Source organism: Nocardia sp. NBC_00511, assembly GCF_045161165.1.
Taxonomy (GTDB): Bacteria; Actinomycetota; Actinomycetes; order Mycobacteriales; family Mycobacteriaceae; genus Nocardia.
In genome coordinates this window covers 3388051-3441984 of sequence record NZ_CP107849.1, presented here as the reverse complement: position 1 = coordinate 3441984, position 53934 = coordinate 3388051, and the positions used below count along the sequence as shown (strand labels likewise).

The 53934-nt window shown below is 66.6% G+C and carries 61 protein-coding genes and 2 pseudogenes (1 of these 63 only partly in view); 26 read left to right on the top strand and 37 right to left on the bottom strand.

Features of this window, described 5'->3' with window-relative positions; genetic code table 11:
- Nucleotides 1-87: 87 nt before the first annotated feature.
- Entirely contained in the window at nucleotides 88-507 is a 420-nt protein-coding gene (locus tag OG300_RS16340) for a heme-binding protein (protein ID WP_405496778.1), read from the top strand.
- 86 nt (nucleotides 508-593) lie between these two features.
- Here OG300_RS16340 and OG300_RS16335 read toward each other — a convergent pair whose 3' ends face one another.
- The gene (locus tag OG300_RS16335) at nucleotides 594-1295 is read right to left on the bottom strand and encodes a DUF4232 domain-containing protein (RefSeq protein WP_405496776.1); all 702 of its coding nucleotides are present in this window, start codon (nucleotides 1293-1295) and stop codon (nucleotides 594-596) included.
- A gap of 230 nt (nucleotides 1296-1525) precedes the next feature.
- The gene (ilvD, locus tag OG300_RS16330; protein ID WP_405496774.1) at nucleotides 1526-3388 is read right to left on the bottom strand and encodes a dihydroxy-acid dehydratase; all 1863 of its coding nucleotides are present in this window, start codon (nucleotides 3386-3388) and stop codon (nucleotides 1526-1528) included.
- A 113-nt stretch (nucleotides 3389-3501) separates the two neighbouring features.
- Here ilvD and OG300_RS16325 point away from each other — a divergent pair, with 113 nt between their 5' ends.
- Entirely contained in the window at nucleotides 3502-4089 is a 588-nt protein-coding gene (locus tag OG300_RS16325) for a TetR family transcriptional regulator (RefSeq protein WP_405496772.1), read from the top strand.
- A gap of 21 nt (nucleotides 4090-4110) precedes the next feature.
- On the opposite strand, the gene OG300_RS16320 is transcribed toward OG300_RS16325, so the two are convergent.
- Nucleotides 4111-4485 carry a hypothetical protein gene (locus tag OG300_RS16320; protein ID WP_405496770.1) on the bottom strand — a complete coding sequence of 125 codons (375 nt, stop codon included), beginning with the start codon at nucleotides 4483-4485 and terminating at the stop codon, nucleotides 4111-4113.
- Between the two features lie 157 nt (nucleotides 4486-4642).
- Here OG300_RS16320 and OG300_RS16315 point away from each other — a divergent pair, with 157 nt between their 5' ends.
- Nucleotides 4643-4852 (top strand): hypothetical protein, encoded by a 210-nt coding sequence (locus OG300_RS16315; RefSeq protein ID WP_405496768.1) that lies wholly within the window; start codon nucleotides 4643-4645, stop codon nucleotides 4850-4852.
- 10 nt (nucleotides 4853-4862) lie between these two features.
- Here the strand turns inward: OG300_RS16315 and OG300_RS16310 are convergent, their stop codons facing one another.
- The gene (locus tag OG300_RS16310) at nucleotides 4863-5516 is read right to left on the bottom strand and encodes a TMEM175 family protein (RefSeq protein WP_405496766.1); all 654 of its coding nucleotides are present in this window, start codon (nucleotides 5514-5516) and stop codon (nucleotides 4863-4865) included.
- 156 nt (nucleotides 5517-5672) lie between these two features.
- Here OG300_RS16310 and tsaA point away from each other — a divergent pair, with 156 nt between their 5' ends.
- Nucleotides 5673-6077 (top strand): tRNA (N6-threonylcarbamoyladenosine(37)-N6)-methyltransferase TrmO, encoded by a 405-nt coding sequence (gene tsaA, locus OG300_RS16305; RefSeq protein WP_405496764.1) that lies wholly within the window; start codon nucleotides 5673-5675, stop codon nucleotides 6075-6077.
- A 100-nt stretch (nucleotides 6078-6177) separates the two neighbouring features.
- Nucleotides 6178-6798 carry a TetR/AcrR family transcriptional regulator gene (locus OG300_RS16300; RefSeq protein WP_405496762.1) on the top strand — a complete coding sequence of 207 codons (621 nt, stop codon included), beginning with the start codon at nucleotides 6178-6180 and terminating at the stop codon, nucleotides 6796-6798.
- Nucleotides 6799-6855: 57 nt separating this feature from the next.
- On the opposite strand, the gene OG300_RS16295 is transcribed toward OG300_RS16300, so the two are convergent.
- Together OG300_RS16295 and OG300_RS16290 are read right to left on the bottom strand one after the other, a co-directional pair.
- Entirely contained in the window at nucleotides 6856-8208 is a 1353-nt protein-coding gene (locus OG300_RS16295) for an MFS transporter (protein ID WP_405496761.1), read from the bottom strand.
- 145 nt (nucleotides 8209-8353) lie between these two features.
- Nucleotides 8354-9202, bottom strand: coding sequence for a helix-turn-helix transcriptional regulator (locus tag OG300_RS16290; RefSeq protein ID WP_405496759.1), 849 nt, complete (start codon nucleotides 9200-9202; stop codon nucleotides 8354-8356).
- Between the two features lie 139 nt (nucleotides 9203-9341).
- Here OG300_RS16290 and OG300_RS16285 point away from each other — a divergent pair, with 139 nt between their 5' ends.
- A complete protein-coding gene (locus OG300_RS16285; RefSeq protein ID WP_405496757.1) occupies nucleotides 9342-10121 on the top strand; it encodes an NAD(P)H-dependent oxidoreductase in 780 nt (259 codons plus the stop codon).
- 100 nt (nucleotides 10122-10221) lie between these two features.
- On the opposite strand, the gene OG300_RS16280 is transcribed toward OG300_RS16285, so the two are convergent.
- The 3 genes from OG300_RS16280 to OG300_RS16270 form a co-directional block, all read right to left on the bottom strand.
- Complete coding sequence (locus tag OG300_RS16280) at nucleotides 10222-10644, bottom strand: DUF4442 domain-containing protein (protein WP_405498572.1); 423 nt, start codon at nucleotides 10642-10644, stop codon at nucleotides 10222-10224.
- Between the two features lie 116 nt (nucleotides 10645-10760).
- A complete protein-coding gene (locus OG300_RS16275; RefSeq protein WP_405496755.1) occupies nucleotides 10761-11306 on the bottom strand; it encodes a hypothetical protein in 546 nt (181 codons plus the stop codon).
- A gap of 689 nt (nucleotides 11307-11995) precedes the next feature.
- Nucleotides 11996-12877: an NAD-dependent protein deacetylase gene (locus OG300_RS16270; RefSeq protein WP_405496753.1), complete on the bottom strand. Its 882-nt coding sequence runs from the start codon at nucleotides 12875-12877 to the stop codon at nucleotides 11996-11998.
- A gap of 125 nt (nucleotides 12878-13002) precedes the next feature.
- On the opposite strand from OG300_RS16270, the gene OG300_RS16265 reads away from it, so the two are divergent.
- Complete coding sequence (locus OG300_RS16265) at nucleotides 13003-13803, top strand: SDR family oxidoreductase (RefSeq protein WP_405496751.1); 801 nt, start codon at nucleotides 13003-13005, stop codon at nucleotides 13801-13803.
- Nucleotides 13804-13820: 17 nt separating this feature from the next.
- On the opposite strand, the gene OG300_RS16260 is transcribed toward OG300_RS16265, so the two are convergent.
- The gene (locus tag OG300_RS16260) at nucleotides 13821-14819 is read right to left on the bottom strand and encodes a 1-aminocyclopropane-1-carboxylate deaminase/D-cysteine desulfhydrase (RefSeq protein ID WP_405496749.1); all 999 of its coding nucleotides are present in this window, start codon (nucleotides 14817-14819) and stop codon (nucleotides 13821-13823) included.
- Nucleotides 14820-14936: 117 nt separating this feature from the next.
- Between OG300_RS16260 and OG300_RS16255 the strand changes: the two genes are divergently transcribed.
- Nucleotides 14937-15800 carry an SDR family oxidoreductase gene (locus tag OG300_RS16255; RefSeq protein WP_405496747.1) on the top strand — a complete coding sequence of 288 codons (864 nt, stop codon included), beginning with the start codon at nucleotides 14937-14939 and terminating at the stop codon, nucleotides 15798-15800.
- A 20-nt stretch (nucleotides 15801-15820) separates the two neighbouring features.
- Nucleotides 15821-17134, top strand: coding sequence for a phytoene desaturase family protein (locus tag OG300_RS16250; protein WP_405496745.1), 1314 nt, complete (start codon nucleotides 15821-15823; stop codon nucleotides 17132-17134).
- Nucleotides 17135-17209: 75 nt separating this feature from the next.
- On the opposite strand, the gene OG300_RS16245 is transcribed toward OG300_RS16250, so the two are convergent.
- Entirely contained in the window at nucleotides 17210-17884 is a 675-nt protein-coding gene (locus OG300_RS16245) for a TetR/AcrR family transcriptional regulator (RefSeq protein WP_405496743.1), read from the bottom strand.
- 70 nt (nucleotides 17885-17954) lie between these two features.
- On the opposite strand from OG300_RS16245, the gene OG300_RS16240 reads away from it, so the two are divergent.
- Nucleotides 17955-19373 carry a cytochrome P450 gene (locus OG300_RS16240; RefSeq protein ID WP_405496741.1) on the top strand — a complete coding sequence of 473 codons (1419 nt, stop codon included), beginning with the start codon at nucleotides 17955-17957 and terminating at the stop codon, nucleotides 19371-19373.
- A gap of 224 nt (nucleotides 19374-19597) precedes the next feature.
- On the opposite strand, the gene OG300_RS16235 is transcribed toward OG300_RS16240, so the two are convergent.
- Nucleotides 19598-20602 carry a TY-Chap domain-containing protein gene (locus OG300_RS16235; protein ID WP_405496739.1) on the bottom strand — a complete coding sequence of 335 codons (1005 nt, stop codon included), beginning with the start codon at nucleotides 20600-20602 and terminating at the stop codon, nucleotides 19598-19600.
- 125 nt (nucleotides 20603-20727) lie between these two features.
- Here OG300_RS16235 and OG300_RS16230 point away from each other — a divergent pair, with 125 nt between their 5' ends.
- The gene (locus OG300_RS16230; RefSeq protein WP_405496737.1) at nucleotides 20728-21519 is read left to right on the top strand and encodes a 3-oxo-5-alpha-steroid 4-dehydrogenase; all 792 of its coding nucleotides are present in this window, start codon (nucleotides 20728-20730) and stop codon (nucleotides 21517-21519) included.
- A 32-nt stretch (nucleotides 21520-21551) separates the two neighbouring features.
- On the opposite strand, the gene OG300_RS16225 is transcribed toward OG300_RS16230, so the two are convergent.
- The 3 genes from OG300_RS16225 to OG300_RS16215 all read right to left on the bottom strand — a co-directional run bounded on the left by OG300_RS16225 (nucleotide 21552) and on the right by OG300_RS16215 (nucleotide 24582).
- Nucleotides 21552-22835 carry a diguanylate cyclase domain-containing protein gene (locus OG300_RS16225; protein WP_405496735.1) on the bottom strand — a complete coding sequence of 428 codons (1284 nt, stop codon included), beginning with the start codon at nucleotides 22833-22835 and terminating at the stop codon, nucleotides 21552-21554.
- Between the two features lie 27 nt (nucleotides 22836-22862).
- The gene (locus OG300_RS16220) at nucleotides 22863-23672 is read right to left on the bottom strand and encodes an SAM-dependent methyltransferase (RefSeq protein WP_405496733.1); all 810 of its coding nucleotides are present in this window, start codon (nucleotides 23670-23672) and stop codon (nucleotides 22863-22865) included.
- Nucleotides 23673-23784: 112 nt separating this feature from the next.
- Nucleotides 23785-24582 (bottom strand): M50 family metallopeptidase, encoded by a 798-nt coding sequence (locus OG300_RS16215; RefSeq protein ID WP_405496731.1) that lies wholly within the window; start codon nucleotides 24580-24582, stop codon nucleotides 23785-23787.
- Nucleotides 24583-24750: 168 nt separating this feature from the next.
- Between OG300_RS16215 and OG300_RS16210 the strand changes: the two genes are divergently transcribed.
- Nucleotides 24751-25728: a M23 family metallopeptidase gene (locus tag OG300_RS16210; RefSeq protein ID WP_405496729.1), complete on the top strand. Its 978-nt coding sequence runs from the start codon at nucleotides 24751-24753 to the stop codon at nucleotides 25726-25728.
- 126 nt (nucleotides 25729-25854) lie between these two features.
- Nucleotides 25855-27054, top strand: coding sequence for a M20 family metallopeptidase (locus OG300_RS16205; RefSeq protein WP_405496727.1), 1200 nt, complete (start codon nucleotides 25855-25857; stop codon nucleotides 27052-27054).
- Nucleotides 27055-27061: 7 nt separating this feature from the next.
- Here the strand turns inward: OG300_RS16205 and OG300_RS16200 are convergent, their stop codons facing one another.
- Complete coding sequence (locus OG300_RS16200) at nucleotides 27062-27631, bottom strand: hypothetical protein (RefSeq protein ID WP_405496725.1); 570 nt, start codon at nucleotides 27629-27631, stop codon at nucleotides 27062-27064.
- A 387-nt stretch (nucleotides 27632-28018) separates the two neighbouring features.
- On the opposite strand from OG300_RS16200, the gene OG300_RS16195 reads away from it, so the two are divergent.
- A complete protein-coding gene (locus OG300_RS16195; protein WP_405496723.1) occupies nucleotides 28019-28924 on the top strand; it encodes a DUF1295 domain-containing protein in 906 nt (301 codons plus the stop codon).
- A gap of 455 nt (nucleotides 28925-29379) precedes the next feature.
- On the top strand, nucleotides 29380-30342 hold the full coding sequence (locus tag OG300_RS16190; RefSeq protein WP_405496721.1) for a ferritin-like domain-containing protein: 963 nt from the start codon (nucleotides 29380-29382) through the stop codon (nucleotides 30340-30342).
- A gap of 57 nt (nucleotides 30343-30399) precedes the next feature.
- Here OG300_RS16190 and OG300_RS16185 read toward each other — a convergent pair.
- The 4 genes and pseudogenes from OG300_RS16185 to tkt form a co-directional block, all read right to left on the bottom strand.
- Nucleotides 30400-30666: pseudogene (locus OG300_RS16185) on the bottom strand (GlsB/YeaQ/YmgE family stress response membrane protein); the annotation flags it as partial.
- A 384-nt stretch (nucleotides 30667-31050) separates the two neighbouring features.
- The gene (locus OG300_RS16180; protein ID WP_405496719.1) at nucleotides 31051-31320 is read right to left on the bottom strand and encodes a cold-shock protein; all 270 of its coding nucleotides are present in this window, start codon (nucleotides 31318-31320) and stop codon (nucleotides 31051-31053) included.
- A gap of 173 nt (nucleotides 31321-31493) precedes the next feature.
- A complete protein-coding gene (locus OG300_RS16175) occupies nucleotides 31494-31955 on the bottom strand; it encodes an SRPBCC family protein (RefSeq protein WP_405496717.1) in 462 nt (153 codons plus the stop codon).
- Between the two features lie 140 nt (nucleotides 31956-32095).
- Complete coding sequence (gene tkt, locus OG300_RS16170) at nucleotides 32096-34255, bottom strand: transketolase (protein WP_405496715.1); 2160 nt, start codon at nucleotides 34253-34255, stop codon at nucleotides 32096-32098.
- 99 nt (nucleotides 34256-34354) lie between these two features.
- Here tkt and OG300_RS16165 point away from each other — a divergent pair, with 99 nt between their 5' ends.
- Complete coding sequence (locus OG300_RS16165) at nucleotides 34355-35674, top strand: SpoIIE family protein phosphatase (RefSeq protein ID WP_405496713.1); 1320 nt, start codon at nucleotides 34355-34357, stop codon at nucleotides 35672-35674.
- 18 nt (nucleotides 35675-35692) lie between these two features.
- Here OG300_RS16165 and OG300_RS16160 read toward each other — a convergent pair whose 3' ends face one another.
- From OG300_RS16160 to OG300_RS16150, 3 genes are read right to left on the bottom strand one after another with little or no spacing between them, the layout of a single operon-like run.
- Nucleotides 35693-36460: a GAF domain-containing protein gene (locus tag OG300_RS16160; RefSeq protein ID WP_405496711.1), complete on the bottom strand. Its 768-nt coding sequence runs from the start codon at nucleotides 36458-36460 to the stop codon at nucleotides 35693-35695.
- A gap of 32 nt (nucleotides 36461-36492) precedes the next feature.
- Nucleotides 36493-37218 (bottom strand): GAF and ANTAR domain-containing protein, encoded by a 726-nt coding sequence (locus tag OG300_RS16155; protein WP_405496709.1) that lies wholly within the window; start codon nucleotides 37216-37218, stop codon nucleotides 36493-36495.
- A gap of 51 nt (nucleotides 37219-37269) precedes the next feature.
- Nucleotides 37270-37956: a hypothetical protein gene (locus OG300_RS16150; protein WP_405496707.1), complete on the bottom strand. Its 687-nt coding sequence runs from the start codon at nucleotides 37954-37956 to the stop codon at nucleotides 37270-37272.
- 303 nt (nucleotides 37957-38259) lie between these two features.
- Between OG300_RS16150 and OG300_RS16145 the strand changes: the two genes are divergently transcribed.
- The 3 genes from OG300_RS16145 (at nucleotide 38260) to mug (ending at nucleotide 39943) form a co-directional block, all read left to right on the top strand.
- Nucleotides 38260-38715 carry an SPW repeat protein gene (locus tag OG300_RS16145; protein WP_405496705.1) on the top strand — a complete coding sequence of 152 codons (456 nt, stop codon included), beginning with the start codon at nucleotides 38260-38262 and terminating at the stop codon, nucleotides 38713-38715.
- A 155-nt stretch (nucleotides 38716-38870) separates the two neighbouring features.
- Nucleotides 38871-39290 carry a nuclear transport factor 2 family protein gene (locus tag OG300_RS16140; protein ID WP_405496703.1) on the top strand — a complete coding sequence of 140 codons (420 nt, stop codon included), beginning with the start codon at nucleotides 38871-38873 and terminating at the stop codon, nucleotides 39288-39290.
- A gap of 89 nt (nucleotides 39291-39379) precedes the next feature.
- Nucleotides 39380-39943: a G/U mismatch-specific DNA glycosylase gene (gene mug / locus OG300_RS16135; protein WP_405496701.1), complete on the top strand. Its 564-nt coding sequence runs from the start codon at nucleotides 39380-39382 to the stop codon at nucleotides 39941-39943.
- A 30-nt stretch (nucleotides 39944-39973) separates the two neighbouring features.
- Here the strand turns inward: mug and OG300_RS16130 are convergent, their stop codons facing one another.
- Nucleotides 39974-40273, bottom strand: coding sequence for a hypothetical protein (locus OG300_RS16130; RefSeq protein ID WP_405496699.1), 300 nt, complete (start codon nucleotides 40271-40273; stop codon nucleotides 39974-39976).
- A gap of 409 nt (nucleotides 40274-40682) precedes the next feature.
- Here OG300_RS16130 and OG300_RS16125 point away from each other — a divergent pair, with 409 nt between their 5' ends.
- Nucleotides 40683-40883 (top strand): hypothetical protein, encoded by a 201-nt coding sequence (locus tag OG300_RS16125; protein WP_405496697.1) that lies wholly within the window; start codon nucleotides 40683-40685, stop codon nucleotides 40881-40883.
- Between the two features lie 374 nt (nucleotides 40884-41257).
- Here the strand turns inward: OG300_RS16125 and OG300_RS16120 are convergent.
- The 3 genes and pseudogenes from OG300_RS16120 to OG300_RS16110 form a co-directional block, all read right to left on the bottom strand.
- Nucleotides 41258-41419: pseudogene (locus OG300_RS16120) on the bottom strand (three-helix bundle dimerization domain-containing protein); the annotation flags it as partial.
- Nucleotides 41420-41551: 132 nt separating this feature from the next.
- Nucleotides 41552-42268, bottom strand: a complete 717-nt coding sequence (locus tag OG300_RS16115; RefSeq protein WP_405496695.1) for a RibD family protein — start codon at nucleotides 42266-42268, stop codon at nucleotides 41552-41554.
- Nucleotides 42250-43614, bottom strand: a complete 1365-nt coding sequence (locus OG300_RS16110; protein WP_405496693.1) for a hypothetical protein — start codon at nucleotides 43612-43614, stop codon at nucleotides 42250-42252. The genes OG300_RS16115 and OG300_RS16110 overlap by 19 nt, the downstream gene beginning before the upstream one ends.
- Nucleotides 43615-43793: 179 nt before the next feature.
- On the opposite strand from OG300_RS16110, the gene OG300_RS16105 reads away from it, so the two are divergent.
- Genes OG300_RS16105 through OG300_RS16095 form a run of 3 tightly spaced genes read left to right on the top strand, consistent with a single transcriptional unit; the run spans nucleotide 43794 to nucleotide 44738 of the window.
- A complete protein-coding gene (locus tag OG300_RS16105; protein ID WP_405496691.1) occupies nucleotides 43794-43970 on the top strand; it encodes a hypothetical protein in 177 nt (58 codons plus the stop codon).
- Between the two features lie 2 nt (nucleotides 43971-43972).
- On the top strand, nucleotides 43973-44314 hold the full coding sequence (locus tag OG300_RS16100; RefSeq protein ID WP_405496689.1) for a hypothetical protein: 342 nt from the start codon (nucleotides 43973-43975) through the stop codon (nucleotides 44312-44314).
- A gap of 1 nt (nucleotide 44315) precedes the next feature.
- A complete protein-coding gene (locus OG300_RS16095; protein ID WP_405496687.1) occupies nucleotides 44316-44738 on the top strand; it encodes a hypothetical protein in 423 nt (140 codons plus the stop codon).
- Nucleotides 44739-44782: 44 nt separating this feature from the next.
- On the opposite strand, the gene OG300_RS16090 is transcribed toward OG300_RS16095, so the two are convergent.
- From OG300_RS16090 to OG300_RS16075, 4 genes are all read right to left on the bottom strand, one after another.
- Nucleotides 44783-45562: an enoyl-CoA hydratase gene (locus OG300_RS16090; protein ID WP_405496685.1), complete on the bottom strand. Its 780-nt coding sequence runs from the start codon at nucleotides 45560-45562 to the stop codon at nucleotides 44783-44785.
- Between the two features lie 233 nt (nucleotides 45563-45795).
- A complete protein-coding gene (locus OG300_RS16085; RefSeq protein ID WP_405496683.1) occupies nucleotides 45796-46257 on the bottom strand; it encodes an SRPBCC domain-containing protein in 462 nt (153 codons plus the stop codon).
- A gap of 9 nt (nucleotides 46258-46266) precedes the next feature.
- Nucleotides 46267-46971: a dihydrofolate reductase family protein gene (locus OG300_RS16080; RefSeq protein ID WP_405496681.1), complete on the bottom strand. Its 705-nt coding sequence runs from the start codon at nucleotides 46969-46971 to the stop codon at nucleotides 46267-46269.
- A 3-nt stretch (nucleotides 46972-46974) separates the two neighbouring features.
- A complete protein-coding gene (locus tag OG300_RS16075) occupies nucleotides 46975-47313 on the bottom strand; it encodes an ArsR/SmtB family transcription factor (RefSeq protein ID WP_405496679.1) in 339 nt (112 codons plus the stop codon).
- 548 nt (nucleotides 47314-47861) lie between these two features.
- Here OG300_RS16075 and OG300_RS16070 point away from each other — a divergent pair.
- The gene (locus tag OG300_RS16070; protein ID WP_405496677.1) at nucleotides 47862-48458 is read left to right on the top strand and encodes a hypothetical protein; all 597 of its coding nucleotides are present in this window, start codon (nucleotides 47862-47864) and stop codon (nucleotides 48456-48458) included.
- A 23-nt stretch (nucleotides 48459-48481) separates the two neighbouring features.
- Here OG300_RS16070 and OG300_RS16065 read toward each other — a convergent pair whose 3' ends face one another.
- The 3 genes from OG300_RS16065 to OG300_RS16055 all read right to left on the bottom strand — a co-directional run bounded on the left by OG300_RS16065 (nucleotide 48482) and on the right by OG300_RS16055 (nucleotide 50151).
- Entirely contained in the window at nucleotides 48482-49399 is a 918-nt protein-coding gene (locus tag OG300_RS16065) for a 2-hydroxyacid dehydrogenase (protein ID WP_405496675.1), read from the bottom strand.
- A gap of 100 nt (nucleotides 49400-49499) precedes the next feature.
- Nucleotides 49500-49652, bottom strand: coding sequence for a hypothetical protein (locus OG300_RS16060; protein ID WP_405496673.1), 153 nt, complete (start codon nucleotides 49650-49652; stop codon nucleotides 49500-49502).
- A 28-nt stretch (nucleotides 49653-49680) separates the two neighbouring features.
- Nucleotides 49681-50151: a hypothetical protein gene (locus OG300_RS16055; RefSeq protein ID WP_405496671.1), complete on the bottom strand. Its 471-nt coding sequence runs from the start codon at nucleotides 50149-50151 to the stop codon at nucleotides 49681-49683.
- A 151-nt stretch (nucleotides 50152-50302) separates the two neighbouring features.
- Between OG300_RS16055 and ligD the strand changes: the two genes are divergently transcribed.
- Entirely contained in the window at nucleotides 50303-51289 is a 987-nt protein-coding gene (gene ligD / locus OG300_RS16050) for a non-homologous end-joining DNA ligase (RefSeq protein WP_405496669.1), read from the top strand.
- A 376-nt stretch (nucleotides 51290-51665) separates the two neighbouring features.
- Here ligD and OG300_RS16045 read toward each other — a convergent pair whose 3' ends face one another.
- Together OG300_RS16045 and fabG1 are read right to left on the bottom strand one after the other, a co-directional pair.
- A complete protein-coding gene (locus tag OG300_RS16045; RefSeq protein ID WP_405496667.1) occupies nucleotides 51666-52175 on the bottom strand; it encodes a hypothetical protein in 510 nt (169 codons plus the stop codon).
- Between the two features lie 82 nt (nucleotides 52176-52257).
- On the bottom strand, nucleotides 52258-52977 hold the full coding sequence (gene fabG1 / locus OG300_RS16040) for a 3-oxoacyl-ACP reductase FabG1 (protein WP_405496665.1): 720 nt from the start codon (nucleotides 52975-52977) through the stop codon (nucleotides 52258-52260).
- A 379-nt stretch (nucleotides 52978-53356) separates the two neighbouring features.
- On the opposite strand from fabG1, the gene OG300_RS16035 reads away from it, so the two are divergent.
- Complete coding sequence (locus tag OG300_RS16035; RefSeq protein ID WP_405496663.1) at nucleotides 53357-53572, top strand: hypothetical protein; 216 nt, start codon at nucleotides 53357-53359, stop codon at nucleotides 53570-53572.
- A gap of 182 nt (nucleotides 53573-53754) precedes the next feature.
- On the opposite strand, the gene OG300_RS16030 is transcribed toward OG300_RS16035, so the two are convergent.
- On the bottom strand, nucleotides 53755-53934 hold the 3' portion of the coding sequence (locus OG300_RS16030) for a DUF6892 domain-containing protein (protein WP_405496661.1). Its footprint extends 105 nt past the window's final position; 180 of the gene's 285 nt are visible here — the last part of the coding sequence; its start codon lies off the right edge, out of view; the stop codon is at nucleotides 53755-53757.

The window sequence follows — 53934 nt, the reverse complement described above, 5'->3', positions numbered from 1 at the left end:
TCTAGCCAATCTCTTGGTGTGACCAATAAACCCTGTTATTCTGGGTCGGACCAAGCTTGGTCGAACCAAGAGATCGAAAGTAGAACGATGTCACTCACTTTGGACGAAGCTCGGGCGGTCAGCGACCGGGTCCGTGAACACGCCATCGGACTCGGCGCGACGGTCACCATCGCCATCGTCGACGACGGCGGGCACCTACAGGTTCTCGATCGCATGGACGACGCATCACCCATGTCGGCGCGTATCGCCCCGGCGAAAGCGACCAGCGTGGCGCTGTTTCGTCGCGACGACACCGACCTGATGAATCTGCAACAGGCGTTTCCCGCGGTGTTCGCACAGATAGTCGACGTAGCCGGAACGCCGATAGTGGCGGGCAAGGCCGCTCGGTTGATCCGGCGCGACGGGGTGGTCGTCGGTGCGATCGCAATCGCCGGCGGGACCCTCGAGCACGATGAAGCGTGCGTCGACGTCGGGGTCGGCGCGCTGTCGTCCCCCGTGTCGACTTAGTCGGTCGGGCCGACCTTTTCGAATACCGACTGGTCGCGAAGCGGGCTTTCGAGACGACGGCAGCGGTCGTCGTCTCGGTACGACACCTACATCGGGGTGACCGCGCGGACCACGAGCATGCGTTGAGGGCTGGGGCAGATGAGGTTGTCCCAGGGGAGCCACATGGATTCGGTGTTGTCGGGCGGGTAGACGCGCAGGGTGTTGGTGCGCACGGCGGCGCAGTCGTTGACCTGCTTGGGGTAGGTGATGAACTCGAATTGTGCTGCGGCACCGGGGGTGAGGGTGACGGGGGTGGGTTTGGGTGCCTGTGGGCCCTGGTCGCGCTCGGCGGGTTCGCCGACGGGGTCGCCGGTGGGGCCGTTGGTCTGGGAGACGCCGGGGAAGCCCTGGATTATGCAGGTTCGGCTGCTCTTGTTGATGAAGCGGAGGAACCAGTCTCCGCCGACGGGGCCGCCGACGCCCTTGTCCAGGACGATTTGCCCGGTGACGCACTTCGGGATCGGGGTGTCCGCGACGGTGGTCGGGTCGGCGACGGTGCCGCCGCTGGCCGGGGCGGTGGTGGGGGCGTTGCCGCCGGGATCGCCGTTGCCCGGGGCGCTGCCGCTACCGTTTCCACTGTCGGGGCTACCGGGTTGGGTGGGCTGGCCGGATTGTGTTGGGGGCTGCGAAGTTTGGCCGCCCGCGCTGGTGGTGGGCACGACTACCGGGGTGGAGTTCGGGTCGCACGCGGTGGCGCTGAGCGCGACGCCTGCCGCGCAGGCGGCGACGAGTAGTGACTTGATACGCATGAGATCCCCTCGGGTTCGGCATTGCAACGGTTCGTATGCAAGCCTCACATCGAGTGCGCACAACCCCCGTTACGGATCAGCGTGAGCAAGAATTTGCGTAATCGCCTGTATATCAACAGAGTTCGCGACGAAGGTGTCCGAAACATGCAGTTCCGGGCACCTTCGAGCAAAACGTTAACAGTGGGATCGGAAATCTTTGCCCCAGAAAGTGGGGGCGGACGGAATTCGGTTCAGCCCTCCAGTTCCGCGAGCCTTTCGGCGTCGCGGACCGCGCCGCGATCGGCCGAGGTGGTGAGGAGGGCGTAGGTGCGCAGGGCGAGGGAGACCTTGCGGATGCGATTGCGTGGGCGGTAGCCGCCGTCGGCTTCCAGGGCGGTGCGGCGGGCTGCCAGTTCGGTGTCGTCGACGGCGAATGTCAGGGTGCGGGAGGGGATGTCGATGGTGATGAGGTCGCCGTTCTCGACCAGGGCGATGGGGCCGCCCGCGGCCGCCTCGGGGGAGACGTGGCCGATCGAGCAGCCCGAGGAACCGCCGGAGAAACGGCCGTCGGTGATGAGGGCGCATTGGCCCGCCAGGCCGAGGCCCTTCAAATAAGAAGTGGGGTAGAGCATTTCCTGCATGCCGGGGCCACCGCGCGGGCCCTCGTAGCGGATGACGAGGACGTCGCCGGGTTGGATCCGCTTGGACAGGATCGCTTCGACGGCCTCCTCCTGGGATTCCAGGACCACGGCCGGACCGGTGAAGGTGTGCAGGTGTTCGGGGACGCCCGCGGATTTGATGACCGCGCCGTCGGGGGAGAGGTTGCCGCGCAGCACCGCCAGGCCGCCGTCGCGTGAATAGGCGTGTGCGACATCGTGGATGCAGCCGTCGGCGGCATCGAGGTCGAGTTCGCGCCAGCGTTCGGACTGCGAGAACGCCTTGGCGGTGCGTTTGCCGCCGGGGGCCGCGTGGAACAGGTCGAGGGCCGCGGCGGTCGGGTTGGGGCCGCGGACATCCCAGTCGGTCAGCCACTGCGTCAGCGAATTCGCGTGCACGGCATGGACATCGCGGTGCAGCAGCCCCGCGCGGTCGAGTTCGCCGAGCAGCGCGGGGATACCGCCCGCGCGGTGCACGTCCTCCATCAGGTACACCCCGTTGGGGGCGACCTTGGTCAGGCATGGGATCTGTAGCGACATCTTCTCGATGTCGGTGAGGGTGTATTCCAGTCCGGCCTCCTGGGCGGCGGCCAGCAGATGCAGGATGGTGTTGGTGGAGCCGCCCATGGCGAGGTCCAGGGCCATGGCGTTGTCGAACGCGTTGGCGGAGGCGATGTTCCGGGGCAGGATCGTCGCGTCGTCCTCGTCGTAGTAGCGGCGGGTCAGCTCCACCACGGTGCGTCCGGCGGCCCGGTACAGGTCGGCGCGGGCGGTGTGGGTGGCGAGGGTGGAGCCGTTGCCGGGCAGGGCCAGGCCCAGTGCCTCGGTGAGGCAGTTCATCGAGTTGGCGGTGAACATGCCCGAGCAGGAGCCGCAGGTGGGGCAGGCGTTCTCCTCGATGCGCAGCAGGTCCTCGTCGGAGACGTCGGGGGAGACGGCCTCGGACATGGTGACGATGAGGTCGAGACGGCTGCGCACGGTGCCGTCGACGAGGGTGGCGGTGCCGCCCTCCATCGGGCCGCCGGAGACGAACACCGTCGGGATGTTGAGGCGCAGGGCGGCCATCAGCATGCCGGGAGTGATCTTGTCGCAGTTGGAGATACACACCAGTGCGTCGGCGCAGTGGGCATTGACCATGTATTCGATCGAGTCGGCGATCAGGTCGCGCGACGGCAGTGAGTACAGCATTCCGCTGTGCCCCATGGCGATTCCGTCGTCGACGGCGATGGTGTCGAATTCGCGGGGGATACCGCCCGCCGCCTGGACCGCCTCCGACACTATGCGCCCGACCGGCGCCAGGTGGGTGTGGCCGGGGACGAACTCGGTGAAGCTGTTCGCGATGGCGATGACCGGCTTGCGCCCGATATCCGCCGACGGGACGCCGCTGGCTCGCATGAGCGCGCGGGCTCCCGCCATGTTCCGACCGTGTGTGACCGTGCGTGAACGCAATTCCGGCACGATGCCACCTCCTCGCGAATGTCCAACCCTATGGTTGCAACCGTGTGGTTGGAGTTTGCCACATGCGTGCGCCGAATAGCAACCGTGCGGTTGGAGATGGTTGGATGTGGGCCATGGCGTGGGATACCGAGCGAACCAGACGACTGCTGCTCGAAGCGGCCGTCCACGAATTCGCCGAACGGGGACCCGCCGGTGCGCGCGTGAATGCCATCGCGACCCGCGCGGGCATCAACAAGGAACGCATCTACCAGTACTTCGGCGGTAAACAGGGGCTGTTCGAGGCGGTGCTGACCGATCAGCTCGAACAGCTCGCGGCGGCCAGTCCGCTGGAGGCCGACAAGGCCGGAGATCTGGCCGAGTACGCGGGTCACGTATTCGATTTCCATCGCACACACCCGCAGTTCCTGCGGCTCATGTACTGGGAGGGCCTGCAACCGCAGGAAGGTGCGCTGCCCGCCGAATCCGCGCGCGCCTCGCACTACGCGGACAAGGTCGCGGCGCTGGCCGCGGCGCAGCAGCAGGGCACGCTGCCCGATGATGTCGCTCCGGGCTATCTGCTCTACGCCGTGGCGGCGCTGGCCGCCTGGTGGTTCGCCGCACCACAGGTGGTGCGCATGATCCTCGGCGAGGACGCCGACGACCCGGATGCGTTGCGCGCGGCCCTGATCACGCTGGTGCGCCGCCTGGAGATTCGCGACTAGCGGCGCACCGGTACGGGAAAGCTATTGAGCGGCAGCTGGTTTCGTGCCTCCGTTGGAGGCGGTGGGCGCAGGTGGGGCAGCGGGTTCGGCCGTGGTCGCAGGTTCCGCGGACGCCGCGTCGGTCGTCGTCGGAGCGGCTGGCGTGGCGTCGCTGGGCGTCGCTTCGCCGGGCGTCGCTTCGATGGTCGCCGGTTCGCAGGTCGTCGGATTGCCGATGGTGGTCATCTCATCGGTGGTCGCCTCGCGCAGCCAGCGCCACGGGTTGCCCTCCGGGACGGCGGCCACGTCGCCCGGGCAGTGCTTGGGCTCGACTTCCCAGTGGTTGCGGTAGATGTTGCCGTCGAATATGACATCGAATGTGCCCGAGCCGCTCTGGCGGTTCCATGCTTCAACCATCTCTACCCCTCACCTTCGACAGCATTCGATCGTTCTCGTCGATCATGCCTGTATTTCAGGTCCGGCAGGCGAACTCGCCGCCGATGGGTTGAAAGGGATGCGGGTCGGTCGAAATGATCGATCGTCGTGGGCCCGCCAGAACTGTACCGTCGACGGTATGGCCGACAATCTACGCAAGCGTTGGACGTGGCAGCGGGTGGTTGTCGTGCTGGTCATGGTGGCCCTGCTGCTGACGGCCTTCATCCGGATGATCGTGACCCGGGACGTGGGCGATCCCACCGCCCGCTGGTTCAGTCAGACGACCTTGACCATCGGGCTGCTGTACTGGGTCACCACATTGATCGTCGAGCGGCGTCGGCGCTCATAGGGAAACCGCTTCAGCTCACGGCTGGTTCGTGGGCGGCGGCGCGCCGCCGGATCAGGCCCGGCAGTGGTGCGGCCGCCACCATGAGCAGCAGTGACCAGAGGCCGACGCTCGGCAGTGCCAGGGCCACGATCAACGCCACGACCGCGGCGACGGCCGATACCCAGTGGCTGGCCAGTCCCACCGCTGCCAAAGTGTCTGCGTCGGTGAGCAATCCGCCTCGATAGAGCAGGAGCTCCTCGATGCGTGCGACGACCATGGCGAAGACGATGACCCCCACGTAGACGCCGATGGCCGTGCGGTCGCCGTGGTGGGAGTAGACGTCGATCACCGTCGCCACCGGAATGGACACCATCGCGAGCAACCACAGCATGTTCACCCGGATCAGCAGTGCCGTGTACCCGGTCGCACGCTCGTACAAGCGGTGATGCTCCTGCCAGAACGAGCTGATCACCACGAAGCTGATTCCGGCCGCGGTCAGCGCATAGCTGTTGTCCGACAAGAACTTCGCGGCACCGGTGTCCGCGACACTCCGGGCGCTGTCGACCAATGGCAACGCGATTAGCGTGATCGCGATGGCCACTACCGCGTCACTGAAGAAGATCAGCCGGTCCAAGCCCCGCTGGCTGTGGCCCGAACTCGACGCGCCGTGCTCCTGATCGCTCACCCTCCGACTCTAGTCCGCTGCGCGGACCATGGTGTGGCCGCGACATCGAATAGAACACGGGCAGCATCGAATTCGCCTCGGCGAGTAGTGGACCGAGCTTTCGAATCTTGCGATGGATCTTGACCCGAAGTGTGCTCGAGGTTCGATGATTGATCGGTGAGTGATTTTCTGTTGCGCCCGATCGGGTATGTCGAGTCCGAACTGACCGCGGGCGATAGCGCGCCGCGCCAGCCCGACGAGGGCGCGCCACCGGCGTGGGTGGTCATCGACGAGCGGTTCGCGGGTGCGCTGGACGGGCTCGCCTCGGGGGCGGAGATACTGCTGTTCACCTGGCTGGATCGTGCCGATCGCGAGGCGCTGGCCGTGCATCCGCGCGGGGATGCGGCCCGCGCGATCACCGGGGTGTTCGCGACTCGCGCGCCGGATCGGCCGAACCCGATCGGGCTGCACCAGATTCATGTGGTGGGCATTTCCGGCAATCGCATCCATGTCCGGAATCTGGAGGCTTTCGACGGGACGCCGGTGCTCGATATCAAGCCGGTTCTGACGCCGGATCGCTGAACCGCGCGCTCGAACTCGGTCGCGCGTCCGAGTGCCGGGCGTCGTCGGTGGTCCCGCCGCGCCGACATGGGAAACTCGATGCTCGAACGAGGAGGGTGAGTTGGCGTACGTCAAAGCCGCCGAGCGTGAAGCGCAGATCGTCGCGGCGGCGGTGCGGGTGCTGAGCGCGGTGGGCGTCGCCGGAACCACGCTGCGGGCGGTCGCCGCCGAAGCCGGTATCGCCCTGGGCACCATGCACTACGTGTTCCCGACCAAGGAGAAGCTGCTGCGTTCGGTCATCGCGGCGGTCGCGGCGGATGTGGCCGCCGCGCTGCGGGTCGATGTCGAGCTCGACCGGGGCGTGGCGCACGTGATCCGCGGCAGTGTCGGCAACTTCTGGAGTTCTCTGGTCGAGAACGAAATCGGTTTGCAGATCATGCAATACGAGCTGGCGATGTACTCCGCGCGCACCGAGGGGCCCGGGGGGCTCGCGCAGTCGCAATACCAGGGCTATACCGCGCTGGTGGCCGAGTTCTGTGAGCAGGCCGCGCGCACGGCGGGCGAACACTGCGCCGTCGATTTCGAGACGCTCGGGCGTTTGTCGCTCGCGGTGATGGACGGGTTGATCGTGCAGTACGTGGCGAATCCGGATCCCGTGCGTGCGCGCCGCGATCTCGATCGGGCGCTGGACATGCTGCTGCAGTTCGCCGATCCGCGACCGGTGGCGGCCGCTGTCGACTGAATCGGCCCTTGCATGGCGCGATGTTCCGAATGTGGAACAACCAGTAGTGAATTCGGGTCAGTCGTGGGCGGCGGCGAGGGGGACGCGGTCGGGTTCGAGGTCGGCGGCGTCGGGGATTTCGGTGCCGTTCAACGGGGTTCCCGCGGTTTCGCGTAGGAAGCGCCAGGCGACCAGGCCGATCAGGGAGGCTCCGACCATGTAGACGGCGGGGAACAGGGACCAGCCGGTGTGTTCGATGACGGCCTCGTTGACCAGGGGTGCGGTGCCGCCGAAGACCGCGGTGGAGATGTTGTAGCCCAGTGCGAAGCCCGCGTAGCGGACGTGGGTGGGGAAGATCGCGGGGAACGTGGAACTGATGGTGGACAGCTGCGGGACGTAGAGCAGGCCGAGGACCACGAATCCGAGGATGGCCCAGCCGGTTCCGAGGCCCATCAGCAGGTACATGGGGATGGCCAGCACGATCAGGCCGATCAGGGAGACCAGCCACAGCGGGCGGCGGCCGACCCGGTCGGAGAGCCGCCCGAAGAACGGGAGCGACACCATCATCACCAGCTGGCCGATCAGCATCATTGCGGTGGTGGTGGATTCGCCGAGTCCGATGGTGCGCTGCAGGTAGGTCGGCTGATAGGTGAGCAGCGTGTAGTTCACCACGTTGAGGGCGACGACCAGACCGAACAGGGTCAGCAGTTCCCGGCGGTAGGTGGTGACCACCTCGCGTAGGCCGGCGGGCGGCTGATCCTGCGCGTCCTGCTCGGAAAGCTCTGTGAAGACCGGGGATTCGTCGAGCTGCGTGCGCAGATACCAGCCGATCAGGCCCAGCGGCACCGCCAGCAGGAACGGAATGCGCCACCCGCCGTCGTGCATGCCCTGCGAGCCGAGCACCAGCTGGCAGGCCAGTACGGTGGCGGAACCGCCGACAAACCCGCCGAGCGTGCCGAATTCGAGGAAGCTGCCCAGGAATCCGCGCTTGCGGTCGGTCGCGCATTCGGCGAGATAGGTTGCCGCGCCGCCGTATTCGCCGCCGGTCGAGAAGCCCTGCACCACCCGCAGGGTGATCAGCAGAATCGGCGCGAGCACGCCCACGCTGGCGTGTGTCGGTAGCACCCCGATCAAACCCGTGGCCAACGCCATCAACACGATCGTGGTCGCCAGCACTGCCTTGCGCCCCACCCGGTCACCCAGCGGGCCCCACACCATGCCGCCCAACGGCCGCAACAGGAACGACACCGCGAATCCGAGCATCGTTCCGAGCGTGCCGAGTGTCCCCGGGAAGAACGCGTCGGTCAGGTACGTGGCTGTCGCCGCGTACACCCCGTAGTCGTACCACTCGGTGGCATTTCCCAGCGCGCTCGCGGCAACCGACCGCCGCAGCGGGAAGTCTGGTGCTTTGGATTCCGTCTCGTCTCCCACGAACAGACCGGTACCCCGGTGAGTCTGGAGCAAACACCAGGCATCCGCTGCGTCGGCGGGCGACGATCGTCACCAGCGCGCAAACTCGAAAGTGATCGTCGTCACTCGCGGGGATTCGGCGGCGGCGAAACCGTCCGTATCGCAGCTATTTCCGCATCCGGGTGCCGGGTGTGGTGGTGCTTTCCGTGTCGTTGGCGGCCAAGCCCGCGAGCAGGCTGAGACCGTCTTCGGTGGGAGTCCCGGGCGCGGCGGACATCACGATGAGTTCCATACCGGATTCGCCTGGTAGCGCGAAGTTTTCCTGATGCAGTTCGAGCAGTCCGACCAGGGGATGACGGTAAGCCTTGGGTCCGTGGGAGCGAGCACGGACGTCGGCACGGGCCCAGAGTCGGCGGAAACGGTCGCTGCCCATGGACAGTTCGCCGATGAGGGAGGTCAGGCGGGGGTCATCGGGATACTTGCCCGCGGCCAGCCGCAGATGGCCGACCACGTCGCGGGTGCAGTTCTCCCAATCGCCGTACAGGCCTCGCTCGTCCTCCTCGAGGAAGATGTGGCGAGCGGTGTTCAGGCCCGGGAGCGGGCGACCGTAGAGGAGCGCTGCCAGGGGGTTTCCGGCGCGGACGTCCATCCGGTGATCCATGATCAGTGCCGGAGCACCGGTGATCAGGTCGAGCACGCGCAGCAGCTCGGGGCGCATCCGCACGTTCGGCGCTTTGGCCCGTCTGCGGCGTTGCCGGGCGAGCCGGTCGAGGTGTTCGCGTTCGATGTCATCGAGGCCGAGGACCTTGGCCAGCGCGTCGAGCACCTGCTCGGAGGGCTGGGTGGCGCGGCCCTGTTCCAGCCGCACGTAGTAGTCGACGCTCACGCCCGACAGGTGCGCGACCTCCTCCCGGCGCAGCCCCTCGACGCGGCGGTAGCGGTCGGCGGGAATGCCGACGGCTGCCGGGTCGACTCGGGAACGCCTGATGCGCAGGAAGCCCGCAAGATCATCCATCACTCCATTCTGTCCCCCTGCGGCCCGGGTGAGGGTGGCCCTGCCGTTACCAGGAAGTCCGGTCCGATGGAAGCAGCGCCCCTGAACGCGGGCGGCCGCAGCGCCCAGGATCGAAACCAATCGATTCGAAGGAGTTCCCATGAAGACGCTGATCGTCCACGCCCATCCGGAACCGAAGTCGCTCAACAGCTCTCTCAAGGACCTGGCGGTGTCCACACTGACGGAGGCCGGGCACGAGGTGCAGGTCAGCGACCTGTACGCGATGAACTGGAAAACAATCGTGGACGCAACGGATTTCGGACCGCACGCCTCGAATCCATTGCAGGTCGCGCGGGATTCGGGCCGCGCCTTCGACAGCGGAGCGCTCGCCGCGGACATCCGCGCCGAACAGCAGAAGCTGCTGTGGGCCGACACCGTGATCTTCCAGTTCCCGCTCTGGTGGTACACCATGCCCGCCATCCTCAAAGGCTGGGTCGACCGGGTATTCACCTACAACTTCGCCTACGGCGTCGGCGAACACAGCGACACCAGCTACGGCGAGCGCTTCGGTGAAGGCACCCTCGCAGGCCGCCGCGCCCTGCTCTCGGTGACGGTCGGCGGCCCTGAATCCCACTACGCCCCAAGGGGAATCAACGGTCCCATCGACGACCTTCTGTTCCCCATCCACCACGGCATCCTCTACTACCCGGGCCTCGAGGTACTACCCCCGTTCGTCGTGTACGCAGCCGACCGCACCACCCCCGACGACTACCCCGACATCGCCAAGTCCTGGCGCGAACGCCTCCTCACCCTGGACTCCACCGACCCGATCGCCTTCCGCCGCCAGAACCTCGGCGACTACGAGATCCCGTCACTGCACCTGAAGGAGGGGCTGGAGCCGGTTGGGCGCACCGGTTTCGGTCTGCATCGACACGATTGACCATGGTCCGATCGTGGTGGGCCTATCCCTGCAATCCGATGCTCTTGCCGTCAGGAAACTGACTGTGCGAGGCACAGATTGCAGGGATAGGCCCATTCGGCTAGCGCTCGACGCGCTTGCGGACATAGAGCCGCTGATGAGTGCGCGCGATCACGGCCCCGGTCGAATCCGTGATCTCGGCTTCGTGCTCGGTGATCGACTTGGCACCGTCGGCCGTCGTGCGGCGGATCTCGTCCACGACGTCGCGGGGCATGTTCATGGTCGTGTGGACGATGCCCCGCCCAGCGGCGAGGAACTCGATCTCAGCGGTGGTGTTCCACACCCGATACCCATCGCCGAGCTGCCCGTACGCCATCATCCCGAAGAACGGATCAGTCATCGCGAACAGCGACCAACCCGGCGCTGCCCCATTGTGATTGGAGTTCCACCGCCGCACCCGCAGACTCACTTCAGCCGAAGACCAATCCTCGGCGAAATGGTCCACCCGCACGCCGAGGAACAGCAGCGGCGGGGCGAAGTTCATCACCGTCCGCAGCCTGTTCGGCGTCAGAACGGCTGCTGGGAGTGTGCGGCCTTCGAATCCCCCTGGCTTGAAGCGCATTCGGTCCTTGTACCCGCCAGGTTCCGTGGATCAAACCTTCAGTCTTCGTCCCACGGGTAGTCGAGGATCGACGGAGGTGTGTCATCCACGCCGATCGCGAGTAGGTCCGCGCGGGTGAAGAGGCGGTCGGTGTGTTCCCCCGCGAGGAGCTCGAAGAGGGCTTCGAGGCCGTCCAGGTGCGCCTCGTATGACTGTTTGGCCAATCCTGCGATCAGCTCAGAGGATTCCAGCACGCGTTGTCCGGCGTCCCCGGCTTCTCTGAAGGTGCGAATCAGCAGACCAGCCTCCAGGTATCCCGACCACGGAGTGCGCAGCGCGAGGCAGGATCGGACGGTCTTGTCGATGTGCATGAGCACGAGGCGGTGCAGGATCGGCACGGTCGTGGGCTCGGCCAGTGATATCCCGAAGAGCTGCTGGAGTCCTGCCGACAGCTGCTGACGATGCACGCGCAGCGCCGCGTTCAAAGCGGATCGGCCGTAGAAGTAGCCGCCGAAGAAGTCGTCCTCGGATGCCTGCGCGAGTAGGTACGTCTCGGCGACCGCACGCAACCCATACGACCGCGCGGCCACGTCGTTCGTGTTCATGGCTCTGATATCTACCAGCCGCAGTCGTTTTGCACCCGGGCTACAAGATCAAAGATGGGTGAGGGTCTCCTCCTGAGCTGCCGTAGCTGCGCTCGAGCCACCGTGCTCCGGACAGGTCGACGTTCACCCTTTGAAATCTTTGGCCGGTGGATTCGCGAAGGCGCTTCAGTCCCCGGCCCAAAGCCCTTCGCGCGAGGGTGGATCCGGGTGACATCTCGTTAGCCTCACTATCGGATGCGTCGAATTTTGGAAGTGTGTGCGGTGGAGGGTGGCGCTGTGGGAATGTCCGCGATGGAATTGGTGGAGCTCGAGCGCGGAAGACGGGTGATCGAGATTCCAACCCGCTGTGAGGGGAGTGCACTCGGGGTATCCCGATGGCCGGGAGTGCTTTTCGGGTTCGAGCAGGTCGGGCCCTGTTTTGAATTGTGTTTCTCCGCAATTGAATCCGGGCAGTCGGTTCCGGCCAGCGGGGCTGTATCACTGTCGTCGCGGCGGCCGATAGGGCTATATGCGGCATTCCGACCGAGAACGCCGAAGCAGGGGACGCTGATGATCATCTCGCACGAGCCGCCGGATTATCCGGTCATGAATTTGGAGGTCGCACTGAAAGGGCAAGCCACACACGCGGAATGTGCGTTGGATGACTGTGGAGCGCGGCGTTACTTCGATGGATTGGTGCCCTCGATGCGTCAAACGCATTCGGAGGATGAGGAATTCGACGACTGAGTAGCTGAGCTGACCGGCGCTGGGGCCAGGGCGTCGGCCAAGGCCGTCAGCGCCGGGGCGCAACCGGTGTCCAGGGTGAGGGCGGCCAGGCCGTCGGCGCGGGTGCGGCCACGGTTCAGGATCACCACGGGGCGTGCGGATTTGGCGGTCAGGCGGGCGAAACGCAGGCCGGACATGACCGTCAGCGAGGAGCCGACGACCAGCAGCAGATCGGCGGATTCGGTGACCTCGAAGGCCGCGGCGACCCTTGGTTTGGGGACGGATTCGCCGAAGTAGACGATGTCGGGCTTCAGCATGCCGCCGCAGCGCACGCAGTCGACCATGCGGAACGCGCCGGTATCGGGGACCACCGCGTCCGCGTCGGGCGCGACCTCGAGGCCGTCGAGGGTGACCGATTCGGCGAAGCCGGGATTGGCGGCCTCTAGCCGCTCGGCCAGCGCCATGCGGGAGGTGAGGTCCTCGCAGCGCAGGCAGCGAATGCGCGCATAGACGCCGTGCAGATCGATCACCCGGCGCTGACCGGCCTTGGTGTGCAGCAGATCCACGTTCTGCGTGATCACGCCGCTCACCACGCCCGCGCGTTCCAGCCGGGCCAGCGCGCGATGCGCGGCATTCGGTCGAGCCGCGTCCATGAGCCGCCAGCCCACATGATTGCGGGCCCAATACCGTTGCCGGAACACCGGATCGCCTACGAACTGCTGATAGGTCATCGGCGTGCGCGGTGGCGCGTCGGGGCTGCGGTAGTCCGGGATCCCACTGTCGGTAGAGATCCCCGCCCCCGTGAGCACAGCCACCCGGCGTCCGGAGACCAGCTCCAACAGACGGTCCAGCTGCGCTTCGGGCATACCGACAGCGTACGAGACCGCCCCGAACGTGTGCTGCGTCACACCGCGTCACAGGCCGGAGAGCCACGTCGTCAACAGGTCAGAACGATCCCGGCAGGGCATCGCGGACAAGGGAGATGGTCACAATGACGAAGACGATTCTGGTCACCGGCGGCACCGGCAACCTGGGCACGCTGACCACCCCGCTGCTGCGCGCGGCGGGTGTGCGAGTGCGGGTCATGAGCCGCACCGCCCGCGAGACCCGCGACGGCATCGAATACGTGGCGGGCGACCTGGAGACGGGCGAGGGCGTGGCCGCGGCGGTGACCGGCGTCGACACCATCCTGCACCTGGCGGGCACCGTCACCGGCGACGGCGCGAAGGCGCAGGCGCTGGTGGACGCGGTGCACGCCGCCGGTGTCCACCCGCACCTGGTGTACATCTCGGTGGTCGGCGCGGACCGGGTCCCGGTGGCGAGCGCCATCGACCGTCAGCTCATGGGCTACATGGCCTCGAAGCGGGATGCCGAAGTGGTGGTGCAGAATTCGGGCCTGCCGTGGACCACATTGCGCGCCACCCAGTTCCACGATCTGCTGTTCACCATGGTGTCGTCGATGGCGAAGCTGCCCATCGTGCCGGTGTTCGACTTCCGGTTCCAGCCCATCGAAGCCGCCGAGGTCGCGGCGCGACTGGCGGAACTCGCCCTCGGTGAGCCGCAGGGCCTGGTCGCCGATGTCGCCGGACCCAAGGTCTACACCATGAAGGAACTCGAGCGCAGCTACCTGACCGCCGCCCACCGGCACCGGCTGACCCTCACCATGAAGGCCCCCGGCAAGGCCGCGCGCGCCTACGCCGCCGGTGGCAACCTGAACCTCGACCGCGCCGTCGGCGAGCGGACCTGGGAGGAGTTCCTGGCCGCGAAACTGGCCACGCCCGCCGGGGCCTGAGACGCCGAAATCTGATGTCAGCGTGGACCGTTGGTATTCAGGTAGACGACCGGACCGTCGCCGAACCGCCCGTGCGCGTCGAGATCCATGAGCGCGGCCATCGCCTTGGCCGTATAGACCGGCTCCAGGGTCATCTGCTCGCGATCCCACGAAAGCGCTTGGGCGGTGGCGGCTTCCGGATACGGCTGCCCGTAACCGGGACCCAGCCAGTCGGTGACGATCTCCAGATTGCCCGTGGGGGACAGGGTTTCGGGGATACGGGCGCCCCGCGCACGCAGCAGCCGCAGGGTCCGGTCGGCGAGCTTGCTCATGGCGGGCTCGTCCAGGCGCAGTGTGTCGTTGACGACCACGCCGACCACCCGGGTCGACAGCCCGGCCAGGCGCAGCCCCACCGACAGCCCGGCCACCGTCCCGCCGGAGCCGAGCGCGGTGACGATATGGGTGGGTTCCGGCAGTTCGCCGTTGCGCACCTGCTCCGCCAATTCCAGTGCGGCCTCGACATATCCGAGCGCGCCCACCGGTGACGACCCGCCCGCGGGCAGGAAGTACGGCGGCCGCCCATTGGCGAAGTTGCGGGCCAGCAGCCATGGCGCGGCCAGGATCGTGCGCGCCTTGGTATGCGTGAAATGCAGGTCGGCACCGGATTCGCGCAGCCGCTTCAACTGCGCCCGCACGTGGTCGTCCTCTGGTTGATCGATCAGTGCCAGAACGGTTTTCACCCCGTGCTCGCGACCGTAGAGCGCGGTGGCCAGACCCCAGTTGGTGCCCAGCCCGCCGACGGTGACGATGGTGGTGCGGTGCCGGCGCAGCGCGTCGGGCAGCAGCCACTCCAGTTTTCGGACCTTGTTGCCGCCCCAGCCGCCGTCGCCGAAGGCGCTGTCGTCCTTGAGCCAGATGGGCGTGTTGACCGTGTCGAACGCCGACAGCCGTCGCACCGGTGTCGGACTCGTCCCCAGTCTGAGATGGGGCAGGGTGTCCGCGAGTTCCGGATGGAGCTGGTGCAGATGCGGCTTCACCCCTCCAACCTAACGACTGGCCAGTTCCGCGACGAGTGTGGCGGGCGGCACAGGGCCGTCCGGGCCCGGCTGCTACCTTCCGAAAAGTTCGGATTGTCGTTGCGAGGAGAGAACAACATGCCAGGTGTGACCGATCGGGTCGTCATCGTCACCGGAGCCGGTGGCGGTCTGGGCCGGGAGTACGCACTGCTGCTGGCGCGCGAGGGCGCGCAGGTCGTGGTCAACGACCTCGGCGGATCGCGGGACGGAAGCGGCGCGGGCCACAATATGGCCGACACCGTGGTCGAGGAGATCCGGGCCGCGGGCGGCACCGCGGTGGCGAACTACGACAGCGTCGCCACCGAAGAGGGTGCGAAGTCGCTGATCGCGACCGCGATCGACAACTTCGGCGCGGTGCACGGCGTGGTCAACAACGCGGGCATCCTGCGCGACTCCAGCTTCGTGAAGATGACCGCCGAATCCTTCGAGGCGGTGCAGCGCGTGCACCTGTTCGGCGCCTACCACGTCACCCACGCCGCCTGGGGTCACTTCCGGGAGCAGGGCTTCGGCCGCGTGGTCATGGCCACCTCCACCTCGGGCCTGTTCGGCAACTTCGGCCAGGCCAACTACGGTGCCGCCAAGCTCGGACTGGTCGGCATGATGAACACCCTGGTCTACGAGGGCCGCAAGTACGACATCAAGGTCAACGCGGTGGCCCCGATGGCCGCCACCCGCATGACCGCCGATATCGCCTCGGCCGAGATGCTCGAGAAGCTGCCGCCCGCGCAGGTCGCGCCGGTGGTCGGCTACCTGGTCAGCGAGGAGAACCAGGACAGCGGACTGGTTCTCGTCGTCGGTGGCGGCGCGGTGCAGCGGGTGCAGTTGTTCGCAAATAAGGCCGTGTTGTTCGCAGACGTCCCGACGGTGGACCAGGTGCGAGAGAATTGGAGTCGTATTACCGATATGTCCGACGCTCAGCCGGGGGTCAATCCAGCGGGCTGAGCCTGCTCGAGGAGCTCGCCATGAGCGAGAACAGGTGGGACGCACTGGTTGTCGGAGCCGGGGCGGGTGGGCTCTGCGCCGCCGCCCGGCTTTCGAACCACGGGTACCGCACACTGGTGGTCGAACGTCTGGATCGGGTCGGAGGCCGCGCCTCCACCGACGAGATCGATGGATTCCGAATAAATTCCGGGGCGGTGGTGATCGAACTGGGCGGTATCACGGAACAGACTTTCACGGAGGTCGACGCCAAATTCGAAGTGCGCCCGGCGGATCCACCCATCCTGTATCGCATCAACGGCCGCGACGTCGACGTCACCAGCGGGGGCTGGGGGTTGCTCATCTCCCAGCTCACCCGCCATGGCGCGCAACTGCTCACCGGCATCGGGGCGGCCCGCGCCGACGGCGGGCTCCCCGACCGCGAACTGTCCACCGCGGACTGGGTGCGCCGCTACACCAAACACGATGCGGTGCAAGGGATCTTCCGAAACATGTGCGGGTCGATCTTCGCGGTCGGGTCTGAAGAGCTGCCCGCGCGGGTGTTCCTGACCTACTTCACCCGAAAGTCGGCGTTCAAGAGGTTCGGGTTCTGCCCCGAGGGCACCATCGGAATGTGGAAGGCCCTCGCGGAAGTCGTGGAACGCAATGGGGGACAGGTCTGGCTCGACACCGAGGCCGAGCGTCTGACCGTCGAGGATGGTCGCGTCACCGGTGCGCGGATTCGGCGCGGTGGCGAAAGCCTGGATGTGGCTTGCGATTTCGCGGTCAGCGACATCGGACCGTCGGCGACGCTGGATCTCGTTGGGCCGGAGCACTTCCCGTCCGACTACATCGGCACGGTGCTACAGGGTGACCTGCCCTGCGGCATGATCTCGGTGAACTTCGCCAGCCGCGAACCTTTGATCTCCGCACCCGGCCTGCTCAGCTTCGCTCGCACCCGAAGGCTCTGCTACGTAGCGAATTTCACCGCCACCTGCCCCGAGATGGCTCCCGAGGGTTGGCATCTCTACGTCGGCACGGGCGTGCCCAAACCCTCGATCGGCGACTTCGACGCCGACGCCGAAACCGCACTGGTGCTACAGGATCTGCGCGAGGAGATCCCCGATTTCGAGCAGGCCCGCATCCTGTCCATCGCCGTCACCCGCGACGGCTGGCCGCCACAGCGTGCCGTCGCCGGATACGACCTGCCGCACGACACCCCGATCCCCAATCTCTGGAATGTCGGCGATGCCGTGAAGGAGTACGCCAACGGCGGGACCACCGCCTGCGCCGAAACCGCCAAGATCGTGGTCGACGAGATACGTCGACGCCACCCCGTGACGTCCACACCGGACTGAAGGGTTGCTCGACAGCGGGCCGTACGTCTTCCGACTGTGCGGCCCTGCCGGGTCGTCCCGCTCGGTCCGGATGGCTCAGTCGCCGGTGGGCAGCGCTGTACCGCCGCCGAGCTTCTCGCTGATCCCCGGTAGTCGATCCACCATGGCCACAACGTAATCCGCGACGATCTCGATCAGCAGGGGACGTTCCACCTTCAGGCCGCCGTCGAGCCAGACCAGGATCAGTTCTGCCGCACCGCCGGTGATCAGCTGGGCCACGGCGGTCAGTGCGGTGTCGTCACTGTCCGGAAGGTCCAGCAGCACCCGGGTCTGATCGATGATCAGCTGAGCCACCTGGCGCATGCCCTCGAAGCGACGGCGCATGAGCAGCTCGCTGCCGTACGCCTGTGCGAAGGCGATCTGGGCGCGGCGCGGGTCGTCGGTGACGGCGATGATGAGCGCCGCGACCCCGGCGCGGATCTTGGTCTCCGGGTCGCCGGGGGTGTCGGTCATGGCCGCGGCGGCGTGTTCCAGGGCCACGCCCTGGACTTCGTCGAGCAGATCCGTCGCCAAAGCGTCCAGGTCGGTGAAGGATTCGTAGAAGAAGCGCGGGCCGACCTTGGCCTGTTCGCACAGGCCGCGCACGGTGAGTGCGGCCAGGCCCTGGGTGCCGACGATCTCGAGCGCGGCGTCCAGCAGCCGTCGCCGTCGCTGTTCGCGGCGCTCGTCGGTGGTGGTGCCGCGATAGGTTCCGTTGGCAGCCCGGGTCACCCACACAGCTTCGCACAGAAATCGGGAAACAAACGTTTACGGAAACCCATGTTTCCGCTACCTTGGGAACATGGCCGCTCGAAAAGCCGTGTTGCATCATCGAATTCAGGGCCGGGCCGCCGGTGTGCTGGAACGCTATCCCGCCGCCGTGCGCCCCCTGGCCGCGCCGCCGCCCGGCAGTGGGCTCGCTCCCGTGATGGGGGACTTCGGGCCGCCGGGGATCGGGCACATGGTCGCGACCATGGCCAATCCGGTCGCCTTCTCCCGGGAACGCATGCGGCGCTACGGCCCGGTGCAGTGGATGGGCGCGTTCGGACGCCGGATCGTCGGCCTGGGCAGTCCCGCCGCCGTCGAGGAACTGCTGCTGGACCGCAAGCACGTCTTCTCCGCGCAGCAGGGCTGGGAATTCCTGATCGGACCGTTCTTCCGCGGCGGAATCCTGCTGCGCGACTTCGACGATCACACCTACCACCGCCGCATCCTGCAGCAGGCGTTCACCCGCACCCGGCTCGTCGGGTATCTCAACCTGACCACCCCGCGCATCGTGCGCGGCGTCGACGCCTGGCAGCCCGGACCGGCCTTCCCGCTCTACGACCACGTCAAGGAGCTCCTGCTGGAACAGGCCACCGTGGTCTTCGCGGGCGCGGAACTCGGACCCGAGGCCACCCGGCTCTCGAACGCGTTCGAAGACGCCGTGCACGGCGGTAAAGCCATGATCCGCACGAATATGCCCGGGGGAGTATGGAATCGGGGCCTGCGCGGCCGCCGCCTGCTCGAGGACTACTTCCGCCGCGAACTGCCCGCCAAGCGCGCGGGCGACGGCGACGACCTCTTCAGCGTGCTCTGCCACGCCGTGACCGAGGACGGCGAATCCTTCACCGACGCCGACATCGTCGACCACATGATCTTCGTGATGATGGCCGCGCACGACACCAGCACCAACGCCATCTCCATGCTCGCCTACGAGCTGGCCCGCAATCCGGAATGGCAGGAACGGCTGCGCAAGGAATCCCAGGCCCTGGGCAAACCCACCCTCGACTACGCCGACCTGGACCGGCTGCCGAGCCTGGAACTGGCCTTCAAGGAAACCCTGCGCATGTACTGCCCCGTCGGCCAGATGGTGCGGGAAGCCTTGGCGGACACCGACATAGCCGGACACTTCATCCCCAAAGGCACCCTGGTCATGGTCGGCGCGTACACCATGATGCGCTCCGCGGAATACTGGCCCGACCCCGACGTCTTCGACCCCGAACGCTTCCTCCCCGACCGCGCCGAAGACAAATCCCACCGCTTCGCCTGGCCCCCCTTCGGCGGCGGCGCCCACAAGTGCATCGGCCGCTACTTCGGCGGCATGACAGTCAAAGCCACCATGCACCGCATGCTGCTCACCTACCGCTGGAGCGTCCCCGACGGCTACGAGGTGCCCCTGGTAGCGGGCACCGGCCCGACCCCCGCCGACGGCCTACCGATCCGCCTGCAACGCCTGTGAACGCTGTGCCCCGTGCGACGGCCGACCGCGATCGTCGGGCGGGGTGACTGGTACAACCAGGCGGCCGGGCGCAGGGAATCCCTTGTTGCTCTGTCGAATCGGAAGACGGGCTGCCGCGGCCGAACTCCTGACGGCGGCCGACGCGCCGCCCCACGTCATCGGAATCGCCGAGTGATCGAGCAACTGCTGTCGATGACCAGATCCGGGCGGCGCGGCGTTCGCGGTTATCGCACGTCGCGGGGGACACCCAGTTCTATCTCCAGGTAGCGGAGGTCCGGGTCGCGGCGGCGGCCGTTGCGGAAGGCTCGGAAGACCAGGTCCTGGGGGTGGTGGACGGAGAAGACCTCGGTGAAGGTCGCCACGGTGCGGTGGGGGGTGCCGTGCAGGCGTGGATTGAATCCGGCGCGGGCGATGGGGCCCTCCCAGATCAGGGCCGCGCCGCCGGGGAGGCTGTGCGGGGCGAAGCTCCAGCCGAGGTCACGCATGCGGCGGTCGAATTCGCCCGGGCCGAGACCCGCCACGTCCCAGCCGCTGGCTTCGTTGAAAAGCTGTCTGCCGTGCAGGAATTGGACGAAGCAAGGATCCGGGCCCGGGTGCGGGGTGCTGAGGTTGATCACGCCGTCCCAGGGCAGGGTGGTCAGGGCCCAGGCCAGGCGGCGCTCGAAATCGTCCCAGTCCGAACAGACTACGGGCGCGTCGCGTTCGCTGGGGCGGTCGGCGGGCAGGGTGTAGCTGCCGGTGCCGGGGGCGTCCATGCTCCAGGTGGTGAAGCGCAGGCGTTCACCGTCCATGTCGAGGCCCTCGCGCAGCACGGTGAGCACGGATTCGGCGACGGCGCGACGCTGATCGAGGCCCTCGGCGCGCTGCCAGCCGGTGCTCCACTCGCGGGCCAGCCGGGGCTGCTGGTGCACGCGCTGCATGGCCCGCCACTGCGGATCCGGCGCGGTGGCATCGGATTCCGAGGGCAGCGGCACCGGGTCCCACGTGCCGTCGGGTTGCCGACCGAGCACGGTCAGCAGGCGGTCGGCGTCGGCGGCGTCCTCGGGGACCGCGACGAGCACCTCGATCTCGTCGCCCTGCTGCGCGAAATGCACTCCGCGCCCGGTCAGTTCGTCCCGAATCTGAATGAAACGGGGGTTCCAGCCGAGCCCTGATTCGTCGCCGTCCTCGTCCTCTCCGAGGAAGAACGGCATCGACTTGAGCAACACATCCCAACCCTGCGAACCCACCAGCGCCTCCCTCCAGGCTCTCGCCAACCTACCTGCCGGTCGGTGCCCATGTCCGCTCATGGGTACCGGTCGGCACGGTCGGCATGGTAGAACCTGTTCTAGTTTTTCCACATGAAGGACCACGAATGAACTGGTATACCGGCAATACCGTCTACGACACCGTCTTGACGATCGCTTTCGCGTTCGCTGCTTTCGTTCTGATCGGCGGGCTCTTCGGGCAGAGCCCGTACGGCCGCTTCGCCACCGCCAAACTCGGGCTGAACCTGAATCCGAAACTCGGCTGGTGGCTGATGGAGATCCCGGCCACCGTCGTCTTCGCGGCCGCGTACCTGTCCGGTCCGCACCGTTTCGAGCCGACTTCGCTGGTGCTGGCGGCCATCTGGATTCTGCACTACGGCAACCGCGGCTGGTTCTTCCCCCTCTCCATTCGCCAAGTCCCCGGCAAGACCAGTAGTTTCAACGTTTCGGTGCTCGGCATGGGCATGCTGGTCACCACCCTGCACGGGTACCTCAACGGCGCGCTGTTCAGTCACGACTACTTCGGGCGCTACGGCACCGGCTGGCTCACCGATCCGCGCTTCATCATCGGATTGATCGTGTACCTCAGCGGTTTCGGACTCCTGGTCAGCTCCGAGCGGATCGTGCGCAACCTGCGCGACAAGAACAACCCGGGCGCAACGGAATACAAGATCCCGTTCGGCCTCGGCTTCCGATTCGTCACCAGCCCCACGTATCTCGGGGAACTGCTGGCGTGGGCCGGTTTCGCCCTGCTGACATGGGCGCTGCCGGGCGTGGTGATCTTCCTGATCACCTTCGGCAACCTGGTGCCGCGTGCCTTCGCCACCCACAAGTGGTACCGCGAGAAGTTCAGCGACTACCCGGCGGAGCGAAAAGCACTGGTGCCGTTCGTGGTCTAGCGCTGGACTCAACGCCGCTGGCGCTGTGACACCTAACGCCGGTGGCGCAGCGCCTTGTCGCGATACATGGCGGTGTCCACGGCGTGCATGAGCTCGTCGATGGCGGTGGCGTGGGTGTCGACCAGTGCGGTCCCGATACTCGCGCCCACCCGCACCGACAACCCGGCCACATCGAACGGATCGTGCAGCGCGGCCAGCAGGCTGTCGGCGACATTGTCCAATTCCTCCCGGCCCGAGCAGCTTTCGACCAGGACGATGAACTCGTCGCCGCCCAGCCGCGCCGCCACCCCGTTGGGCGGCATCGCCAGGCGCAACCGCTCGGCGACATCGCAGAGCACCCGATCGCCCGCGGTGTGCCCGCGCTGATCGTTGATCTCCTTGAAGCCGTCCAGATCCAGATAGCAGACGCCGACCTGACCGGAGGCCGCGGTCAGCCGATCGAAGAACAGCAGCCGATTGGGCAGTCCGGTCAGCGAATCATGGTGCGCGTCATGCCAGAGCTGATCGGCCAGATGCTTGCGGTCGGTGACGTCGACGGTCACGCCGACCAGGAAACGCGGCGCGCCCGCACTGTCGCGCACCACGGTCATCGACAGGTCGATCACCGTCTCGGTGCCGTCGGGGCGGGTGTGCGCGGTCTCCATCCGGAAGCGGTCGATCTCACCGCTGATCAGCCGCTGGAACAGGCCGAACGCCTCACCGATGTTCACCGGCCCGAGAATGTCGCTGACCGGTCTGCCCGGCATCTCCGAGGCCGGGACGCCCAGCACATCCGCCATCGCCTGATTCACGTCCACCACTTGACCGGTGGTGATGTCGACGGTGCCGATACCCACCGACGCGCCCTGGAAGATGGCCTGGAAACGGGCTTCCGAGAGCTGACGGCGCGCCTCCGCCTCCCGGGCGGCGGTGAGCGCGGCCGCCAGGGTGGCCTCCTGCTCGGACAGCGCGGCCGCGCGCAGCGCCGAGGTGAACTCGGCGGCGAAGACGGCCGCGATGTCGATGGCCCGATCCCGGGCGGCCGGATAGCCCGGATCCTCCGGATCGGGACAGACCGCCAGCACCAGGTCCTTGCACAGCACCAGCACCGAGCGGTGCACGGCCAGCGCATCGCGATAGTTGGCCGCCACCAACGCTTTCGCGGCAGCTTCGGCGGCGCCGGGATCGTCCTCCGCGCCGCCCACCACCGAGATCAGGCGGGCGGCGAAACCATCGAGCAGATTCTCGATCTGGGCCCGGGTGATGGTCGGCGCGACAGCACCATCCAGCCGATCCGCCCACCGGACCGCCAGCTCGTGCGCCTCCACCGAAATCACCCCCTGCCCCGAACCTCGTGCGCGCCTTCAGTCTTTCCGGCCGACGCCCGCCAAACCCAACGAGCGACCGGGTGTTTCGTGCTGGTCGCGGTCGGATTCCGGCCGCCACAGCGGCAATTCCACCACACCCGGCTCGATCGGCTGCCAGCCGTCGAAGAAGGCGGTGATCTGCTCGCGGGTGCGGAAGTGGATACCGATATTGTTGCGCGTCGCGGAGTTGTTGCCCAGCTTGGCCGCATCCTCCGGACGGGTGGCCGAGGTGAGATGCGAGATGGCCACATAGCTGCCGACGGGGACCGCCGCGCGCAGGGCGGCCACGGTCTCGGCGGGGTGGTCGTCGTCGCCGAGCAGGTGCAGTACCGCAAAGAGCAGCACACCGACCGGCTGATCGAAATCGATGATGCCGGTGTCGCGGGCCTGCGCGAGCAGATCATCGGTCTTGCGTAGATCCGCCTCGAACGCGGTCGCGTGCTCGTTGCCCCGCAGGATCGCGCGGGCGTGCGCCACCGCCACCGGATCGATATCGGCGTAGAGCACCCGGCATTCCGGATCGATCTCCTGCGCGATCTCGTGCACATTGCCCGCCGTCGGAATCCCGGAACCGATGTCCAGGAACTGCCGCACACCGGAATCCACCATGAACCGGACCGCCCGGCGCAGGAACGCGCGATTGCTCAGCGCCAGCCGCGGCAGATCCGGTACCAGGGATTTTCCGACCTCGGCGGCTTGGCGATCCACTTCGAAGTTGTGGGAGCCACCGAGCAGCGCGTCGTACATTCGCGCCGGGCTCACCTTCGCCATGTCCACGCCCTCCGGGGCCCATGCCGGTCTTTCCATCGAAACCCTCCTGCGACCACGATCGAACTCTCGCCGAGCGGCTCGAAAAGCGGGCCCGTACCACGCCGGGCGGACCCGTGTGCCCGATCACCCGGATGCTGCAGTCCGAATGTTAGCCGCCGAACGTGGGAAAGCTTGCAGCGGTTGAGGAAACGCAGGTGCTGTGGGTCAGCGGCGGGATGCAGGTGCCGCGGATATCGGCCAGCAACAGGCGGCCGCCGAACCCCAGCGCGCACAGCGCGATCGCGCCGAAGGCCAGCACCCACAGCAGGCCCGGGACGCGGGTCAGGTGCGCGAGCTGATCGGCGTCGGAGTTGGGTTCGTGCGCGCGGTTTCGCTGCAACTCGATCACCGGCCGCACCGCCGCCAGCAGCAGGAACCAGGCCGCGAGATACGCCAGCACCGCCTGGGTGGTGTCGCTTCCGAACCAGGACACCGCGAATACGATGCCGCCGGTCACCAGGATCGAGAGCACCCCGTACCAGTTGCGCACCTTCAACAGCAGCACCGCCAGCAGCGCGATCGTCAGCCACAGCATGAGCGTGATCCGATGCGCGCCCAGCAGTGCGGCATAGCCGAGGCCCAGCAGCGCGGGCGCGGGATATCCGGCCGCCATGGTCAGGATCATGCCCAGGCCGTAGGGCTTTCCGCTGGAGACGGTGAGTCCCGAAGTATCGGAATGCAATCGGATGCTGTTGAGTCGTCGGCCGGTGAGCAGTGCGGTGAACGCGTGCCCGCCCTCGTGCGCGATCGTCACCGCGTTGCGCAGGATCCGCCAGGTCGGGCGGAAAACCACCAGCAACAGCGCGACCACGGCGGTGCCGATCACCAGCTGCCACGGCGGCGGGGACTGGGTGGTGGTCAGCCGATCCACGATCGTGCTGCCGTGCTGGGCGAACTCGGTGCGCATCGCCGAACCATAGCGAGTTCGGCTGTGAGTGACCATGGAGACGGCTGTTCGACAGGCGACGCGCAACGAACCGGTGATAGGGTTTCGCACCGCGTGACGCGTTCCCCCGCATCGTGACCGACCGCACCGGTCGTGAGGGGGGTCTGCACCGAGGAGGTTCCAGTTACATTGCAGCGTAATGCTTTTCCGGACGCACCGACGGCGTTCGGCTACGACGAACATCGCAATGTGGACCCCGCGCGGTCCTTCGTTCCGGGCGCGGCGGAGTGGTACGACAGCCCCGGCGACTACTGGCCGCAGACCGACTACGACGACTCGGACGGCTGGCACGAATCACCGACTCAGGACTGGGACGACTGGTCGGAGGCGCAAGACCCCGCGCCCTTCGCTGATCCCGCGCCCGCCGAGCCGGGGCGCGTCGCCTCGCATCGCAAGGACACGACCGTCAACCGGGCGCGTGGACGGGCCGTGATCGCGGCCGTCGCCGCCGGAGCGGCCGTCGCGGCGACCCAGGCCGGTCTGCAGACCTCGGATTCCCAGCCCGTCCTGATGGCCTCGTCGGTCGGAAACGGCGCCGGGGCGATCGACGGTCTGCCGCCCGCCGCACTCAACGGCACCGACGCGCATTTTCCCGAAATCCTCAACAGCGCACCGGTCGAGGACCTCAGCCAGTTCCAGGACATCCTGCAGAACGGTCAGCAGTTCGCCGAAGATCTGGCCGCGCGTGAAGCCTCCAAGTTCCGCCCGATCTTCGCCAAGTTCGCGTCGGGCACGTTCACCTCGGGTTTCGGATCCCGGTGGGGCGTCGAACATCTCGGCGTGGACGTCGCCGCCCCCATCGGCACCCCGATCTACGCCATCGAGGACGGCACCGTGATCAGCGCGGGCCCGGCCGAGGGCTTCGGCATGTGGGTGCGACTACAGCACGACGACGGCACCATCACCGTCTACGGCCACGTCGACACCGCGACGGTCTCTGTCGGACAGCGGGTCCTGGCCGGCGACCAGATCGCCACCGTCGGCAATCGCGGCTTCTCCACCGGCCCGCACTGCCACTTCGAGGTGTGGCTCAACGGATCCGACAAGATCGACCCGCTGCCCTGGCTCGCCAGCCGCGGCATCTCCCTCGGCCCGGAGGAAGACTGACGGTCGTACTGTGACCCGGCCGCCCACGCATGCTGCTCCGATGCGACCTGCCGACCACGTAATGTGTGGTGCAGTGTGATCGATTCCGCAATTCTCTCGAGGAGATGCTGAAGAAGGAGTGCGGCCATGCCGGTCCTCGACGATGCCCGTGAGATCCAGGGCGAGCTGGTGGACCTGCGGCGGCGACTGCATCGCGAACCCGAACTCGGGCTGTATCTGCCGCGCACCCAGGAGAAGGTGCTCACCGCCATCGACGGACTCGGCCTGGACGTGACTGTCGGTGAATCGCTTTCGTCGGTGACGGCGGTGCTGCGGGGGAGTCGGCCGGGACCCGCGGTGCTGCTGCGCGGCGATATGGACGCGCTGCCGGTCGCTGAACGCACCGGGCTCGACTTCGCCGCGCCGGTCGAGCGGATGCACGCCTGCGGTCATGATCTGCACACCGCGATGCTGGCCGGAGCCGCGCGACTACTCGCCGGACAGCGCGAAAAGCTATGTGGAGATGTCATTTTCATGTTCCAGCCGGGCGAGGAAGGCTACGACGGCGCTCGGCACATGGTCGACGAGGGCGTGCTGGACGCGGCGGGTGGCCGGGTGGTGGCCGCGTACGCACTGCACGTGATGAGCATGATGCCGGTCGGTCGGTTCACTACGCGGAGTGGGCCTTTCCTCTCCGCCTCCGACACCGCACGGGTCACCGTGCGGGGTGCGGGCGGCCACGGATCGATGCCGCACACCGCCCTCGACCCCATCCCCGCCGCCTGCGAAATGGTGCTCGCCCTACAGGCTTTCGTGACCCGCCGCTTCGACATCCACGACCCGGTGGTGATCACGGTGGGCACCATCCACGGCGGCACCCAGCACAATGTGATCCCCGACGACGTCTGCTTCGAGGCGACGGTGCGCAGCTACTCCGACGCGGCACACGCGATCGCGAAGGACGGATTCGCGCGGATCGTACGCGGCATCGCCGACGCGCACGGCCTCACCGCCGACCTCGAATACGACCTGCTGTACCCGGTCACCGTCAACAGCGACCGCGAAGCGCGATTCGCCGCCGAGACCGCCATCGATCTGTTCGGCGAACAGCGATTCGACTGGGCCGCACACCCATCCGCCGGATCCGAGGACTTCTCGCGAGTCCTCGCCGAGGTGCCCGGCGCGATGATCATGCTCGGTTCGCCACCCGCCGGGATCGAGGATCCGGCCCGGGCACCGGCAAACCACTCTCCGCTCGCGGAATTCGACGAGTCGGTGCTGGGGGATGGGGCGGCGTTCTACGCGGACCTCGCGCTGCGGCGGCTCGCGGCCGAACCGGCGGCCTGAGGCTTTTCTATCGCAGCGCGATCACCACGGCTTGACCGTCATGGTCACCGGTCGAAGTGGTGTCGGTGTCATAGGTATTGCCGAGAGTGATCGAACCCAGATCCGTAGCGCCCTTGGCCACCAGAGCTGTTCGCACATTGTCACGAGCCTGCGTGAACGACGCATAGGTGTGCGTCACCACCGCGAAATTCTCCCGACTGAATGCCGCGGTCCACACGAACCCGCCACCCGCCAACGGCGCGGGCCCGAAAACCCTTCCGTGGTCGTTGGTTTCGATGGCGATCGCATCCGAGAACGCGGAATTGCTCCCATCCGGCGGCTGCTGCGAATACTTCTGCCCATCGATGAACGCCTGATACCCCGTGCTGTGCAACGATCGAACGGGAAATCCTGCGGCAGCGAGACTATCGGTCAGTTTGGCTGTAGCCGCCGCGGCGGTGCTCGACGTCCGGTCGACCAACACCACATCGATCGGCTCGTACAGCGACTTCCCCTGATAACTCTGCCCCAGCCAATTCGCCACCGCCCCCGACGATTGCAGCATCCACATCCCGATCGACCCGTATGCGGTCGACACTGCCGCATCAGCCGGAGGCGGTGTCCCCGGGGCGGACTGCGAAGTGCCCGTCGGCAGATCCGACGAACCGGTAGGCAGCGCATGCGCCACCGGCATCGCCAGAACGCCAGCCGCAACCAGCGAGACCGCCACCCCGGACCACGACCGAGTTGTGAAGCGAGACAACATATCTACCTCTCATCGACTACTCGAACGTTTTAGCAGAGGTAGACCGGTTGCGCCCGGCGAGGAGTGGCAACGGCGGGAAATGTCGATACCTGCGTTCGGCAACCCATCGGTTCTGGCTGGCGTCGAATCGCGATCCCTGAAGTCCTCTACTGTGCCGGTGTGGAAACCGGAAAGCCGGAACCCGCCCGAACTAGAACGCGTTCTAGGTACGGTCGGGGTATGAACAAGACCGGGTCGATCGTGCGGGTCGGCATTGCCTACGTTCTCGCCTTCGCGGCGGGCGGCGCGTGGCTGGCCTGGGGCCCGGCGACGTCGAGCCTGCTGTTGGACGGATTGATCGCCGACCTGATCGCCACCCTCGTGGTGTTCGCGGCCAGCCGGATCTACCGCAACTCCAGCTTCTACGACGCGTACTGGAGTGTGCTGCCGCCGCTGCTGATGGTCGCGTGGTGGGTCGAGATCGGCTCGGGCGGTGACCGGGCGCGGAGCTGGCTGGTGCTGGGCGTGATCGTATTCTGGTCGATCCGATTGACCGGCAACTGGCTGTACGCGTTTCCCGGCCTGCACCACGAGGATTGGCGGTACGCGATGATTCGCGACCGCGCGGGCCGAGCTGAGATCCTGGCCGACCTGTTCGGCATCCACGTCGTGCCCACCCTCCAGGTCTTCGCCGGAATGCTGCCGGTATACGCGGTACTGGCCAACACCGATCGTCCCCTCGGCGCACTGGACATCCTCGCCTCCGTGATCGGCATCGGCGCGGTACTACTGTCCTTCTTCGCCGACCTCCAGATGTACCGCTTCGTAGCCCGCCGCACCCCCGGTCAAGCCATGGACCAGGGCCTGTGGAGCTGGTCGCGACACCCGAACTACTTCGGCGAGTTCGCTTTCTGGTGTGCCCTCGCCTTTTTCGGCCTGTCCGCCGCACCACAGGACTGGTGGTGGGTAGTACTCGGCGCGATCGCCATGTTCGCGATGTTCCAAGGCGCCAGCATCCCCATGATGGAACAACGCAGCCTGGAACGCCGTCCCGCGTACCAGCAGGTGATCGACTGCATCCCGCGTTTCGTCCCACGCCCGCCCCGCCGACGAAACAGCCTGGCGGACAACGCTTTGCAGGACTAGGTCCATCACACCAGATTCGGCAGTAGCGGGAGTTGTGCAGATGAGTGCGTTGGGTGCACGGCCTTTGAGGCCGTAGTCACGCGACGGCGGTGTCACGGACGAGGGCGGTCAGCCGAGAGTGGTGGCGGCGGTGCGGAATTCTGCCAAGGCGGCCAGGGTATGGTGCGCGAGCCCGGTCGTGTCACCGCTGTCGGCTTCGGTCCATCGGGCGAAGCCACGCTTGAATGCGAGAACACCCACGCGACTACAGCGACCCGGACGGGCTCGTGCGGGCTATCGCCGAGGAGAGCGCTGCCATCGCCGCACTGCGTGCGGAGGCGCTGCGCGACTGGCGCTGCCGCGTCGATCGGCCGAAATTGGTTGCGGGACAATGTTTCAGATGGGTTCAGCGGGTAGTCCGAGTAACGGTGCGCATTCGCGCCGAACCGATATCGACAACTAAGGACAAGACTTTCATGACCACACCCGTCACATCGACCTTGCTCACCCAACTACGTGCTGTCCACGGCCTGACCAATACCGAGATCCAGATCGCCGACACCCGGACCGCGCAGGCTCGCACCGAAGCGGTACGCGACGAGCTGTCCGCGAACGCCCACGATGCCCGTATGCGCGCACAGAACATCGACAGCGCCATCCGGGAACTCGGCGGTGTGCCGGACCTGATCGGCCCGTTCGTCGGTCGCGCTGTCGCGACGGTGAAAACACTGCGGGAGCAGGCAGAGCCTTTCGACGAAGCTCTGCTGGGCGACCTCGCTCTGGAAAGCCAGCTGCTGGGCCGGGCCCGCTACATCAAGGCCCTCGCGACCACCGCGAGCCGCAGCGACCTCGTCACGTTGGCGGACCGGCTGATCGCGGCGCACACCTCGACCGTGGACTGGCTGACCACCGTACTGGCCGAGGACGCACTCGGCGGACCGGCGGCCCTGCGTCGTACACCGACACAGGCCGTCACCGGTATGGCGGTGCGGCTGGCCAATATTCCGCTCACCTGGTCCGCGCGCGGCATCGACCGCGTATTGGACATGTTCCGCTCCGTCCCGCCCGCACTGGACGAGCTGCGGGCTCGGGGCGCGCATGCCGGTGACGTCACGGTCAAGACGCTGACCGCCTCTCGTGACGCCGCGCTCGAGACCGCCGAGAAGGTCACCCGCCGCGAGGGCGTCAGCGGCACCGCCGACGCCCTGCACTCGGTACGCACCGAAGCCGGCATCCTCGACGCGGACGAGCTGCCGATCCGCGACTACGACGGGTTGAATGTCGGCCAGGCCGTCGCCGCGATCAAGGAGTTGTCCAAGCCTTCCGACGTGCGTGCGGTTCTCGCCTACGAGGAATCGAACAAGGCTCGCCACAATGTGGTTTCGGCCGCCGAATCGCGTGTCGCCGCCCTCGCTCAGGAAGCCTCCGGGCTCCGCTAGGAACGCACGACGGCGGCGGCGATGTAGATCGCCGCCGCCGTGGGGGTGTGGATCAGTGGCAGCGCGCCGACCGGTGACGAGATTGACCAGGAACAGCAGAATCACCGCGCCGCCGAGGCAGGTGAAGAAGCTGAACCACAGCCCGCCGCCGTTGACATCCACGCCGAGGACCTTCAACAGGAACCCGCCGATCAATCCGCCGACGATCCCCACCACGATATTGAGCAGGATGCCCTGCTGCGCATCGGTTTTCATGAATTTGCTGGCGATCCATCCGGCGAGGCCGCCGATAATGATCCAACCGAGAATGCCGAGACCGAGCATGGTGAACTCCTAGCTTCGAGGCCGCTGAAGGAACCCAGCGATCGGGGTGTAGCCCGGCCGGTTCCCGGCGGGGCGCATCGCCCCACCGCGAACAAGGCTCGGCGGTTGATCTTGTTTCTTGTAGTCCGAATGCCCGGTGCCGGTGGATCGAAACCGAGCTGTTTCCAAGATCGAGGCCCGGGTATGCCTAGGTGTCAGCCGGTAACGAAAAGAGTGGTTCTGGTGCGAAAAACGCGCACAGTAGGTTTCGAAGCGGAGTTCCTGCTGGTCGACCCGCGCGGTGCGCTGGTGTCTCGACCAGCCGCCGCGGCCACCCACGCAAACCCGCTCAACAGTGACAGCTCGGCGGGACGCGGGTTGTTGCCGGGGCGGCAGCGCGAACGGCTATCGAGGGCGCACCCAGGTGGCGTGTGCGCCATGCGCGTCCCGTTCGAAGGTGAACATGACGGCCTGGTGCTCGGTGAGCGTGCGGTAGCCGGGCTGGTCGATACAGGAATGCTCGACGAAGACGGTGCGCTCTGGCAGCGCTTCGGGCGCGATGAACCCGAAACCCTTTGCCGCGTCGAACCATAGAACGATGCCGCGCAGTGGGGAGTCTTGCGGCTGGTCGAGATGTAGTCGCGGGAGGGTGGTGGGGGACAGCAGGGGGTGCACGGCTGGTACTCCTCGACATCGGCCTGGACTGGTCTGGCCGCCATACCCGTATCGCCCGGCCCGAATCGCGCTGAATTACGGCCGCTAGCAAGGTGTTTCGCTGTCAGTTCCGACCGCACCCGCCCGCCGGAGCGGCGCGTGCCGCTCCGGCGGGCGGGATTGACGTCTGACGATTACTGCCCGGGGCGGGGAACGTCTCCGCGCCAGCTGCCGGTCTCGTGCGAGCGGTCCTCGATGAAGGTCTTGAACCGCTCGAGGTCGCCCTTGACGCGGTGGTCGAGGAATCCGAGTTTGTCGCCGACATTCTCGAGGAAGCCTTCGGGATCGACATCCATCTGGGTGGTGACCCGGGTGGTCTCGTCGTCGATCCGGTGGAAGGTGACCACACCGGCGTGCTCGGGTCCGCTGTCGGAACGCCAGGCGACGCGCTCGTCGGGGTGCTGTTCGGTGATGGTGGCGTCGAATTCGCGTTCCACCGGACCGACCTTGACCTTCCAGTGCGTGTGGGTGTCGTCGAGTTGCTTCACCTGCTCGACGCCGCTCATGAATTCCGGGAAGGACTCGAACTGTGTCCACTGGTTGTAGACGATCCGAATGGGTGCCTTGACATCGGTGGAAGCGGTGACGGTACTCATGGTGACTGCCTTCTCTCCGGTCCGTGGACCCGATCGTTAGGGCCACACTGCCCTGCCTGCTCGGCTGATGCCGCTCTCGGCGCGACACGACTCGCGGCTACCCGGTGCCCCGACTCCCAAACGGCCTGTCCTGGCCAGGATCAGCGATCGCCGGTGGGAGTGCGCAGGACGCCGGCGCCGTCGGGGCCGGTCGGGGCGAGCGGCTTTGCCCTTGCCGCGGTGAGGCTTTCGCGGGCCGCGGCGACGACCGCGTCGGTGGTGAGACCGAAATTCTGGTAGAGCGTGGTGTAGGGCGCGCTGGCGCCGAAGTGGTTCAGGCCAACTATGCGTCCGGCGTCGCCGACGAACTCGCGCCAGCCCATCGGCACACCGGCCTCGATGCTCACCCGGGCGCGTACCGTGGGCGGCAGCACCCGCGCGCGGTAGCCCGGGTCCTGGGCGGCGAACCATTCCCAGCACGGCAGTGAAACCGCCCTCGTGGCAATGCCTTCGGCCTCGAGCACGGCGCGGGCGTCGATGATGATCCGGACCTCGGAGCCGGTGGCCATCAGGATGAGTTCGGGGAGGCCGCCGGTGGCCTCGGCCAGCACATAGCCACCCCGGGCGGTGCCCGCCGCGGACGCGAATTCGGTGCGGTCCAGGACGGGCAGCGGCTGCCGCGACAGCGCTAGTCCGGCGGGACGGTCATTGTGCTGGAGGATGGTTCGCCACGCCACGGCGGTCTCGTTCGCGTCCGCGGGACGGACGAAGTCCAGGCCGGGGATGGCCCGCAAGGCGGCGTAGTGCTCGACCGGTTGATGGGTGGGCCCGTCCTCGCCGAGCCCGATGGAATCGTGTGTCCACACATAGATGACGGGAAGCTGCATCACGGCGGCCAGGCGGACCGCGCCACGCATGTAGTCGCTGAAGGTGAGGAAGGTGCCGCCGTATACGCGGGTGCCGCCGTGCAGCGCGATGCCGTTCATGACCGCGCCCATGGCGTGCTCGCGGACCCCGAAATGCAGTGTGCGCCCGTAGGGTCCGCCCGACCACTTCTTGGTCTGGCGATTCGACGGCAGGAACGAGGGCGCGCCCGGCACCGCGGTGCTGTTGCTCTCGGCGAGGTCGGCCGAACCGCCCCACAGTTCGGGCAGGGCAGGATACAGCGCCGCGAGGACCGCCCCGGAGGCCGCACGGGTGGCCACGCCCTCGGGATCGGCGTCCCAGGTCGGCAGCGCGTCCGCCCAGCCCGGCGGCAGGGAGCGGGTGGACATCCGCTCCAAAAGTGTTCTGCCACCGGGGTTCTCGTCTTGCCATGCGTCGAAGCTGCGTTGCCAGCGGGTATGCAGGTCGCGGCCCCGCTCGCCGACCCGGCGGGCGTGTGCGAGCACCTCGAGGTCCACGTCGAAGGTCCGGTCGGGATCGAAGCCGAGGATGCGCTTGGTCGCCCGCACCTCGTCCTCGCCGAGCGCAGACCCGTGGGCCGCGCCGGTGTTCTGCTTGTTCGGCGCGGGCCAGCCGATGATGGTGTGCAGCACGATGATCGAGGGACGGCCCGGTTGCGCGCGGGCGGCGTCCAGTGCGCGGTCGACCCCGGCCAGGTCCTCGCCGTCCTCGACGTGCTGCACATGCCAGCCGTAGGCCTGATAGCGCATGCCGACGTCCTCGGTGAACGCGATATCGGTGTCGTCCTCGATCGAGATCCGGTTGGCGTCGTAGATCAGGACCAGATTGCCGAGCTCCTGGGTGCCCGCCAGCGACGACGCCTCGCCGCTGAGACCTTCCTCGAGGTCGCCGTCGGAGGCGAAAACCCAGATCGTGTGGTCGAATACGCTGCGGCCCGGCGGCGCGTCGGGGTCGAGCAGGCCGCGTTCGCGGCGGGCGGCCATCGCCATGCCGACGGCATTGCCGACGCCCTGTCCCAGCGGCCCGGTCGTCGTCTCCACGCCCGGCGTGTGGTTGACCTCCGGGTGGCCCGGTGTCTGCGAACCCCACGTCCGCAAAGCCTGCAGATCCGCGAGCTGCAGGCCGTATCCGCTGAGATACAGCTGGATGTACAGGGTGAGGCTGGAATGCCCCATCGACAGGACGAACCGATCGCGGCCCGTCCAGTTCGGATCGCCCGGATCGTGCCGCAGCCACTTCTGGAACAGCAGATACGCGGTGGGGGCCATGCTCATCGCGGTGCCGGGATGCCCGTTGCCGGTCCTCTGCACGGCGTCCATCGCGAGCACCCGCACGGTGTCGATCGCGCGGCGATCGAGTTCGCCCATGCCCTCCGGCAGGGTCGGGTGCGGTCGTGTTGTCATCGCGTCGGTCATCCCGGGCGGCTACCCACCCGCCCGGCTTTCAACCGATCGAGGATGCCCGCGCTGGGTAGAGTCGAAAGCGGATGTACGGGCGAATCGAGGGGAGCAGCGGTGTATCCCGAGGGTGTGCGGGCCGATGGGCTGCCGGCGGTGTTGTCGGACCCGGTGCGGCTCGCGGCGCTCGCGGCCAGTGGCCAGATCGGGAGTGGGCCCGAGCGGGTGTTCGATGATCTGGCGCGGCTGGCTGCCTCGGTGACCGGCTGCGGGATCGCCGCGATCACGTTCGTCGGAGAGCATCGCACATTTTGGAAGTCGGTGCCGCACTTGCCATTCGGGGGTTTCGAGGCGTGGCAGAACGCGGTGGGGGAGAGCTTCTGCTACTTCCCGGTGGGGATGGGCGGGCCGTTCATCGTCGAGGACGCCGCCGACGATCCCCGCACCGCCGGGCATCCCGCGATCGGTCCGTGGGGCGTGGGGGCGTGGGCGGGATTCCCGATCGAGAGTCCCGACGGGTACGCGATCGGGAGCATGTGCGTCATCGACGCGGCGCCGCGGGCCTGGAAGGCCGAGGATCTCGACACCCTCGCATTGCTGACCCGGGCGGTGTCCAACGAGGTCAATCATCGCGTCTCGCTCGAAACCGCGCGGGTGGCATTGCGAGTCGCCCAGGACGCGCTGACGCAGTCCGCGGAGCTGGCTCGCAGCTTGCAGGAGAGTCTCTTGCCGCCGGTGCTGCGGCCGGTGCCCGGTGTGGACAGCGCCGCGCGGTACCTGCCCGCTTCGGGCGAGGTGTCGGTGGTCGGCGACTTCTACGACCTGTTCCAGGCGCGCGGGCCGTGGTGGACCGCGGTGCTCGGCGATGTGTGCGGCAAGGGGACCGACGCCGCGAAGGTGACCGCGCTGGCCCGCTACACGCTGCGCGCCGACGCCGGTGAACACCTCTCACCGGCGGTGGTGCTGGACCGGCTCAACACCGCGATGCTCGCTCAGCGCGCGCCCCGGTTCCTCACCGCCGTGCAGGTGACCTTTCGTACCACTCAGGCGGGTATCGCCGGGCGGGTGTGCTTGGCCGGGCATCCGCCCGCGCTGCTGCGCCGCGCCGACGGCAGAGTCCAGCAGTTGGGCGCATCGGGCATGCTGCTCGGGGTATTCGAGCGCGTCGAATTGGACGATGTCCGGTTCCGGCTCGGTCCGGGAGATCTGTTGCTGCTCTACACCGATGGTGCCTGTGAAGCCCGCCCGGACCCGGACGGTCCGCGGCCGCCGAGACCGATCTTCGACGAGGATGCCTTGGCCCGCGCCCTCGGCGAAACCCACGGCCTGGACGCGGCTGCGACCGTCGATCGGCTCGCCACGGTCCTGGCCGAGTATCACGGCGGCTTCGCCAGCGACGACACCGCGCTGCTCGCGATCCGGGCAACCGTGCGGTGAGCTCCGGATGCGCAGCGGTCATTGCGAATCGCTGTAGTTGTTGTCGGTGAGGATGGTGTCGGGCCAGATGGCTCCGGTGGTGAGCTGGTAGGCGACATCGGTGAGCCGGGTGCTGCGCCGCCGTCCGTAGGCGCGCAACGCCTGGAAGGCCTGGTTCATGTCGAGGTTGCCGGCTTGCGCGAGAATCCCTTTCGCCTGCTCGATGGTGACGCGGTTGACCAGTGCGCGCTGCAGTTGATCGGTGAGCTCCACGCTGCGGCCGATCGCTCGCTCCTGCAGGATTCCGATCGTCGCGATGTCGGCCAGGGCGGTAGCGGCTTGAATGTCTCGTTCCGACAAGGCTTTCGGTTCACGACCGAAGATGTTCAACGCCCCGATGACCTCCTGGCGCAGGCGCAGCGGGATGGTGTGCACGGAGACGAATCCCGCGGCCAGTGCGCGCGGGACGAACCTGGGCCAGCGATCGGCCGTGGTGCCGAGATCGGCGACGAAGACCGGTTCGCCGCACCGTACCGTGTCCCAGCATGGACCCTCGTGGGCCTGCAGCTGGTAGAGCTCCAACGTGGCGGCCTGCTCGTTCGAAGAGGCCAGCATCTGCATCCCGCCGTGCTGATCGGCCATCAGGATTCCGGCGGCGGCGGTGTCGAGCAGGAGAACACATTGGGTGACCAGGACGTGCAGGACGTCGGCGGTGTCGTAGTCGTCGACGAGGACGTCCGCCATCTGCGCGAACGCGTCGAGCAGTCTGGATTCCCCGGTGGGATTCGGTTGCGGCGTATCGGGCATGGTGAAGTCTCCGTTTCTCCCCGTCTCGTGGTTCACGGTCGGTCGAGGTCGACGGGATCCACCCGGCGCGTGACCAGATCGTCCGCGACGTCGTCGAGCAGGCGTCCGGTGGCGTAGGCGTAGCTGCGCAGCCGTGCCAGCGCGTCCGGCGCGGTGAGATGGGATGCGGCGCTCACCATTCCGGTCGCCTGATGGATATGCGCGCGGTTGAACGGCACGTCGGTCCACCAGGTGGTCTGGTCGTCCGCGCGTTCCCCCAGCAGCGCCACGGTCACGATGGCGGCGACCTGCATCGCGATGGCGACATCGGTGGTGGACAGTCGGCCCGGGGCGGTGCGATAGAGATCCAGTGCGCCGACACTGATCTCGCCGTTCATCAGGGGGAAGGCGAAGATCGCGCCGATCGGCCGATCGGCCGCCTCGGCGGCGAAGATCGGCCAGGCGGTGACGGTGGTGGCGCGCAGATCGCTGATCAGCACCGGACTGCGCAGCCGGGCCGCCTCGAAGCACGGCCCTTCGCCGAGCCCGAACTGCAGCGCCTCGATCCCGGCCACGACTTCATTACTGGCGAAAAGAGTTTCGCGACGATCCGGGCCGAAGATCAGCGACACCGACGCGCCGTCGACCGGCAGCAGCTCGACACAGATGCGGGCCACCCGCGCGACCGCGTCCAGTCGGTCGTCACTGTGATGCAGGGCGAACAGCAGGGCCTCGTGTGCCCTGCGCAGCGAATCGCTGGGCGAACTGTGTCTAGGCATGACGAGGGCCGCCTGGCAGCGGCACAGTCTCGCGAGACGCGGCAGGGACCGTCATGAGGCTGCCGGAGCAGGTATGACCCGACCGACCAACCCGGCGTCCCAGGCCCGTTCGATCAGATCCAGGACATCGATCCGTGTCGAATCGGTCAGCCTCGGGTCGGTGAACAACGCGTCGGCCCGCGTGGCGATCGTGGTGGCCAGCAGTGCGGCGAGGGGCACTACACGAATCGTGATACGGCCGAACGTGTTGAGGCCCTTCACCCGAACGGTCAGGTCCTCGGCGCGGACGGGGTGCAGGCGCACCACGAGCACGCAGGGCCGCGTCAGGTCCAGAGTCAGGCGTACTGTCAGGTGCACACCGGCGAGGTACCGAGCGGTCAGCCCGACCAGCCGTGCCTCGAACCGGATCAGCAACGGAATCTCGACCATGAAGGTGCGATGGTCGTCCGGGTCGGGCGACACCATCGAATCCTCGGCTCGCACAACCGCATCGACCGCGAGCAGCCCCCGCGGCCCGAACTCGAGCGAGCACGCCTCCAGATGTCGCCGCACCACCTGGTCGACAACCGCGCCGATTCGCTCCGGACCGGCCGCGGCTCGCAATATCGCGTCCGCGAACTCGAGCCGTGACAGCGCCTGTCGCGCGACCTCTTCGGAGACAGGCGGAGAGATTTCGAGCATGGACGACTCGCTTTCGGCCGCCGGGCAGCCGCCCGGCTCGATGATGGTCCGACTCACACGTGGCCCTCGTCTTCGAGTCCCCGTCCACATCGACGGTGTGCGCCTGGCTCGGCGCCGGTCGGACATCCCGCACATACCCCGCCCGGATCGGAACAACCGGTTCGACTCGACCGAATCTCGGCGAGCATGCGGAAGCTGCTGACCGGCAACGGAATACGCCCGGTTCGCGTCGCGCCGACACGGTTGAAGGTTGTCCGCCGGGGTAACAGCGAAGCGATCGGTTCGCCCGATCAGTGGCTCAATACAGACGCCCCGGGTGACTCGGTCGCAGCGAAGTACAAGAAGCAGAAGGACGATGAAATGGCCAACTATATGCATCAGGCCACGTCTCAGCGGTCCTCGGCCACTGATGATCTCGATGGCGAAAGACACGGCGGCACACCGGCGCGAATGGTCGACGGACTGGTGGTGCTCGCCGGGCTGTTCACCGCCATCTCCCCGTGGGTGGTGCGCGGATACGCCGACGCGCCCCGAGTGGTCATCCAGAACCTGGTCCTCGGCGTCGCGGTAGCGATCCTGGGACTGGCGCTCACACTCGTGCGGGACAGACGACACGATCCGAGCTGGGTCCTGGTACCGATCGGTGTGTGGGTACTGCTCGCACCGTGGATCGTCGACCAGCACCCGGGTTCGGTGTCGTGGACCAATGTCCTGACCGGGATCGTGATCGCGGCACTGGGCGCGGCCGCCACCGCGTTGCTGATGTCGAAGGGTAGCGGCCACCAGCGGGAGCGGGTGGTACCGGAAATCCGTTGATCCGCAACATGATCGTGGGGCGCATCGCCGGACCGGTGGTGCGCCCCACGTGCACTGGGCGTGGTGAGCGCGTCGGTGTCGGGTGGAAGCGGCGCAGCTGGTCTCCCTGATCGAATGCAACTACACTGCGTAGTAGATTGTTGAGGGGGATTGCCATGATGGAAGCTGACGTGATTGCTCAGTTCTGCGCTGCGACGGAGGCGGGTGATGTCGACGCGGTGATCGAGACTCTGGCGTCGGACGCCGAACTGGTCTCGCCGCTGTTCGGGCGGGCCGTATTTCGCGGTCACGACGATCTGCGTGTGCTGTTCTCGGCTCTGCTGCCCGCGCTGTCCGGGTTGACCTGGCGGCATCGAGTCGGCGGCGACGGCATATCGGTCACCGTCGCGGCAGCTCGCGTCGCGGGAGTGCGTATCGGCGACGCCGTGCTGATCGAGCACGCCGACGATGGCCGCATCCGACGTATGACTCCACACCTTCGCCCCTGGCTGGGTTCGACGTTGCTGGCAATCGTCCTGGGGCGCAAATTGATTCGGCATCCAGCCGTGATTCGCCGCGTCTTTCGCTCCAACTGAACGCAGGTGCTCAGGCGACGCGAGCGATCATGGCCACAGCACGAGCCCCCACGCGAGGTCATCGGCTGGCCAGGCGGCAGACTGAGGGGATGGGTTCTCGTTCGTCAGCTCGGCCGTCGCCCGCGGATCTGGCCGCCGCGCAGGACAAGACCATTCCCGATTTGATCGGGCCCGGGTTGCGTGTGTTGTTCTGTGGAATCAACCCGGGACTGTGGTCCGGGGCCACCGGAATTCACTTTGCTCGTCCCGGAAATCGGTTCTGGCCCGCATTGCATCGGTCCGACTTCACCCCGCGCCTACTGGCACCCAGTGAGCAGCAGGAACTGCTCGGGCTCGGCTTGGGGATCACGAATGTGGCCGCACGCACGACCGCGAAGGCCGAGGAGTTGACCGCCGATGAATTGCGCGTCGGCGGACGCGCTTTGGTCGAACGTGTCGAGCGGTATCGGCCCCGAGTGCTGGCCGTACTCGGTATCGGCGCCTACCGCACGGCATTCGGTCGTCCGCGCACCACCATCGGCCCGCAGACCGAGGGGATCGGCGACACCGCGGTGTGGGTGCTGCCCAACCCCAGCGGACTCAACGCGCACTACACGCTTGACGGCCTCGCCTCAGAATTTCGCGCACTGCGTGAAGCGGTCGAAGCCGATTGACCTGACCTGGATGAGCCGCGACTACCTCGATCAGAGTTCGGCCGAGTGTTCGGTCGGCAGGCATCCCTCGGCCACACGGAACCGATCCGCGACCGCGATCAGGTACTCGAGCGACTCGGGCGACAACTCGACCGCCGTTCGGGCGAGACGTCGCAATGGCCGCATGTCGATTCGATCGACGACGGCGTTGTCGCGGTCGGGGGAGTTCGCTCGCGGGGCGGTGAAGTAGTCCGGAGCCACACCGAAGAACCCGACCAGATGTTCCATCAGTCTGGTCGAGGGATTGGTCCGGGCCCCGGACCGCAGTTGCGACAGATAGGTTTTGGACACTTCGCACCCCGATTCCGCCAGCCAGTCCGATAGCTCCTTGTTCGTGAGTCGCTGAAAGTTCTCTCGCTCCCACCTGAAGGCCTGTTCATTGAGCCGTGTTGCGAAGGTGTCGGTCACCGAACACTCCCGGTCGTCCCACGTTGTCGTGTAGCTGGAAGTCGCGATCGCGGCAACGGGATGTCTCACCGGCCGCGCAGCAAATGCTAGGTGAAAGACGGCCGAGTATTGCGGGATTCGACTTTGTCGCTGAAACCGGCTGCGCGGCAGTCTATTCGAGCACGATAGCCGACTCCGGTCGATCGTCGCAGAGCTACCGATTACGGCATAGGAAGCCTTTATCGCCAACGTCTTCGATCGGTCGAACACGACATACTGTCCGAATCGAATCGAAAGTTCTTGATAATGCGACTTGACCGTGGGTGAGGATCCTGAGGCCGCTCAGGGCCGGATGTTCCTCATCGAGCTGGAAATACGCGCCACCTGGATTTCGCAGCAACTTTCGAAGAAGAATGTGCAGGGCCGGCGGCGCTTGACCGCGGAATTGAACTCCGTGCACAAGAACATCGACAAGATCGAGACGCGATTCCCGCAGCAACGCAAGCGAAAATAGCTGGTGCCGCCCGCTGTCAGGCGGTGGCGGCGGATCCTTCGGTTCGCAGGGTGGGGAACCGCTCGTGAAGCTGGTCGATCTGGCGGCGGACAGCAGCCAGTTCGGCGTTGTGCCGGGCCGACTCCGCTGCAACTGGCTGAGCGTCTCGGCGACGGAGCACGGCTTGGGCGTGCATTGTCAACTCGCGCACGAAGTTTCGCGCCTGGGCTATTTCGGGGTCCTCGTACATGATTCTCGCATCGACGGGGGACGCAACGGCGGGACCGGCATCCGGCGTCAACCATTGAACCATGGACTGTCAACCCAGAGTTTTCCTCCCGTTCGAAAATTGCACTCGCTGGATGGGGGCGGGGGGAACCGGGTGGTTCAGCGGTTCAGCGGACGGCTGAGACGAGTCGCCGCGTGGCTGCCCGCTCGACCAGCAGTGGAATGAAGTCTCGGACCGGGTGGCCCTCGAAGCCGTGATGGGTGTCGTTCACGATCGTGGTGATGGTCCAGGTACCGATTGCCGGGAACCGGATGGCAAGCCGGTCGGTGAGTTCCTCGAGCTACCTGTCCTCATCAGATGATGGCATGTACCAAGGTTGCTCGTGGTTCTCCCGGCAGTCAACGAGGTTGATCCGATTCGGGTGGTATGCACCGAAATCGGTGACATTGGGGGCGCCGTCTCACCTGGTGACGGATTGACCAGTCGGTATTGAGCGGGTGCTCTTCGGCAGATATCGCAGTACGACAACGTCATCGAGCACAGTCGCGTCGACGAATTCGAGCCGCCGTCGTGAGCCGCCGGGGAAATCGGCCGGCTGGACGAACCGTGGGGCGTCGGCCTGCCCGATCAGCAACGGTGCGACCGCGTAGCGCAGCTCGTCTGCCAGACCGGCCGACAGGAACGCGGTGTGTATTTGTGTGCCGCCCTCGACGATCAGCCGCTCGATGCCACGGTGGCCGAGGTCGTCGAGCAAGGTCCCCCAGAAATCCGTGTCCGTGATCGCAGTGACCGCGGCAACCGCGTCGAGCTGGTCGCCGAGCTTCTCCCTGCCCTCGATCGTGGTGTACACCAATGGTTTTCCGGCCTCGATGAATTGGTGGAACATCTTCGCAGCCGGGTCCAGGTCGCCGGAGCGGGTCACCGTCACCTTGACGAGGTTCGCGGGTTTGCCCGCGGCGACCCGCGCCGCCCGCCGTTGTTCACTGCGCAGCCAAAGCCGCGGATCGTCGCGGCGAACAGTCTCGGCACCGATGAGGATGGCGTCGCAGTCGGCGCGAAGCGCATCGACGCCGTCGAAATCTCGATCGTTGGACAGGTAGAGGCGCTCGGGGATCGTGTCGTCGATGTAGCCGTCGAGGCTCACAGCGACCGAGAGCACTACGTACGGTCGGGCCAACTCTGTTCCTCCCACGCGGTGACGGCGTCGCGGAATTCGGCGACACCTGTTTGTGTGCTGGCAGGGTCGATCATGCCCGAGAGTTGCCGGACCTTGTGCAGGATGCGGGCTGATCTTGTGCCCATGCCGATTTCGAGTGCGCGGCGTCCCGCGATCGCGGCTGGTTCGATCTGTCCAGCTGCCATGTAGGCGACTGCCGCGCGAGCTAGGTACACGCCCCTGTCACGGGGATAGTTCGGCTGCATCTGGGCCAAAGCCTCCACGAATTGTGTTGTCGCGCCGACGTAGTCGCCGGTCTCGGCACGGGTGTGGGCCTGATAGGCATCGACGTACGAGTGGTCGAGAAACATGCCCCATTTCGGATCGTCGGGTGCAACGGAAACGATTTTTCGTGCGTTGTCGTAGGCGCGGGCGCTGCCTGTTTGGTCGCCTTCGAGGGCTTGGGCGTGCGCGCGGAACGTGAGTGCCGCTGCCGAGAACAGCGAGTCCTGTGGTGCGCTGCGTCGGGCCGCGCTAGCGAGTTCCTCGGCCTCGCCCGCGTCCCCTTGGTCGCACGCCAGCTGGCTCAGGCGCACCAGCGACAAACCGATGAAATAGTCGTCGGCCAGGCGGTGAGACAGCTGCAGAGCCTGCGCTGCCCAGTACCCGGCGCTGACGAAATTGCGCTGGTCTTGGCACTGCCAGGCTGCCGTTTCCGCGAACATTGCCTGCATACGCAGGATTCCGTGAGGATCGCCGACCTTTGCTTGCTTGAGTTGGCCGAGCAGATCGAGCGCACTGAGTACATGCGGAAGGGTCTGCGCTGAGCCGTACAGGTTGTCGGATTCGATGAGCGACATCCGAAGCTTGTCGAAGTGATTGACATGGTCGATCGAGGCATCGGCGAACATCGCCGCGAGTGGGTTCCGTGGCGTGCTCGGCAGCGCGCCGGACATGACTGCACTGACCGCGCCCGCACCGATCCCGAGGACGAATGTCCGACGAGGTACGGCGACGAGCACCATCTCGCCGGTGAGCGCGCGGGCCGATACCACCAGGCAATCGTCGTCATCGAACTTCGCGTTGGCCCGCCCACTCACCGGCGCCAGTGATTCGGATTCGGCGATGGTCGGCTCGTGCAGGATTGCCCAGAACCGCTCGACGACAGCGGGATCCGCAGCCGACAGCTTGTCATCCAATCGCCGAGCGTAGTTGGGACTCAGCGTGATGTCGTCAAGGCGGCGCTCCCACTTCTTGACGGCATCGCAGGAGACACCGACAAATGCCGCAAAGGGTTCCTGTGCCATTCGCAGCGCATCGCGGAATGCCTTTGTCTCGACGCCTGTCCACCGCACGCAAACGCTCATCGGTTCCCCTGTACCGGTCGATGCACCGAAGAGTACTCGTGGAGTACACCCCCGGTCACTTCTTTCGGAATGCCCTGAGCAGCAACGTTGAATATGCACGCGACGCCCGGCCGTAGCCGCCTGGCCCCCGGCGTCGGGTGCACTCCAACACTATTCCAGAGACATGGAGAACACCCGACATGGGAATCATCGGTGCGATCGCACTCACCGCGCTGGCCCTACTCGGCACCGCGCTGGTCTCGCTGCCGAGCTCGGATCGACGCGATCAGCCGAAACGGCTGACGGTCAACGACATTCAGACACGACTCGCTTCCGAGGTGCCGCACGCCTACGTACCGACGGGTCGGAGGTGTTGACTATGGGGCTGCTGCCATCCGCGATCGGGTATCTGCGCACCGATGTGTCGGGCCTCCGTCAGTCGCGCGACGAATCGCGGATCCTCGGGACGGCGAAGCGTACGGGTTATGACCTTCGAAAGACCGTCGCGTTCAGCGGCAAGACTGATCGACCGATGCATCGGCTGCGGGTCGTCTGCGAACGGATGGGGGTCGGCGCAGTGATCGTGCCGAACCTGGACCACTTCGAGAACAGGGTCGTTCCAGCGGAATTGCTCGAGGTGGCCGCCGTGGTGATCGTTGATCCGCTGAGCACTCTGAACAAAGTTGTGATCGGCGATGCGGTTATCGGTAAGGGGGATTGAGGTGCGAGCGATCGGATTCATTCTGCGAGAGGTGTCGGGTGAGGATGTCCGGCAGCATGAGGATGACATGGAGCGTCAAGCGGCTGCGCTGGGGTTCTGCTGGTATGCAACGCTTTTCGCGGACACTCACCGTGAGGGCAACTACGTCCGGGTCCTCAACTCCATCCTTCGCGACGACGTTGATGCCGTGTTTCTTCCTTGTGCCGACCATCTGGGGCCGGACGATATCCCAGTGTTGGTGACCCACACCGATGTCTACTGCGTGGCCGAAAGGCATCGGCACACGATCCACACCGAGGATGATCAAGGACCGGAGGGGTCGCCTCGCGTCGAGTGCTTTGCGAAGCCGACTCGAGCGTTCACGGTCGATACCGTGAATTACATCGACCCGGAGGGTGCGCACGTCCAGCAGCGGGCAACGTAGTGGCGGCAGCAGGTCTCGTTTCGCAGACTTCCCAGCTTGGCGGATCAATGCAGCTGTGCTCGTCCGCGGTTGATGACCGCCTGTGCGTCCTCGGCGACGTGCTGCCCGGCATCGCTGGACAGCCAGGCCGCAGCGGTCGCCGCCTCGATCTCGGCCTGCGATGCGAGGACGTGGTCTTGAACCCTGCGATAGGAACCCAGCAAGGTGGTGACGGCTGCTCGGTTGTTCGACGCGATGTCGGCGGCGAGCCGGTGGGCGGTGGGCAGTAGGTCGTCATGGGCGACGACCTCGGTGACCAGTCCGTGCGCGAGCGCGGTTGGCGCGTCGATGAAGTTGCCCGACAAGCTCATTCGGCGTGCGAACCCGAAACCGACGGCTTCGGGCAGCCGGGCGGTCAGACCCCACAGGGGCATGACGCCGACGCGAGCGTGGGTGTCGGCGAAGCGGGCGCGCTCCGAGGCGATGAGGACGTCACAGGCCAGCGCGAGTTCGAGTCCGCCGGTCACCGCGGCACCGTTGATCGCGCCGATGATCGGCTTGCTGATCGGCGGCCACGGGTGTCCGGCCGGGGCATCGCCCGCGCCGGAAGCGCTAGCGCCCATATTGTCCCAGCCGCCTTCGGCACCGATCACTCGGAGGTCGACGCCGGCGCAGAAGGCCGGGTCGGTGCCGGTCAGCACGACGACGGCGACGTCGGGGTCGGAGTCGGCGGCGGCGATCTGCCGCTGAATCTCCGCGATCAGCTGCGGGGACAAGGCATTTCGCGATTCGGGCCGATCGAGGGTGAGGGTCAGAACGGCATCGTGCTTGTCGACGAGGAGCATCGCTGGATGGTAAGGGAGCTATTGGCAATCGGGCAATAGGTCCATTGCGCCTCCCATCCGGGCCGTCGGTCGGGAGGCATGAGGGGACAATTCGCGGCGCTGAGGTCGACACGGCTGGTTGATCTTCCGCCGCGCCGCGATGGCCACTCGGATCAGCGCGGTATGCGGCGTGAGCGGATATTCGTTGCTGCCAGCGCGAGTTCGCAGACTCGGATCTGAAGCTCACTGAGTCGTCATCGAAGGTAGTTGCCCAAGGCATCGACAAGTCCCCGGGTTCCTTGCTCGCGGTTGGGCCCGTCGGCCCAGAACTGGTCGAAGAAGACGCCGTGCTCGGTGTGGGTGAACCGAGTGCCCTCCGCGCTCGGCTCGAATTCCAGCGAGGCCACCGACGTTGACATGTGAGCTCCGTCGATCCACATGTCGTACGTCGTGACGATGCGGAGGTGCTCGACGATATCGGTGTAGGTGGCCTCGTACCGCGACACCGGGCCGTCGTGGAACTTCCCCTCGGCGATATCGCGGCCGCCGATACGGAAGTCGAAGACCCACTCGCCGGGCTCCATAGCATCGCCGCCGCCCCACCAGGCCAACTTTTGCTGCTCTTCAGCGAACGCGCCCCAGACGCGCTCAACGGGAACCGGGTAGCCGCGGGTCAGGGTGAACTCGGCGCGGGCGAGTCGGCGTTCGGTGGTCATTCGCCTGTCCTAACGGGTGAAGGTGACGTGGATCGTGCCGCTCTCGCCCACTTCTGACGTCACCTTGTGGGTGAGGTCGAGACCGCCGAGATCGTCCCACAGCCCAGTTCCGCGGCCGAGGATGATCGGGGCGACCATGAGGTGCAAGTCGTCGACCAGGCCCGCGCGCAGGAAGGCCCGCGCGGTGCCGACGCCACCGCCGACGCGCACGTCCAGACCGCCCGCGGCATCGGTCGCCTCGGCGAGTACGTCTTCGATTGCGCCGCTGCGGAAGTGGAATGTCGTCCCGCCCTCCATCGGGATCGACGGCCGCGGGACCACCTGGTACGGGTATCCACCCGGAGGGGCCGGTTTCGACCAATCTTGGCGTCGCAGTGTGTTGGTGAGGACATAGACCGGCGTGCCGAACGGCGGCCGATCACCCCACCAACCCTTCCATTCCGGGTCGCCGGGAAACGCGTGCAGACCGAACATGCCCGCGCCCATGATCTCGGCTCCGACTCCCTCGAAGAACGCGGCGGTGGCGCGGTCGTCGACGCCGGTCGTGCCGGCGCCGCTGGTGTCGCCGAACACCCGCTCGCGGAACGTGCGGGTGGCGATGTGGCCCGCCGCGAGACGCCCCCAGTCCTCACCCATCGGATTGTCGGGGGAGTTGTCGGTCGCCGAGGTGAAGCCGTCCAGCGAGACGAACAAGTTGATGCGAACGCGGGTCATATTTCAGGTCTCCTTCGAAGTGGTGCGGGTCAGGTGGATGCCGAGCCGGTCGGCTTGCTGTTCTGCGGGAGTTCGTAATTCGCCGAGCCACAGGTGCAGGACATCGAACGCGCCCGGTCGCAGGCTCACAGTGCGAACGCGTCCGAGCTTGTGTGACGTCACCAGCCCCGCGCTCTCGAGGACGCGCAGATGCTGCATCAATGACGGCAACGCCATCGAGAACGGTGCCGCCAGCTCGGATACGACAGCCGGTGACTTCGCCAACCGCTCGACGATGGCTCGGCGCGTCGGATCCGCGAGAGCGCGGAGCACCGAGTCGAGCTCGCCGTGATACTTAGGCACAAACCTAAGTATCACGGCGGTGTCGGGATTCGTCAACCGGTTCGAGGTCGCTGACTCGGTTATGGGAACTGGTGGGGCCTATCTTCGACATGCTCCTGACCACATCACGCCTGTCGTCCGAATCGACTGGAAGGCAACCGCTTTCAGTCGACACTTCGAGAGCGCGTGCAGACCGGACCGCTCGGATTCGATGTGCGATGTACTGAACAGGCCGTTCGAACACAGCCCGATGCTGCCGGTATCGAATCCGTCCGCGCGTGGTGGACGGCAGCGGGCACTACGGCTGTCCGAACGTGAAGCGCTGTACGGCTTTTTCGTCACTCGGGCGCAGCAGTCGAAGTACGGTACACCCGTCCAGCACGGGACAACGTAGTCGCAATGGAGACGCTGCGGGCCCTCAAAACGTGAGCAAAGTGTGAATCTGGAGGCCGTAGTGGACATCCGGTGCGCTGACCTTGACTTTCACCGGGTTCGAGGCGTATCAGTCTGGGTACAGCTACCGAGTAAGCGGAATGGCGACGCCGTGGAGAGAGGCGGTCCAGGTGTCGATGCGACCTATATTGGCGGGGCGCCTGTGGCGGGTGCGGCCGTGGAATCCGAATCCGTTGATGCGGGCCTCGGATCGAGTGGAAGTGGTGTTGCGGGCGTTGGCCGTTGTCGTGGCGGTTGCTGCGGTGCCGGTGGCGGGGGCGGTGGGGACCGTGAGTTATACGGGGGCGGTTACCCGGATCGCAGCACAGGATGTGGGGAAGACGCAGGTGAGTGCTACCGAGACGGCGGATGCGACGCGGGTGCCCGACGGGGACAAGTACGGGGCGTATCAGGATCGGTATCAGGCTGCGGTGCATTGGACCTTCGACGGGCATGCGCAGACCGCGACCGTCGAGGTTCCGGGGCCGCAGGCGGCCGGGGCCCGGGTGTCGCTGTGGATCGGGAAGGATGGGCAGCCGGTGTTGGCTCCGGCGCGGCCGGGGGCGGCTGCGGCCGAGGGGGTCGGGACCGGGTTGGCGGTGCTGGTCGAAACCTGGTGTGCGGCAGCGGCATCGGTGTGGTTCACCAGTACGGTGCTGGATTCTCGACGCCATTCCCGCTGGGAGCGGGAGTGGCGGGGGATCAACCGGCCGATCGGGAAGGACACCCTGTAGCGGGTGGAATCGGTTGCGGGGGATCAGTATTCGCCGCGGACCAGGTTCTCCGGAGGCTGTCCGGCGAGGTAGCGGGCGATCTCGCCGGTGGCGATCGCCCAGCCGCGCTGCACGTTTCCGCTGCTGCTGCCGCCCACGTGCGGGGTGAGCAGCAGGCCGGGAGCATCCCAGAGCGGGTGCGCTGCGGGCAGGGGTTCGGGGTCGGTGACGTCGAGGATCGCGCGCAGACGGCCGGATCGCAGTTCGCTGAGCAGGTCGTCGGTGCGGACCACGGGGCCGCGGGCCGCGTTCACCAGGATGGCGTCGTCGGGCATGCGGGCCAGGAACGTGCTGTCGACCATGCCGATGGTGTCGGCGGTGACCGGGACCATCAGTACGACGGCATCGAAATGCGGTAGCAGAGCGGGGATTTCATCGCTGCCGTGCACGCCGTCGCGAGCCGTGGTGCCGACCAGGGCGACGGTGGTGTCGAACGGGATCAGCATGCGCTGCAACTCGGTGGCCAGATCGCCCGCGCCGATGATCAGAATTCGCTTGCCGTGCAAGGTATCCGTGCGGTGCTGGGTCCAGCGGTGCTCACGCTGCGCCACCGCGAAACCGGTGAACTCGCGATACACCGCAAGCAGGCCGGTGATCGCCCACTCGGCGGTGCTGGCTCCGTGCGCGCCGCGCGCCGTCGACAGCATCACCTCGCCGGGGATCTGGCCGACCCAGGCCTCCGCGCCCGCGGTGAGCAGCTGCACCAGTCGCAGTTTCGGCAGCGAGCGCATCAGGTCCACGACGTCGTCGCGGCGGGCCAGGAAGGTGGGGACGAAGACCTCGGCCGAATCGGCTCCGGCGGGCAGGGGTTCGCCGATGGTGTAGCGCAGCGGCCGCGCGCCCTCCAGCTTGCTCACGGCGTCGAAGCCGTAGTCGTCGGGAACCAGCACCGTGACCGTCATGGTCGAAACGCTACCGGGTGCGCGGCGGCCGTACTCACCGTGGACATGGCAGGGCCCGCCGTGCGGTGGGGGAGCACGGCGGGCCGGGCAATCGTCCGGGTCAGTAGCGCGGATGCGCCAGATACCGGGCGGGAGCGCCCAGCAGCCAGCGGACCAACGCCGCGACCAGCACGATGATGCCGACACTGGAGAGGGCCGGGGTGGCGATGAGCCACCCGGCATCCACTAGTGCGAGGCCGAACACGGCGAGCATGTCGGATTCCTAGGTGGCGGGTAGCGCCCTATTTGGCGACGGATTCCGGATTGGCCGGGCCCGCCGGACGATTCAGGAAGCGGTTGGGCGACCACGTCGGCATCGAGAACGACCGCTTCGGCGTCGCCTTCGCCATCGGAACCACCGGCCGGCTAGGTGGCTCCACGGTACGCGCGGGCTCGGTCACCATGCCAGGTTTCGTCAGTTCCTTTCGTGCCGCGGCCATTTCGCGCCGCGAGTGCCGCAGTTCGCGGCGTGCCACCATGCCACGCCGGGAGGTGGTCCAGGTGCCCGCCAGCAACAGGATCAAGCCGCAGGTGCCGATGACACCGACCAGGATCCCGTAGGCGAACAACAGTCCGGTGGAACCGCCGTAGTTGTGGTCGAAAACCGTGAATCCGTTCGGAACCGCATGGCTGCTACCGCTGTTGGCCTGCACCGCCGCTACGCCGACAGCCACGGCGCCGAGGAGTGCGATCAGCCCGATGATGATGAACATATGTCGGCGATTCCCCTCGTCGAAGCCGTCAAACCGCAGGACAGCGTGTTGCCCGGTAGGTCGCCGCGACTGATTCGATGCGGAGGGTTCGCGGATTCAAACCCAACCAGTCGGTACTATCTGTCTCGTTGTCCAGAGCATTTCCACGAACGTGGGAAGGACCGGCGATGGCGGCGAGACGTTGGTGACCGGGCTGCCCCGGTATACGCCGATGCTGGCGGCAGCGGGCCAGTTGCCCGGCGACGACGAACGCTGGGCCTACGAGGTCAAATTCGACGGCATCCGCGCCCTCGGCTACCTCGACGAGCAGGTGCGGCTCGTCTCCCGCAACGGCAACGACATCACCCCCGCCTGGCCGGAATTCGCCGAAATGGGTCCCGTCGCTCCGGGATTCGTCGTCGACGGGGAGATCGTCACCTTCAGCCCCGACGGCCGCACGTCCTTCGAAGCGCTGCAATCACGCATGCATCAGCGCAACGCCGCCCAGATCCGCAGCCTGGTCGACGCCGTCCCCGCCACCTACCTGATCTTCGACCTACTCCACATCGGCACCCGATCCCTGATCGACCTGCCCTACGTGCAACGCCGAGAACTGTTGGAGCAGATCGGATTAGCGGGCCGCTCCTGGCGGGTACCGCCGCGCCTGCTCGGCCCCGGAGCCGAGGTCCTTGCCGAATCCGAACGCCTGGGCCTCGAAGGCATCATCTGCAAACGCCTCGACAGCCCCTACCTCCCCGGCCGCCGCAGCCCACTGTGGACGAAGCTCAAGAACATTCGCACGCGCGAAGTCATCATCGCCGGGTGGAAACCCGGCGGCGGCCGCCGCACCGGCCAGATCGGCTCCCTGATCATGGCCGCCCACACCCCCTCCGGCGACCTCGTCTACCTCGGCAACGTAGGCACCGGCTTCACCCGATCCACCCTCGACGACCTCATGTCCCGCCTCACCCCCCTCCAACGAGCCACCGCCACCGTGCTCGCCGACGTCCCCGACGCCGTATGGGTGGAACCCCGACTCGTCGGCGAAGTCACCTTCACCGACCAAACCTCCGAAGGCCGCCTACGCCACCCCTCCTGGCGCGGCCTCCGCCCCGACAAGTCCCCGGACAGCGTCGATCTGCCGCTATCTGACGCGTAGCGGCACGAGAACGCCGATGCCGGAACGCCCTGTGGTGCCGAGGGTCGTGCAATGGGCCTAATCCTGCAAAGCCATGCGGAGACAATCAGTTATCTGACGAATGCTCGGTCGGATTGCAGGAAAAGGCCCATTGGAACCTGTCAGCGGAACGCCGGCGAACGCACTCAACTGCCACATACCACGCTGACCGAACCGGTCGGCGCGCGCCGACCGGCGGCGAGACCTGCTGGGACATCTCTAGGGGAGTGCGTCCCCGCCGCATCTTCTGGCATCGGAAGACCAGGCATGGGGTACGCCGAGTTCGGCAGCCGCGTAAGACATTTCGTCGACCCCTCCGAAGTTCGAGAAGGCCTCGAATGCGAGATCGCTTGGCCGCTCAGCCTCGCCGATGATGCGCAGTGTCGCGACTACCGGAGCCATCAGTCGCTCTAGGGCTGGGGTCGCTGTTCCGGTCGACGGGGTGACCCCAAATAGGCCGAATTGTCGTGTGCACACCCACAGCGTGGAGTTGGCGCGCGATGATGTGCATCTCGATGCGGGTGCCTTCGAGACCGGTCGTGCGTAGCTCATCGGCCAGCGCTTTGGCTTGTGCCAGCGACAGGGACCGCGTCAGGCGTAGTGCTCGCATCAGTGTGGCCGCCGACGCATCGACCGATCCGAGTTCGAGGACAGCAGTACTGTTCGCCGCCAGAATGGCATCACGAAAGCCCGGCATTGGTTGCGTGTAGCCGCAGTCTGCCCACACCGCGTCACATGCCGAACAGTGCCCGTCGATATCCCACCGGTGGTCGTCGCCTACCAGCGCTTCGGTGAGTGTGGACTGTGTCAGGGAGCCACAGCTGATACAAGGCACCGCGAAAGGTGCTGATTCAGTGACGATTTCCACCTCGTCGAACCTAGGGCGCGTGACAGCTCCGCGCGAGTACGACGATGCGTCGATCAGATCCGGATGCCGTCGGGCGAGTTGATCAGTGCCCCATGCCCATACCGCCGTCGACCGGAATGATCGCTCCGCTGATGTAGGCGGCCTCGTCGGATGCAAGGAAACTGATGGCTGCCGCGACCTCGTCGGGTCGTCCGATACGGGCTGCCGGGATGGCCTTCAGTGCGGCCTCACGCGCTTGCTCGGATACCTCCTGTTGGGTCATATCGGTGTCGATGAACCCGGGCGCAACAACATTGGCGGTGATGTTGCGTGACCCGATCTCGCGGGTGATCGCGCGGGCCATGCCCACCAGCCCGGCTTTGGCCGCCGCATAGTTCACTTGGCCCGGGATACCGGATTGGCCTGCGATGGAACCCAGAAAGATGATGCGTCCGAACCGCGCTCGCAACATCGCCCGGTTGGCTCGCTTGGCGCAGCGCCATGCACCGGTCAGGTTGGCGTCGAGTACCCGGGTGAACTGGTCTTCGCTCATCCGCATCAGCAACGTGTTGTCGACCATGCCGGCGTTGGCGACCAGTACCTCGACCGGCCCGTGAACGGACTCGACTTCGCTGAAGGCCGATTCGATCGAATCCATGTCGGTGACATCGCATTTCACTCCCAGGAGGCCCTCCGGAACACCGGATCCCCGGTGAGTGACGGCCACCCTGTGACCGTCGGCGGCCAGCCGCTGTGCGACCGCCAGACCGATACCGCGGTTGCCGCCGGTCACCAGGACCGACCGGGAGATGAAAGTCGACATGACACCCAACTTATCCGGTCACGCGCAGGTTCGACCGGTGTGTCCGCGCATACCGCGCTGGCTGCACCGTCACCGCAGCGGGACTGAGGACCAACTGGCCGCAGCGATCGAAGGGCAAGCGGTGCAAGGCATCCCGCCGACATATTGCCGCGAGACAGAATTCGCGGCATTCACCGCCTGCGAACACGCCGTGCAAACAGCGGGGACGATCTCACACCCGAGCAGGAGTCACACGTGCTCGAGGTTCTGTACGACATCCTCGACAAGTTTCTGGCCGAGCGTGAGAGCGCTGAATAGGTTGCAATACGCTTCCGCCGTGCCCAAGATCAGATTCACGAATCCTCACTCGGATCAGCCGTTTTCGATCTGTGTCTAGCCGTTGGCAGAGGAGTACTGGCTGCGGCCGGGGGATGTCTTCACCGTCGAGTTCGATGACAGCGATCGCGTAGAACAGATGATTGGCGACGCGGACTTCGACGTGTCCTGGCATGATTCCGGGATTGTTGTATGGACAGCGTCAGGCCAGGATGTCGCGGTGCGCGACCAGACAGGTTCCAAGCTGGAGCAAGGACACCAGCGACCCGGTGAAGACTGATTTCGCCTGTCGCGCAGTCGAAATCAAGGTGCGGGGAGTTTAGTCGATCAGCTCGATGCCTCGGGTGCGCAAGGTTTCCTGGAGGTGGGGGCGAGCAGGTCGGCTCCTAATATGCGGGTGAGGTTCGGGAGGAGGGGGAGGTCGGTGAGAGTGGTGACGTCGAACTGGGGGCCTTCGCCGTCTCAGTGGGGGCAGCATTCGAAGTAGATCTGGCAGGCTCCGTCGAAGATGAGTTGTTCGACTGTTGCGAGTAGGGCGGGGGAGAGTTCGAGGTTCTCGAAGTAGGTTCGGGCTTCGGGCACGATCTGGTCCCAATAGGTGTCGGCGGAGTACTCCCAGAGGTCGCCGCCGAATCCCTGGGC

Excerpts from the sequence above, each read along its gene's own strand:
- OG300_RS16340 (WP_405496778.1), top strand. The coding sequence starts at position 88 with ATGTCACTCACTTTGGACGAAGCTCGGGCGGTCAGCGACCGGGTCCGT.
- OG300_RS16335 (WP_405496776.1), bottom strand. The coding sequence starts at position 1,295 with ATGCGTATCAAGTCACTACTCGTCGCCGCCTGCGCGGCAGGCGTCGCG.
- OG300_RS16325 (WP_405496772.1), top strand. The coding sequence starts at position 3,502 with ATGGCGTGGGATACCGAGCGAACCAGACGACTGCTGCTCGAAGCGGCC.
- OG300_RS16320 (WP_405496770.1), bottom strand. The coding sequence starts at position 4,485 with ATGGTTGAAGCATGGAACCGCCAGAGCGGCTCGGGCACATTCGATGTC.
- OG300_RS16315 (WP_405496768.1), top strand. The coding sequence starts at position 4,643 with ATGGCCGACAATCTACGCAAGCGTTGGACGTGGCAGCGGGTGGTTGTC.
- OG300_RS16290 (WP_405496759.1), bottom strand. The coding sequence starts at position 9,202 with ATGGATGATCTTGCGGGCTTCCTGCGCATCAGGCGTTCCCGAGTCGAC.
- OG300_RS16285 (WP_405496757.1), top strand. The coding sequence starts at position 9,342 with ATGAAGACGCTGATCGTCCACGCCCATCCGGAACCGAAGTCGCTCAAC.
- OG300_RS16280 (WP_405498572.1), bottom strand. The coding sequence starts at position 10,644 with ATGAACTTCGCCCCGCCGCTGCTGTTCCTCGGCGTGCGGGTGGACCAT.
- OG300_RS16275 (WP_405496755.1), bottom strand. The coding sequence starts at position 11,306 with ATGAACACGAACGACGTGGCCGCGCGGTCGTATGGGTTGCGTGCGGTC.
- OG300_RS16270 (WP_405496753.1), bottom strand. The coding sequence starts at position 12,877 with ATGCCCGAAGCGCAGCTGGACCGTCTGTTGGAGCTGGTCTCCGGACGC.
- OG300_RS16265 (WP_405496751.1), top strand. The coding sequence starts at position 13,003 with ATGACGAAGACGATTCTGGTCACCGGCGGCACCGGCAACCTGGGCACG.
- OG300_RS16255 (WP_405496747.1), top strand. The coding sequence starts at position 14,937 with ATGCCAGGTGTGACCGATCGGGTCGTCATCGTCACCGGAGCCGGTGGC.
- OG300_RS16250 (WP_405496745.1), top strand. The coding sequence starts at position 15,821 with ATGAGCGAGAACAGGTGGGACGCACTGGTTGTCGGAGCCGGGGCGGGT.
- OG300_RS16240 (WP_405496741.1), top strand. The coding sequence starts at position 17,955 with ATGGCCGCTCGAAAAGCCGTGTTGCATCATCGAATTCAGGGCCGGGCC.
- OG300_RS16230 (WP_405496737.1), top strand. The coding sequence starts at position 20,728 with ATGAACTGGTATACCGGCAATACCGTCTACGACACCGTCTTGACGATC.
- OG300_RS16220 (WP_405496733.1), bottom strand. The coding sequence starts at position 23,672 with ATGGAAAGACCGGCATGGGCCCCGGAGGGCGTGGACATGGCGAAGGTG.
- OG300_RS16215 (WP_405496731.1), bottom strand. The coding sequence starts at position 24,582 with ATGCGCACCGAGTTCGCCCAGCACGGCAGCACGATCGTGGATCGGCTG.
- OG300_RS16205 (WP_405496727.1), top strand. The coding sequence starts at position 25,855 with ATGCCGGTCCTCGACGATGCCCGTGAGATCCAGGGCGAGCTGGTGGAC.
- OG300_RS16195 (WP_405496723.1), top strand. The coding sequence starts at position 28,019 with ATGAACAAGACCGGGTCGATCGTGCGGGTCGGCATTGCCTACGTTCTC.
- OG300_RS16190 (WP_405496721.1), top strand. The coding sequence starts at position 29,380 with ATGACCACACCCGTCACATCGACCTTGCTCACCCAACTACGTGCTGTC.
- OG300_RS16175 (WP_405496717.1), bottom strand. The coding sequence starts at position 31,955 with ATGAGTACCGTCACCGCTTCCACCGATGTCAAGGCACCCATTCGGATC.
- tkt (WP_405496715.1), bottom strand. The coding sequence starts at position 34,255 with ATGACCGACGCGATGACAACACGACCGCACCCGACCCTGCCGGAGGGC.
- OG300_RS16160 (WP_405496711.1), bottom strand. The coding sequence starts at position 36,460 with ATGCCCGATACGCCGCAACCGAATCCCACCGGGGAATCCAGACTGCTC.
- OG300_RS16155 (WP_405496709.1), bottom strand. The coding sequence starts at position 37,218 with ATGCCTAGACACAGTTCGCCCAGCGATTCGCTGCGCAGGGCACACGAG.
- OG300_RS16145 (WP_405496705.1), top strand. The coding sequence starts at position 38,260 with ATGGCCAACTATATGCATCAGGCCACGTCTCAGCGGTCCTCGGCCACT.
- OG300_RS16140 (WP_405496703.1), top strand. The coding sequence starts at position 38,871 with ATGATGGAAGCTGACGTGATTGCTCAGTTCTGCGCTGCGACGGAGGCG.
- mug (WP_405496701.1), top strand. The coding sequence starts at position 39,380 with ATGGGTTCTCGTTCGTCAGCTCGGCCGTCGCCCGCGGATCTGGCCGCC.
- OG300_RS16110 (WP_405496693.1), bottom strand. The coding sequence starts at position 43,614 with ATGAGCGTTTGCGTGCGGTGGACAGGCGTCGAGACAAAGGCATTCCGC.
- OG300_RS16105 (WP_405496691.1), top strand. The coding sequence starts at position 43,794 with ATGGGAATCATCGGTGCGATCGCACTCACCGCGCTGGCCCTACTCGGC.
- OG300_RS16100 (WP_405496689.1), top strand. The coding sequence starts at position 43,973 with ATGGGGCTGCTGCCATCCGCGATCGGGTATCTGCGCACCGATGTGTCG.
- OG300_RS16090 (WP_405496685.1), bottom strand. The coding sequence starts at position 45,562 with ATGCTCCTCGTCGACAAGCACGATGCCGTTCTGACCCTCACCCTCGAT.
- OG300_RS16085 (WP_405496683.1), bottom strand. The coding sequence starts at position 46,257 with ATGACCACCGAACGCCGACTCGCCCGCGCCGAGTTCACCCTGACCCGC.
- OG300_RS16080 (WP_405496681.1), bottom strand. The coding sequence starts at position 46,971 with ATGACCCGCGTTCGCATCAACTTGTTCGTCTCGCTGGACGGCTTCACC.
- OG300_RS16070 (WP_405496677.1), top strand. The coding sequence starts at position 47,862 with ATGCGACCTATATTGGCGGGGCGCCTGTGGCGGGTGCGGCCGTGGAAT.
- OG300_RS16065 (WP_405496675.1), bottom strand. The coding sequence starts at position 49,399 with ATGACGGTCACGGTGCTGGTTCCCGACGACTACGGCTTCGACGCCGTG.
- OG300_RS16060 (WP_405496673.1), bottom strand. The coding sequence starts at position 49,652 with ATGCTCGCCGTGTTCGGCCTCGCACTAGTGGATGCCGGGTGGCTCATC.
- OG300_RS16055 (WP_405496671.1), bottom strand. The coding sequence starts at position 50,151 with ATGTTCATCATCATCGGGCTGATCGCACTCCTCGGCGCCGTGGCTGTC.
- fabG1 (WP_405496665.1), bottom strand. The coding sequence starts at position 52,977 with ATGTCGACTTTCATCTCCCGGTCGGTCCTGGTGACCGGCGGCAACCGC.